The organism is Pseudomonas sp. SK2, assembly GCF_016772395.1.
In the GTDB taxonomy this organism is placed as follows: domain Bacteria; phylum Pseudomonadota; class Gammaproteobacteria; order Pseudomonadales; family Pseudomonadaceae; genus Aquipseudomonas; species Aquipseudomonas taiwanensis.
Genome location: NZ_CP061944.1, coordinates 4916358 through 4974028, shown reverse-complemented (window position 1 = coordinate 4974028; position 57671 = coordinate 4916358). Strand labels below are relative to the sequence as shown.

Below are 57671 nucleotides of genomic sequence, written 5' to 3'. Positions count from 1 at the left end.
TTCATACACCGCGACGAAATAACGCAGTTGGCGAAAATCCATAAGTATTTCTTATCGAAAAAGCTGGAAAAACGGAATGGCCTCAGCAGCCCGTGAGCCCTAGTCTATCGCCGTATTCCAGTAGGTTACAGCGCTGATTCAGTCGATTGTTACCTTGGATGAAAAACACTTTTGATAGGAAAGGCAAAATATCGAGCGCCGGCATACCGACCGGACCTGCCGCCCTTTGCCGTGATTGGTTGGAGCCCTGATGAACCTGTTCAACCTGCGCCGTTCGGCCCCTACCGCAGTCGCCGAGCCCAAGCGTGCGCCGGTGATCGTGCCGGATGCGCCGCAGTTGTCCCGCGAGCGTCTGATGCCCAGCACCGAACGTGCCACGCAGGTGTTCGTCCGAGGCCAAGGCTCCTGGTTGTGGGACAACGAAGGGCATGCCTACCTGGACTTCACCCAAGGCGGTGCGGTCAACAGCCTCGGCCACAGCCCCAGCGTGCTGGTCAAGGCCTTGGGCAACCAGGCCCAGGCGCTGATCAATCCAGGTTCGGGGTTCCACAGCCGTGGTTTGCTGGCCTTGGTCAATCGCCTGTGCCAGAGCACCGGCAGCGATCAGGCCTACCTGCTCAACAGCGGCGCCGAAGCTTGCGAAGGGGCGATCAAGCTGGCGCGCAAATGGGGTCAGAAGCATCGCAACGGCGCCTACCACATCATCACGGCCACGCAAGGCTGTCACGGTCGCAGCCTGGGGGCGCTGTCGGCGTCCGACCCGCTGCCGTGCAACCGTTGCGAGCCGGGCTTGCCAGGTTTCAGCAAGGTGCCGTTCAACGACCTCGATGCGCTGCATGCCGAGGTGGACTCGCGCACCGTGGCGATCATGCTCGAGCCCATCCAGGGCGAGGCGGGTGTGATCCCGGCAACGCGCCAATACCTGCAGGGTGTGGAAAAACTCTGCCGCGAGCTCGGCATCCTGCTGATTCTCGATGAGGTGCAGACGGGCATTGGCCGTTGTGGCGCGTTGCTGGCCGAGGAGACCTATGGCGTACGTGCCGATATCGTCACCCTCGGCAAAGGCTTGGGCGGCGGTGTGCCGTTGGCGGCACTGTTGGCGCGGGGGACCGCTTGCTGCGCTGAACCCGGTGAGCTCGAAGGCAGCCACCACGGCAACGCGCTGATGAGCGCGGCAGGCCTTGCCGTGCTGGATACCGTGCTGGAGCCGGGCTTCTTCGAGCACGTTCAGGACAGTGGTCGCCACTTGCGCGATGGCCTGAGCCGCCTGGCCGGTCGCTACGGCCAGGGCGAGGTGCGTGGCCAGGGCCTCTTGTGGGCATTGCAACTGCACGAAGACCTGGCCCAAGACCTGGTGCAGGCAGCCTTGCAGGAGGGCCTGCTGCTCAATGCGCCCCAGGCCGACGTGGTGCGTTTTTCGCCCGCGCTGACGGTCAGCAAGGGCAACATCGACGAGATGCTCCTACGCCTTGCCCGGGCCTTTGCCAGGCTGCACGCGCAACAGCAAAGCCGCCGCGAGGTACCGGCCTGACCGGTAGCGGCGAGCCACAGATTTTCAACGAACCGTCTCGCGTTTCTGCGCATCGCCCTTGGCCAGCTTCATTTGGCTCGGGGCGTTTTTTTTGCCTGGCGTTACTGTGGAACCTCTGGCTGGCGCGGCTAGTCTCTGTTGAAACCCCTTCAGGAGAGATTCACATGGACTTCATCCGCATCATCATCGCGATCATTCTGCCGCCCCTGGGTGTATTCCTGCAGGTGGGGTTTGGTGGGGCGTTCTGGCTGAATATCCTGCTGACCTTGCTGGGGTACATTCCGGGGATCGTGCATGCGGTCTACATCATCGCCAAGCGCTGAGGCGTTCTTGGCGCTCTCGCCGGCAAGCAGAGCCTGCAGGGTGGTTGGGGCTTATAGCCCCAACACCCGGCAATAGAACTTCCATTCTTCCTCGAGCGCATGCGCCAGGTTCTGTGCATTGCGCAACCCATGGCGTTCCCCTGGGTAGAAATGCCCTTCGGCCTCGATGCCATTGGCTTTCAGGGCCGCCAGCATTGAGCGGGTCTGCTCAGGCACTACCACTGCATCCAGCTCGCCCTGGAAAAAAATCACCGGCACCTTGATAGCCGAGGCATGCAGCAGCGGCGTGCGTTGTCGGTAGCGCTCGGCATCCTGTTGCGGGTCGCCGATCAGCCAGTCCAGGTAATCGCCTTCGAACTTGTGCGTGGCACGGCCCAATGCGACCGGGTCACTGACGCCATACAGGCTGGCACCTGCGCGGAACACATCGTGGAAGGCGAGGGCGCACAACGTGGTGTACCCGCCTGCGCTGCCGCCGCGAATGAACGCTTTGCGCGCATCGATCAGCCCTTTTCCGGCCAAGTGCTCGACGGCCGCACAGGCATCTTGCACATCGCATTCGCCCCACCGCAGGTGCAGAGCCTGGCGATAGGCCCGGCCGTAGCCACTGCTGCCGCGATAGTTGAGGTCGGCGACGGCAAAACCACGCTGGGTCCAATACTGGATACGCGGGTCGAGCACCGGGTAGCAGGCCGAAGTCGGGCCGCCGTGGATGAACACCACCAGTGGGGCCGGGCCTTGCCCATCAACGGCCTTATAGAAGAAACCATGGGCAGTTTCGCCTGCGCTGCTGTAGCGGATCGGCTGGGGCAGGCTGATGCGTTGGGCTGGCAGCACTTCGGCGCCACCGGCCACTACCCGTACCTGGTGGCTGTTGCGGTCGATGGCGACGACCGCAGGCGGGCTGATCGGCGATGCGGCGATGGCGTAGAGATGCTCGGCATCCATCGCCAGGCTACGAAAACGCGTATAGGCGCTGGCGAAATGTTCGACAGGATTACCCGGCGTACGCAGCCCCAGCTTGGCAAAGCCGTCTTCGAACCAACTGGCCAGGTAGCTTTGCGGACCTATTGCAAGCCAACTGCTGGCCCCCAGTTGCCAAGGGGCGCCAGCGTGGTCGGCGGGTTCTGCTGGCAGAGCCTGCCACTGGCCATCGACCTCGCCCCAGGGCTGCCAGAAGCCGTTTCTGTCCGAGAGGCAATACAGCCGGCCTTGGGCGTCGAAGCGCGGTTGTTGCAGGGATTCATCGGTCCCGCTGACACAACGCGCCGGGCCCCAGGCGCCGCTACTGTCCCGTTGGCGCTGCATCAGGCGGGTACGGGTCCAGGGTTGCGCTGGGCGGTCCCATTCGACCCAAGCCAGGCGCGTACCATCGTTGGACAGGGTGGGGGACGCATAGAAATCAGCACCTTCGGCGAGGACTTCGCGGGTGCTTTCGCCAAGTATGACCAGGCGATGCTCGACGGGCTTGCCACTGCGCTCCTCGACGGCGAGGACCTGGCCGGTGTGCCATTGCAGGTCGCCGTAGCGGCATTCCGGGCGGTGGGTGAGCGGGCGAGGTGTCACGCTATTCAGCGCCTGGGTATAGACCTGCTGGTCCTGCTCGTTGACGAACAGCACCCCGTCGCCACCCAGGCAGAAACTGCCGCCACCGTACTCATAGACTCGGCTGCGCACGCTGAAGCCATCGGGGGTAAGGCACCGGGCCTGCTGGTCGCGCCAGTGCCAGATACGGCAGGCGCCGTCGGCCGGGCGGAATTCGTTCCAGAACAGCCCGGCTTCGCCGACCTTGAGCTCGGCAAAGTCGGTGCTGGCAGCCACCGCCTGTGCGGCGCTGAATTCATCCACGGGCGATGACACGGGAGTTGCGCTCGTTGCGGAAGGTCATTTGCTCGATTTCCAGCTGGGCGGTCTCCGCCTCTTCGCGGGCCTTGAGAATGATGCCGTGGTCAGCTGACTTGGCACACACAGGGTCGGCATTGCTGGCATCGCCAGTCAGCATGAAGGCCTGGCAGCGACAGCCGCCGAAGTCCTTTTCCTTCTCGTCGCAGGAGCGGCAGGGTTCTGGCATCCACGCGTAGCCACGGAAGCGGTTGAAGCCGAACGAGTCGTACCAGATGTGGTGCAGGTCATGGTCACGCACGTTGGGAAATTCCACCGGCAACTGGCGAGCACCGTGGCACGGCAGCGCGGTGCCGTCCGGGGAGATGGTCAGGAACAGGCTGCCCCAGCCGTTCATGCAGGCCTTGGGACGTTCTTCGTAGTAGTCCGGGGTGACGAAGATCAGCTTGCAGGGGCTGCCCTGCGCCTTGAGCTTTTCCCGGTATTCGTTGGTGATGCGCTCGGCACGTTCGAGCTGGGCGCGGGTCGGTAGCAGGCCCAGGCGGTTGAGGTGGGCCCAACCATAGAACTGGCAGGTGGCGAGTTCGACGAAGTCGGCCTCCAGCGCGATGCACAGCTCGATGATGCGGTCGATCTTGTCGATGTTGTGCCGGTGGGTGACGAAATTGAGCACCATCGGGTAGCCGTGGGCCTTGACCGCCCGGGCCATCTCCAATTTTTGGGCGAAGGCCTTTTTGGAACCGGCCAGCAGGTTGTTCACCTGCTCGTCACTGGCCTGGAAGCTGATCTGGATGTGGTCCAGCCCGGCTTTCTTGAAGTCGGCGATGCGCGCTTCGGTCAAGCCGATGCCTGAGGTGATCAGGTTGGTGTAGTAGCCGAGCCGACGAGCCTCGCCGATCAGTTCGGCAAGGTCCTGACGTACCAAAGGCTCACCACCGGAGAAGCCGATCTGCGCGGCCCCCATTTCGCGGGCCTCGGCCATTACCTTGAACCACTGCGCGGTGGTCAGTTCCTGGCCCTGGGCGGCAAAGTCCAGCGGGTTGGAACAGTACGGGCATTGCAGCGGGCAGCGGTAGGTCAGTTCGGCCAGCAGCCACAGCGGCAGGCCGACCGCGGGCGTGGGCGGCAACTCAGGCGAGGACGATCCAGTGTTCGGCACGGGCCACCTCCATGAACTGCTCGATGTCGTCGGCGACTTCCGGGACATCGGGGAACTGCTGCTCAAGCTCGGCGATGATCGCCGCCACGTCGCGCTGGCCGTCGATCAGGCCACCGATCAGCCCTGCGCTTTCGTTAAGTTTGATCATGCCTTCGGGGTACAGCAACACGTGCCCCTTCTGTGCGGGCTCGTACTGGAAGCGGTAGCCGGGGCGCCAGTTCGGCACTAGCTTGCGATCGAAACTCATAGGGCGATTCCCTTGTGCCAGACCCGCTCGCGGGTGACGGAATGATAGGGCGGGCGGTTCAGTTCGTAGGCCATGCTCATGGCGTCGAGCATGCTCCAAAGGATATCCAGCTTGAACTGCAGGATCTCCAGCATACGCTCCTGGCCGGCGCGAGTGGTGTAGTGCTGCAGGGTGATCGCCAGACCATGCTCGACATCACGTCGGGCCTGGCCCAGGCGCGTGCGGAAGTATTCATAGCCGGCCGGGTCTATCCAAGGGTAGTGCTGCGGCCAGCTGTCCAGGCGCGACTGGTGGATCTGCGGGGCGAACAGCTCGGTCAGCGAGCTGCTGGCGGCCTCCTGCCAACTGGCGCGGCGGGCGAAGTTGACGTACGCGTCCACGGCAAAGCGCACACCTGGCAGTACCAGCTCTTGGGAGCGCAGTTGGTCAGGGTCCAGCCCTACGGCCTGGCCCAGGCGCAGCCAGGCCTCGATGCCGCCGTCTTCGCCGGGGGCGCCATCGTGGTCGAGCAGGCGCTGGATCCACTCGCGGCGTACTTCGCGGTCCGGGCAGTTGGCCAGGATCGCGGCATCCTTCATCGGGATGTTGACCTGATAGTAGAAACGGTTGGCCACCCAGCCCTGGATCTGTTCGCGGGTGGCGCGGCCTTCGTACATCGCCACGTGATAGGGGTGGTGGATGTGGTAATAGGCGCCCTTGGCGCGCAGGGCCTGCTCGAACTCGGCAGGGGACATCGGGGTTGTGTCGCTCATTCAGCGGACTCCTGTAACAGCGGGGGCTCTCCTGAGAGCCGGCTTTTCCCGCGGGGCCTGCACCGCCGGAGAGCCGGCGGCTGCATGGGCCGTTTGCCTCACAGTTCGATGCTCATGCCATCGTAGGCGACTTCAACGCCCCGACGCTCCACCTCGGCCCGTTCTGCAGAGTCTTCATCCAGGATCGGGTTGGTGTTGTTGATGTGGATGAGCACCTTACGCTGACGGGGGAAGCCGTCCAGCACCTCGAGCATGCCCCCGGGGCCGTTCTGTGCCAGGTGGCCCATCTCGCGGCCGGTGCGGGTACCGACGCCGCGCCGCTGCATTTCATCATCCTCCCACAGCGTACCGTCGACCAGCAGGCAATCGGCGCCGTGCATCATTGCCAGCAGCTTGTCGTCCACCTGGCCAAGCCCTGGGGCGTAGAACAGCTTGCCGCCAGTACGGGTGTCTTCGACCATCAGGCCGAGATTGTCGCCTGGGTGTGGGTCGAAGCGGTGCGGCGAGTAGGGCGGTGCGGCGCTGCGCAGGGGGAAGGGGGTGAACTTCAGGTTCGGGCAGGCTTCGATCACGAAACTGCCTTCGAGCTCGATGCGGTTCCATACCAGTCCGCCGTTCCAGTGGCTGAGCATGTTGAACAGCGGGAAACCGGTGGTGAGGTCCTGGTGGACCATGTCGGTGCACCAGACCTGGTGTGGGCAGCCTTCGCGCAGGCTGAGCAGGCCGGTAGTATGGTCGATCTGGCTGTCGAGCAGGACGATTGCATTGATGCCGGTATCGCGCAGGGCGCGGGCCGGCTGCATGGGCGCAAAGGCCTGGAGCTGGGCACGGATGTCCGGTGAGGCGTTGCACAGGATCCAGTGTTCGCCGTCATCGGACAGGGCGATGGACGACTGGGTGCGTGCCGTGGCGCGCAGGCTGCCATCGCGGTAGCCCTTGCAGTTGGCGCAGTTGCAGTTCCACTGGGGGAACCCGCCACCGGCGGCGGAGCCGAGGATCTGGATGTACATGACTACTCTCTGTCCGAAAAACCGTATCCGAAAAACGAAAACGCCCCGGCGGGCCGAGGCGTCGAACCGCGACTGGGCTTAGCGGCTGGCGAAGTACATGGTGACTTCGAAGCCGATGCGCAGGTCAGTGTAAGCAGGCTTGGTCCACATAGAGTTGCTCCTTCCGGGTGGGTTGGGGTTGTCAGTTGGCAGGTTGGCGGCCGCTTGGCTGGGCGGCTGCATAAACTGAGATTGCGCTATCTTACAAGAAAAATTTGTACCGAAAGGTTAATTCTTCGAAAAGCGCCCTTGCAGCCTGCGTAACAATCCACCTTTTGCTCACTGCCAAGTCCCGTCCGGGGCAGCCGCATTGGCCAGGCAAAGCCACGCCGCACCAGGGTTTGAGCATGCTCGCAGGAGATCGTCCAGGTCGCATTGCTGTGTTTGGAGGATAGACCACCGCAGGTCGGAGAGTTTCCCTGAATGTGTAGCCAGATGTGCCTGCCACGCCCATTCGGCGATTTCCGAGTTGACCCTCTGCGGTTCGCTGAACTGCTCGGCCAACGCTTGGCGGGCGCTGGGGTCAAGCTGTACACCTTCGCCCAGGACGCGCGTCAGGTGTTGCAGGATCTCGACAGGGGACGCGTGTGGCGACTGCACGCCGAACAGCAGACCGTTGATGCCTTCGAGCTGACGGAAGGCGCTGAACACCGCGTAGCCCAGTTGCAGTTCTACACGTAGGCGCTGGTATACCGGCCCTTGCAGCGACTGGGCAAGCAAGCGGCCGGCAGCTTCATCAGTAGCGTGAAGAGGGCAGAACAACAGCAAGGCATGTTCACTGCCTGCTATATCGGCGTGATGCCAGCGGCGGCGGGGCCACAGGGTGGGCGCGACGGGTGCCGAGCCGATGCCAGGGCACGCTTGCAGGGTGTCGCCCAAGGCGTGCACCCCATCTTCATCGAAGCCCACCGCCAAGCCGTGCCACCGTGCCTGCTGCCACACGTCATCGAGCTGTGCTTGATTGGCCGTGCCCGAGGGCATTGGCTCGGCTTTCGCTGGCTGCAGGGCGTCGGGCAGTTGCTTGAGCAATGCCCGGATTGGAATCAATGCAGGCTCTGGTTGCGGCGTGTCCTGCCAACTGTCGGGTACTCGCAGCTCTGCCAGTGCTTGTTCGACGGTACGAATCACCGCTGCAGGCAGCCCACTGGCGCGCAGTTCCCAGCACTGGCCTGCGGCATCGAACTGCAGTTGCACGCCCACCCGCTGCGCCCGTTCTTGCAAGGGCCGAAGGGCGTGGGCCAACAGGCTGTACAAGCGCTGACGCAGTGGCGATTCGATACGCCAGCGTAGGAAAAGGGCGGCGAATTGGCGTGCGGCCGGTAGTTCATGACTGACGGCCAGTGCTATTGGCAATGGTCCTCGGCCAGCCGGTAATTCGGCAGTCGCCAACGGGTCGGTTTCTGGCAGATGCCAGTGACCCCGTCGGCATCGGGGGAGGTCGTCGAGCAGCGCACGTAGCGCCAGCAGGCCATTCTCATCCAACGCACTGAACGGCTTGCCTGCACTGTCCCGACGCGCCAGGTCCAGCGCACTGGCGAGCGACTCACGGATCTTCTGCAGGAGGCCATACTCGACGTTGAGGTGCCCTGGATCGGTCTGACGAATGAAACCGAACCAGCCGTGTAGCAAGGCTTCGGCTTGTTCTGCACAGGCCGAGGCGGCGAGCTGCAACTCGATATGCCAAAGCAATTGGCCTGCGTAGGCGTACAGCGTCTGGGCTTTGAACCCTTGTAACCAGCCGCGCTGACGCAGGGTCCCGAGCCAGCTGCCGGGGCGGGTATCGCTCAGGCAGGTAACCAGCAGGTCGAGTGCGTGTTCAGCTGCATCGCCCAAGGCTTCGTGGGCGAAGGTCATGGGCTGCACGGTGCCCGACAACGCGGGTGGTGGCTCTTGCGGCACGCGTTGTCCCGAAGCGAACAGGCTGCCGAATCGTGTGCCCAATTGCTCAAGCTCATCCAGCGTCTGCGGGCCGCACAGGCTCAGGACGATCTGACCGCCCCGGTAGAAGCGCTGGTGGAATCCGCTCAGCGCGTGCTGGAAGTCAGGGCATTGCAGCGCGAGTGTGTGGCGGTTACCAGCATGAAAGCCGCTGAGCGGGTGGCGTGGCGACACCGACTGCAACAGCGTGAATTGCCGTTGGGCTTCAGGGTCGCGCGACCAGGCGATGAATTCAGCATGGATGACTTCACGTTCGCGGCGCTGGCGCTCGATGCCAAGGTCAGGCTCGGCAAGCATCTGGCACAGACGCTCCAGCCCGCCTGCCAGAGCAGGGGACGGCACCTCGAAGAAGAAGTCGGTGGTGCGTTCCCGCGTGCTGGCGTTGACCTGTCCGCCGAGCGTCTGAACATAGCGCATCAGGCCATCGTCCAGTGGAAAACGCGCGGTGCCGAGAAAGAACAGATGCTCAAGGAAGTGGGCAAGGCCCGGCCAGCGAGGCGAAGCGTCATGGCTGCCCGCGTGGACCCGTACCGCGGCTGCCGAGCGTTTCAGGCGCGGGGCATGGCGCAGGGTGAGCTGCAGGCCATTGGTGAGGGTCAGGTAGCGGATGGCGTCAGGCATGGGAACTCCGGGGCAGGTGTTCATGCTAACCCATTTGTGTTGCCTGGCCGGGCCGAATCGCCAGCAAGCCGGCGCCTACAGGGGGCCGGCGTCTTGTCGGTGCAGGTCTTGGCGCAGGTCGGCCAGGTAGGGAAACGCCTCCCGCCCTTGCTTGATTCGTTCATGCGCAAGATCGGCCATCAATTGACACTCATCGTGACCCGCCATGGCCAGCAGGCTGCCGTCCGGCCCGACAATGCTGCTTTGCCCGCAGTAGTGGATCTCGCCCTCGGCGCCACAATAATTTGCATACACCAGATAGCACTGGTTCTCCTGCGCCCGCGCTCGCACGGTCACCTGGCAAACGAAATCGTAGGGTTCCATGTTCGCCGTGGGTACCAGAATCAGCTCGGCGCCTGCCAAGGCCAGGCGCCGCGCATTCTCCGGAAACTCGATGTCGTAGCAGATCAGCATACCGACCTTCCAGCCATCGAGCTCGACCACTGGGAAGTGGTCGTGGCCCGCGCTGAACATGGAACGGTCCAACTCGCCGAACAAATGTGTCTTGCGGTAGTTGCCCAGGCTGCTGCCATGGGCATCGATCAACTGCACGCTGTTGTAGAGGGCACCGTCGTCGTCACGCTCTGGATAGCCGTACACGATGGCGATGCGGTGTGCCTGGGCAATCTCCACCACGCGCATGGCCGACGGCCCGTCATTGGCTTCGGCCAGGTTCTCCACCTGCTCCAGCCCAATGTTGTAGCCGGTCAGAAACATCTCTGGGCACACCAGCAGTTGCACCCCGCGCTCGGCGGCCAGTTGCGCCTGGTGCTGCAATCGTTGCAGGTTTCCAGGCACGTCCAGTGGCTTGGGGATGCCTTGGAACAGAGCAATGCGCATGGCGTCTCCTGGTCTCAGTCGGGCAGGGCGATGGGGCCGATTTCGGCGAACACATCGCCAGGGCCTGGGTTGTCGGGGTGGGTGCTGCCACCGAAGTGGTTCATGATACCCCACACGGCATTCAGCGACGTCTGTACCGCGCCCTCGACCCAAGCTGGGGTCCATGACACGTCGTCTCCTGCGATGAATATACCGCGCTGTTCGGCCGGCATGTCCTGCTGCATGAAATGCGCGTACATGCGCTGGTTGTAGCGGTAGTGTCCTGGCAGCGCGCCCTTGAACGCCCCGAGGAAGTGCGGGTCGGCTTCCCAGGAAATGGTGATCGGGTCGCCGATGATGTGCCCGGCGATGTCGGTCTTGGGGTAGATTTTCCTGAGTGCATCGAGGGCCAGTTGCACGCGCTTTTCCACGGGGTGTGGCAGCATCTTCAGCGCGTCGCTCATCCAGGCGTACGACAGGCAGATCACCCCGGGTTTGTCGTCTCCGTTGTCGAACAGGTAGGTGCCCCGGGTCAGACGATCGGTGAGGGTCATGCTCATGAGGTCGCGGCCAGTTTCCGGATCTTTGTCCTTCCAGAAAGGACGGTCGACCATGACGAAGGTTTTCGACGACTGCATGTAGCGGGTGCGATCCAGGGCCATCCACATCTTCTGCGAGAACAGCGACTCTTCGCAGTCGATCTGTGTGGTCAGCAGCCAGCTCTGGCAGGTGGCGAGCACGGCGCTGTAGTGGCGGGTATCGCCCCAGTTGTCGGTCACGGCCAGGCGGCCATCGGCGGCGCGGGCTATGCGCTTGACCCCCGTACGCGGCGCGCCGCCATGCAAGGTGCTCAGGCTGGTGCCCTCTGGCCAGTGGGCGCAGCGCTCAGGTACATGACGCCAGATGCCTTGGGGCACTTGTTCGACACCACCGACGACCAGGTGCTGGTGGTCGTCGCAGTTGGTCATCACCACGCGGAAGATTTCCAGCATCGAGTTGGGGAAGTCCGAGTCCCAGCCGCCGGTGCCGAAGCCAACCTGACCGAACACTTCACGGTGCTGGAAGCTCAGCTTGGCGAACGAGCGCGAGGTGGCGACGAAATCGTAGAAGGTGCGGTCGTCCCACAGGGGCACCAGTTTGTTCCACAGTTCTTTCAGGCGAGGTACGTCGCGGTCGCGGATCGCTTGCTGGATATCGGCGAATTGGGCACCGCTTTCAAGCGCATCGGCCCAGGCGTCGGCCACCTCATGGAACAACGCGGGCAGGTCGGCTGGCTTTTCGGCGTAGTAGGTCTGGCCTTCGAGGTCGATCACCGTGCTGCCCGAGGCGGGAGTCAGCGGGTTGGGGAAGGGTTTGGTCTCAAGGCCAAGCTTGTCCACATAATGGTAGAAGGCCGTGGACGACACCGGAAAGCGCATACCGCCCAGCTCAGCGATGATCCCATCGGTGCCGTTGAACGGCTGGGAACGCAACCGTCCACCCAGCTTCGCGGCTTCGTACACCACAGGCTTGAGACCCAGCTTCATCAGCTCGTACGCCGCCACCAAGCCAGCGATGCCGGCACCGACGATGGCGACTTCCTCGCCATGGCGCTCAGGCGGAATGCTGCCCAGGCCGGCGGGGTGTTCCAGCCAGTTGTCGAAGGCGAAAGGGAAGTCTGGGCCGAAGATGGTGATCGGTTGCTTGCCGTCGGCGGGGTGGCGGTTTTTCTTGTTCATAAATGACCTTGCCAGAGGGCTGCGCGAGGGCGGAGCCTGAGTATAGGAGATGGCTGGAGGTCATTTTATGGCGAGGGGTGTTCGTAATTAAGATGCAGAGTGGTGGCGGTATGTAGTTATGTTCGTCTAAGTGACGGGAGTTCTTCTACTTATGACGAGGATGGCGATAACCAAGTGCAGCGAACCGATAGGGGTGCGTTCCTCCACGAAGCATGCACCACGGTGTTGGGCACCGGCTGAGCCCAGGTTCGCGGGCAAGCGGGCAGGCCAGTCGTGTCAGACGGGCTGCCCACGATCGACCTTGCTGCTGAGGATGATCGATGTTGTGGTCTTCTCCACGCCCTCCACGTTGCCAATTTGATCGAGCAGTTGGTCGAGCTGTTCTGGCGAATCGCTGCGCAGCCAGGCCACATAGTCGAACTCGCCACTCACCGCGCACAGCTGCTGAACTTGCCCCATGGCCCCCAAACGCCGCACCACCTCTTTGCCGGACCGTGGCTGCACCTTGATGCCCACATAGGCCTGCAGACCACCGCCGACCAAGCGCTGGCCAAGGCGCACGCCATAGCCGGTGATGACCTTGTTCTTCTCCAGCCGCTCCAGCCGTGAGTTGACCGTGGTGCGGGCGATGCCGAGCTGACGGGCGAGGGTGGCGACGCTTTCGCGTGCGTTGATCTGCAGAAGCGCGATCAGTTGGCGGTCGATTTCGTCCAGGGTAATGGCGCGGGAGTCCGACATGGTGAGTCTCTGTGGTGGGCGCGTTAGCCTAGCCAGCCAGAGGTGGCAAGGGCAAGGCTGGCGACATGTCCGGGATGGGCATTGAACCTGAGCCGAAGTAGTGCCGCCATCCACTGATGGGCAATGGATACGAAAAAGCCGCGCTGATGCGCGGCTTTCTGGTACTTGGTGGGCCCACACGGACTCGAACCGTGGACCAAAGGATTATGAGTTGCTAGCTGTAACACTATGCTTAGCGTAGAGAAAGGAAGTGTACCGTAGGTAGAAGGGGAAAAAATCTAGATTTATCAGAAGGTTGTGTAATTTTCGCGTAGCTGATTTTAGCTGAGCAGTGTACCCGTGGTGTACCGAAAGGGGCATGCTCAACGGGTAGATCATCCTAGAAAAAAAACTGCTGATCCCGTAAACTGGAGCGTTGACTGGCTCCACCTCGAAATTTACGTAGATGGTTATCAGTCCCTCATCAGCCCAAGCTTAACGTGGCATGCCATTCTAAATGACTGATCTGACGATCCCAACCCCCAGAGTACCGCTGCCTGCGTCCGAGCGTAAGCGTCTTGGTGCGTTCTACACACCCGAAGAGCTCAGCCAAATTCTGACAGATTGGGCAATCAGGTCCCATACAGATCTCGTTCTCGAGCCTAGCTTTGGCGGTTGCGGATTTCTGGTTGCCGCTAGGAGGCGTCTACTTGCACTAGGTGCGAACAATCCTACTGAGCAGATCTACGGCTGCGATATAGATGATGGGGCTTTTAAATTTTTAGCAGAAACCTTGGGGCCTGGAAAAGAATACTCAAATTTCCTGCATAAAGATTTTTTAGAAATTCGAGCGCAAAATGAATGGCCAGTACTATTTGATGCTACTGTAGGTAATCCGCCTTACATACCTTATCAAGCTATTTCAGGATCAAAAAGAAAGAACTTGATTGAAAATGCAAGCGCTATTGGGGTTTCTTTAGGTGGTAAGTCGAGCTTGTGGGCGCACTTTTTGTTTCACGCTGTCTCTTTTGTTGCGCCGAATGGCCGTATGGCATGGGTTCTGCCAGGGTCTTTTCTTCAAGCGGACTATGCAGTGAATATTAGGGGTTTCTTGTCAAAAAGTTTCAGTGATGTCCTGTGTGTCTTAATGCATCAACGCTTTTTCAAAGCTGAAGGAACGGAAGAAGAAACGGTTGTGCTATTGGCAAAAGGTCGCTGTAATACTAGTCCTCAAAACATACCTAAATTTATTGATGCTTATGATCTTGGTGAGCTGCAATGTGCAATCTCAGATTGGGAATCTGGTAGTGCCGTAGGTCGTCCGTTAGTAGGAAGACCTTCGCTGTTAAGTGTTGGTCAGAATGTTTTTGATGTTTATTCGAAAATCGAAAAGCTGGGGATCTGCTCGAAGCTGGGAAGTCTATTAGATATAAAAATAGGATTGGTTACAGGCGATAATAAGTTTTTTGTGATTAATCAAGAGGCTAAGTCGGCGGCGGGGCTAGCCAGTAACGATGTTGTACCTGTCTTGTCGAGATTCAAGTTTGCTAAAGGGCTAACGTTTGACTCCGATGACTTCAATGAACTGATAGGTAAGGGCGAGCGAGGTTACTTGGTTAACTCCGCTAAATCCCCTTTGAAGGGTACAGGAATTTACCGTTATCTGAACAGCTTCGGAGAAGCTGAAAGGGAAAAGGTTAGTACCTTTAAGAAGAGACTGGTTTGGCATGCGCCTGATGATGGGAAAGTCCCGGATGCATTTTTTCCTGTAATGAATCACCATGGGCCTAGATTAGTGCTAAATAATTTAGGTGTTAATTGCACTAATACAATTCATCGCGCTTATTTTAAGGTGGCCATGTCGGATCACGAAAAAATGTTGACCGCCTTGTCTTTGCTTACAAGCTTCTCTCAGATATCTGCAGAATTTGTAGGGCGTAGGTACGGATCTGGCGTTCTAAAACATGAGCCCCGAGAAGCTGAAAAGATTTTGGTGATTTTACCTAAAGGTATATCGCCAGAAGTTCTCGATCAAGCGCGCCGTAGAGTTGATGTCATGCTACGTAATGGACTTCATGATGAAGCTTGTGAGTATGCCGACGAAGTAATTTTCGGCTATGTGGAAAATGGAAGATATATAAGTAATATGTTGGCGCTAGCTCTCTGCAAGGTCAGAGAGCTACGGAAAACCAACCGCTATCGCTCAGGAGTCTGATCTCCATTCTGATGCCCACATTGAGTGTAGTAGTGTCTTGTTGCTGATGGCAAAGCTTGAGCTCATCTTGTTGAGGTAGGCGGAGTAGCATAGCCTTTGCCCAAGATGGACAGCTTGGCACCAACTAGGATCTTCCCTCAGCTCAGTCCACTCGTCTGGGTAGAAGTTAGCGGCGGTAACCTCGCAAAGCAAAATCACATCCATGGGAGGATGGCACCAGCGAGGCACCTTAAGTGGATGGTCTTTTTCTCTATGGCCCTGTACGTGACCTCCAAACTGAATATGAGTTAGTGGCCCGCTCTGCATGCCGTCTTCTTTTTCGTTTGCCAAATCAACATGCCAACGAGCGACGGGTGCTTGGTTCTGATCTACTATCTCTATCGCAATATCAAAAGCCGTAAACGGTGGGTACTCAGGATGGCGATAGTTTACATCAATGCCTTCGCACACAATTCGAGGAAATATAGGTTCTCCATTTTTGTCCTCTGTTTCTTCAAATATGATAGGATTGCTTCGATCGATCTCTAGAGACCATTCAGTTTTATCTTTGAATCTTCCTAGTCGTGCCGCTTCCGTAGTCAATGCCCCCATCCCTTGTGAGGTAATTAACCCCCACTCCCCGAGTTTTACTGCGACTGTATTCAAAGCCTTAGCCATAGCTTTTGCAGAAATGGGCTCACCACAAAAACTAAAGTTAGAATTTTGGACTGCCTTCCTGTCGGACAATTAATCTCGCTCCTTGCGCTTGACTTCGTCGTACAGCCCGATATCAATTTCGTCGATATTCAGGCATCGCTCAAGATATTTATCTGTCTGAATGCAGTCCCAACAGATACGGCGACGTTGCGCGTGTCTAGGACAGGTAGGGTCGTATGCTGATAAGGAATGTCTGATTTCCGCTGGCCTATCGCACGAAGCGCAGCTGAATATGAATTTTTCGTCCGAAGAATTATTCCAAGTGGATTGCGCTGGCTGGAAACTGAGCCCAGTCTTCTCATTCAATATCTGACATTTTGCATTTCCGGTGAGATTGGATGCGCGCTTCTGCAATATGCTTTCAGCGAACGCGTCGAATCGGTGGGCAAGCCAGCGTGGCCAGCCTGAGCTGAAAATCCCGCTGTAGGCTATGTCATGTTTATTTAGAAGTGCCTCAAGCATCGAGCGGCCTGACTCGTCGATCCCTAAGCGAGCGAGAGCTTCGGAGGTATTTATGAGAATTCCGTTTCTTTCTATGACGTTCTTTAGAATAACTCTAGCTGCTATATGCGGCGCTCCCGCTTCATGTAAAGTCACGGTTATGTCTTGGTTAGAGAAATAGTCTAGGTCATCAGCTTCGACGCCAAAGACGCTCATTCGGTCGCCGCTCCAGCATGACTTCAGAGTCTGATAGCCTTCGCACAAAGAAATAAGTTGAGTTTGAATTAGTTTGCGATCTGTCGAAGCTCGGTCTTTTCCGTAAGCCACATCAAATAAGTCATGGGCTGTTCTATCTGGTCTAAAGAAATTTCTGAATTTATCTTCGGCTGAAAGTAGTACGATAGGAAAATCTTTCTCCGGGGAAGCCATAGCTTTATCCCGCAATAGTTGAGCTAAACCGCTGCCCTTATAAGCTTGCTCTGGGGAGATCATTGCTGGGTTTTCATCCAGCCTGAAGTCCAAAAGTACAATGTCCGAGTTGGAATTGAAAAGAGTGTTTGTGAGTGCCGTTGCCTCGGAAACATTTAAGTACTCAAGAGAGAGCCCGCGGCCCTCCTTAGAGGAAAGAAGACGGGCATAAACTGCGTCTTCTTCGGTATCATCTACGAGATAGCCTTTAAAACTCATCGAAAGCTCCTTGTTTTTTCAGGGCCTTAATTCTAACTTCGAAGCAACAGTTGTAGCCCTCGCTAGGAGGTACCAGTTTCACCCCACCACCGTAACTATGAGCAATATCAGATATGATTTTCAAACCCAGACCGGTTCCGGGGCCAGCGACTGTATCGTCCTCAATTCCAACGGTGGTGGTGAAAAAGGGATCAAAAATCCGATGTGTAATGTCCTCAGGTACTCCAGTTCCGTTATCCTCAAAGTGTATCACTACATCACCATAGTCTTCGAAAGCGTATATTCTAATTTTTCGATCCGGCTTTTTGGACTTTTTGATTGCTTTGATTGAGTTTGTCATTAGATTCAGCAAGATCGAGTCAATCTCGCTAGAATGCATGGCGATGGTTTGGAGGTTCTGTTGGGGTATTTCTGTTGTAAATAAGATATGCTGTCGTTCTATATATTTTTTGAATTGTTCGACAAAGCGCTCAATGACGCCTTTTACTGAAAGCTCTCGGAGCTCTCTACTTTCGGTGCTACTCATCAGGCCAGCAATATATCCGCCAAGGTCAAACATTCTGTTTGTAGCAGTTTTTATCCAATCTATACCTTCCGTTAGCGCGATTTTCTCAACGCCGTCAGGTAGATCTTCAGTGATTGAAGAAAGGTTAGCGATGTTCGCAGAGACAGAGCTGCGTACACCTTTAATTTCATGGCTGAATACGGTAATTGATAAACCTAGTGATGCGAGAATCCTAAGCATTTCTTCATACTTCAAAGATTCTGCTTGCTGCTGCTCCACTCGTTCTTCCCAAGCTTCAGCCTCTGCTTGGGCTGCCTCGAGTAAAGTTTCGGTCTTCGCTCGGTTTTCTTCCGCGGACCCTCCTTGCGATCCTTTATTTATTTCGGCTCTAATAGAATCAATTATTTCTGTAGGTTTTCGTATTACTTTGGATACAAAGTCCTTTTGGCTTGCTGTGGTTTTACGCTCCCGCGCCTCCGCTACCCTCTTTACACCCCATTCGACAGTGGTTCTAACAAATTTTTGAAGTTCACTGAACGCTTCGTTTTCAATGATTCCCTCTCGGCTGCTAGTTTCTTCAAAGAGGGGGTTAAGTTCGGCGTCTATTTCGACATGCCCGAAGAAGTTTTGATTGTTTGCGGGCACTAAGAGTACCCGTCGGCCAGTGTCATGGTCCAGACCTAACCAGTCATCTGATCTTTCTCCATAGGGTAGAACTCGGAATCCATTGCGATAAATCCGTATTCCTCCATACTTGCTAGCCATTTCTGATGCTGTGTTTTTACTAACGCCAGATAACATGCCTGGTAAGTAAATGAAATATTTGGTAGCGAACGAAATAGGGCCGGTAAGAATGAATTTCTCGTCAAGACTTTGAGAGTCATCAAGCTCTAGTTTGGTAGAGTTTACTCGAATAGAGGCGTTGCCCTCAGCATCAATGGTGCCACTGATTTCAGCTAGAGCGTGTTCAAGAAATGAGTTATCAATTGATAACTCAGTTGTTTGATGTTTGCTACTGATCCCATTTATGATTACTTCGAATCCTGGATCGATTTCAGCTGGGATATGGTCTGCGCGAGTGAACTTGTTTTTAATCTTGAATGGTGGCTGAAGCAGAACTATTGCTTTCCAAGCCCGCTGGAGAGCTGCCGCTGTCCAAGCTTCTCGAAGCCCATTAATGGTCAGTCGTGTCAGTTGAGTGCCTCTGTCTTTCGGGTAGGTTTCGACACTGCTAAAAATGTCCGATAGCGACTTCCCATCCGTAAACGATTTATCCCAATTAAAGGTAACACGAAGTCCTTGGTCACTACCCTTGATCTCTGTTTCAAGTATCAAGCTTTTTCCTAATCGTTGCACGGCAAACCTACCGATGCCCTTCCTTCCAGCTCTGATGCGGCCATAGTTAGGAGAAACCGGATTGTCTCGCTTATTTATTGTGGATATTCTCATCCAAGCATCGCGCACAATCTCTAATGTCATCCCCGCGCCGTTGTCCTCAATTACTAGCGTTCCGCCGGGTGCATCAAAGTTTGAAAAGCTAACTATTACTTTTGATGCTTCCGCATCGTATGAGTTCTTTATGAGCTCTACAAGCGCAGTCTCCTGTTTCGCAACTAACTCCAGGCCTAAGCGTTGAATGTGAGCGGCGTCAACGCTGAACCTTACATTGCTAGGATCTGAATCGACCTCATCCCTGCTTAGCTTCTCAATTAGTCTCCAGTCGGGCTCCTGCTTTTTTAACTCTTGCTCAATAATTGATCTGAAATTGGTCTGGTTATCCATAGTCTGAGTCATGTTCCTTGTGCGGTGTGCTATGAGGGCCATTGGCGCTGCGCCTTCATCAGCTGGTATGGAGCGTTGGCTAAATGCCATCTTCACGTCCAAGGGCGCTTTTGCCTAGCATTTTTTGCTCTTGTTGGTCGAGCGGATCAGACCTGATCCCAGGCGTGAGGTCATCGAGGTTCAGCACGATCTCGCCACCAAGCACCCCGCTGGGAATCCGTATGCCGACCTCCCTTGCGTGTCGATCAGTCTAGAGAGAGTTACGCTGGGTTCCAGTACGCCTAACGCACGATGAGCCTCGGCCATTGCTGCTTTTTCTTTGAGAGATTTCTGCGAACCGTAAGCACATAGCTTCCGCTCTTCGCCTGTATATTTGCCTAGCACATGACATGTTGATGAGCTCCTAGCGCTGTATGCCGTCCGGGGTCCTAAATTTATTCGACATAGGAAGTGCCTAATTAATGACTTGTATAAAATCTCAATAATTACACGCTAGAAAATGTTCTCAGAGATGCAAATGGTATCAATGCATTTTGGGGGTGGATCAGATGCAGGGAGTGAAAGGATTGAGCGCCCTGTTTAAAGGGCATACACGCTGTGCTTTGGTGATGGATCGATCGCGGGCTATTTATGAGTTGGTTGCCAACGCTCACCGAAGATACTAAGAGCGGGAATTGAGCACTGTGCCGCTTTCATTCCAATTATCAGCAAATAGATCCACGCATACTTGGAGTGGGTGTGTATAAATGCGCGGGCACTCCGTCGTCAAAGGGGCGGGTGAGTATCCGGCACATCTTGCTATATTGCACTCATACCCCGGCATCACTCGAGGCTCCAGCGCTCAAGACTGGCTCGGATCGCATCACTTACGATATCCGTATGCTTGTCGATAAGACGGCTAAGTGCAACGATCCGCTCCACGGTGATCGGCTCGTAATGGCCTTCATTCAAACGCCGGGCAATCTGGTTCAGGTTTCTCCCCAGGGCAAGCAATTGATAGTTGGATTCACCTAGGGCGTCGATTTCTGACATGCTGAACTGTGGTTCATGCGTAAGCCCTGTTCGGATCGCATCGACAATCCAGCGGCGCATTGAACAGCGTTCAGTGCTTGCCCGATCTTTGATGGCCGCTTTTTCTGAGGTCGTAAGCAGGATTTCGAAACGCTCTTTCGGTTCCTTGACAGACTCTGTTTGCCGATAGGTTTTCGGCTGGGAGTTCGCTTCTGCTTTGGCTAACTGCTGCTCGATGGCCTCTTTAATGGCTGCACCGGGTTTCTTTCCAAGCGTGTTGCAGTAGTCAACCCAAGGTTCCTTTACCGTCCCTAGGTAGACGTTCAGATAGGATTTTTTTTGAACCATATAACCCTCCAGCAACAATAGCTGCGCTCAAATAAGCAAGCAGCGCATGCGCGCGTACTTTACCGGCGATTAGCCTATCCTGCAGTAGTCATTCGTTGCAATGAAATTTAGTCATGACGAAGAAATGGGATGTATGGCACTTCTAGATATGGGGCCAAAGTGAGATAATGCATTTCGCCAAAATGTAATGTTTTGGTTTGTTAGATGAGCACTGCAACCGCCTCGCTGATGCCATAACGCATTATGGGCGCGGCCCTTAAAAGACGGGGCCTACACCGGGTAAGACTGGCGCATAGTCACCCCAAGAACGGTATAACCGTGCCGGGTGCGATTCCTAAACAGATCGACAGGCCGGACAGACGGCTCAGTGTTCACCATTGTTCAATGGAGAGATGGCTATGGATCTGTTTATACGTCCAGCCTGGAAAGGTGTCCGATCATTTGGTTTCGCGACAATATTTGCGTCGCTGATGTGTTCACAGCAGAGTTTCGCGCAAATTCCCGTAACCGTTACTACTCAAGTTACGGATTCTCCTATGACTGTTGCCGAGTTCGCGTCTAACACGACTCGCTGGGCCCAACAGGTTCAGCAGATGGCGTCTCAGATTGACCAGATGAAACAGCAGTACGGTGCGCTCACGGGGTCGCGTGGGCTCGGTCGAGTATTTGATGATCCGCAGCTACGAGAGTATCTGCCTCAAGACTGGCAGGCAGTGTATGACGCAGTGAAGCATGGCGGCTATTCAGGCCTGAATGGTCGTGCTGGTTCGATCTATGCGGATAACAAGGTGTTCGATGCCTGCGAAAACCTGGCTCAGGATCAGCAGCGCGATGCTTGCCGAGCACAGGCGGTGAAGCCGTCGCAAGATAAAGCGTTTGCTCTGGAGGCCTATGACCAGGCCGAAGCCCGACTGCGCCAGATTGACCAGCTCATGGGGCAGATCAATCAAACGCAAGATCCCAAAGGGATCGCAGAGCTGCAGGGTCGCATCGCTGCAGAGCAAGCGATGATCCAGAACGAGCAGACCAAATTGCAGATGTTCCAAATGGTCGCTGAGGCCGAGGGCAAGATTCAGGAGCAGCGGCAACGGGAACTGAATGCCCAGGTGCTCGACAAGAGAGGCTACAAGAATCGCGCATTGCTGAACCTGGGGGGCAACTGAAATGATCTCGTACGCTCATATCCTCCCCTTGGTCGTGTGCTTCTTCATCCTCACTTCCTTACGGCGATTCTGGATTTGCATTGGCCGGTTCGGGGCTTTGAAAGAGGTGTCACGACGTGCACCTGAGTTGATCCAGAGCGATCTCCTGGCGGCATCGGCCGCGATCATGCCTTTTGTATTGGCGCTTGCCGATTGGCTGCAGATAGTGCCGCCCCGAGCAACTGGGTCAATCTCCCCAGCGCTCGCCGTTTTGATCTCGTTCGCATGTGCACTGGGTTCGTCGCTATTGATTTCGAGGTCCGAATATCGCATCGCGGGTAGTTGGGCAGGGACAAGGGAAAGCGCGTTGAGAACGCTTGCAGCACTTCAGATTATCAACGCTGCTGAGCTGGCCTATTCGCTGAAGTTTGCTGGGGAATTCCGCACGGAGGCGGAGCATGTGCTGCCTCGTGATGTGAATGGCACGGATCAGAATCGGGAGGGCCGGAAATGACAGCCTCTCGTTTCCCAATTGTTGTTTTATTTCTGCTCACGGGCTGCGGGGCGGATGAACCGGTCCATTCTGTTGATTGGTACAAAGCCCACAGTTCGGAAAGGGATATTCGTATATCGGAGTGCGAGCGACATGCTGGGACTCTGGCCCTTACGCCGAACTGCGTTAATGCCAAGCAGGCCAGGAATGAGCAGCAGCTTGATCAGCGCGGCTATCGGAAGCGTGAAATGCTGAATTTGGAGGGGCAATGACCATGGAGTCCAATTTTTACGAATGGGTAGGTGGCTCAATCGACTCGGTGTTGAACGGCTACGTGCAACTCATGGCATATGGTGTCATTGATAACTCCTCGGGCTTGTTCGTTGCTGGCGGTGGCCTTTTCTTCATGATCCTGGGCCTTCTGTCAGTCGGTGGCTTCATCGAGCATCCTCTCCCGCATGTCTTCAAACTCATGTTGAAATGGGTATTCATCGGCGCATTGGCACTCAATGCTGATACGTACCTTGGTTGGGTCGTGGAAGCGATTCGCGGCCTGGAGGTTGGCTTGGCAGATGCGTTCTCGCCAAATGGCAAAGGTGTGGCTGCCAAATCGGTGTATCAGGTGATTGATAGAGCCATGACCGATGGATTTGATATCGCTTCCGATCTGATTGCTCGCGCCGGACGTCGTGGCATGACCGAGATAGGCATGATTCTTTATGACTGGCTTATCGCTGGAACGATGCTCATCGCAACATTCCTGATTACGCTACCCGCTGGAGCGATGATCATCACAGCCAAGGTGCTGTTGGCATTTTTGCTGGGGTGCGGCCCGCTCTTCATCGCACTGTTGCTGTTCGGTCAGATGACCAGCAAGTGGTTCGACCAATGGTTCGCCCAGGTGATGACCTACATCATTCAATGCGCAGCGATCACGTCAGTGCTTACGCTGGGGATGAAGTTCTTCTCGACAATGCTGGCTGATGTGCAGCCCACCGCTGGAAACGGTCCAGCGACCGACATGCTGGAGATTCTCGCGTTGAGTGGGATCGTGCTCTACATGGTTTATCAGGCTTACTCATTGGGAGGCCAGCTTGCAGGTGGTCTGTCGTCCAGTGCGATCACATTGCGGCAGATGACTCAGGCTGCGTTAAACCCAGCCAAGGCGGTCTTCAACACCGTTAACCCGATGTCAACGCGCCGTGACCTGCAGTCGGGCATGATGACCACTGCAAGAGGTTTGAATCATGTGATCGCAGGAAACAGCGTTTGGAACCCAGCCTATCGGCAGCATGTCATGCAGAACCTGGGCAAGAACTGGGGCAGGGCGAGAGGAGGGAGGGTCGGTAGTTAGCGACCAGATGTCAGAATTATGGACCCTGCTGCGCGCCCTGACGGGCTTGCCCAAAGGGGCTCTGCCCCTCTGGACTTCCCGCCCTCGCCGGTAGCAGGGGCGGCTGGGAAAGGCATCCAGCAGCCCCCGCATATAGGATTGGAGGTGCGCAGCGTCAAGGGTTCGCTTCGCCGTCATCCTCGCCCGGTCCCGTTTCACGGGCTGCGGCCTCCGGTGACGCCCTTGACCCTCGTTTATCTGTTCAGCGCTGAAATTGTCTTGCTTTAATCACCGACACGAGGGGAAAGCCCGTGAATACTTCGGAGAGCATCATCATCACGAGTGCTGAGCGGGAGCGGCGTCGGAAAGCTGTCGAGTATGCTCGTGCATCAATTGTACTCGAGGGCTTTGCACTGAGCGCAGATGAAAAGCAACGCGCTCAAGCCTTTGTGAACGGTGAACTCACCTTGGCAGAATTTGCTTCAGCCACCATCGATGAATAGCTGGAAGCTGAGTCAAGGGCATCACCGGAAGCCGCAGCGGAGCGCAGCCCAGAGGGCGAGCACCGAACGGATGAGGATGATGGGCGTAGCCGTACCCTTGATGCAGCTGTAAGCGACCAAGCCTAGCGACAGGGGAAGGAACAAGGCGAAGCCGCCGGACCTGCCCCTGCCGCCCGTCCGGCAAGGATAGGACGCGGGGTGCAACCGAAGGGGTTGCCCAAGCGAAGCGCGGAGTGCTGTGTTTTGTGTTTAGTTGGCTACCGCACAGGATGGTAGCAATCCCTCGGCTTCTGATTCCTTTAAGACCTACTGGTTAAGGTCCGACACCTAAGAAACCGCTTACCGACACTTAACGGTAACGGTTCACAACGGCCCGACCACGTGCCTGTGGATAACTTCGAAATCGGGGGAGTTATGGGGATAGCCAGAGAGGAAGGGGGTTGGTTTCGGCCGGAGAACGTTGTTTTGAGGCTGTTTCTAGCCTCTTTGACGCCTTGCGAGCGTGGGGAGGCCTGCCAGATAAGGCTAGGCGGTGAGTCGTCCTGCTTTGGCTGTCTTGGCTGTGTAGCGTTGCCTGAGGATCTGGTCAGCTTCGGCGTTTACCTCTGCCGCTGTCTTACCTGGGTTCGCTTTCAAGATCGCTATCGCCAGTTCGGTGCGTGCTAGGGAATATGTATGAGCGTCAGCCCCTGCAGGTATGGCCTGGGGAATTTGTGGTGACCTAAAGGCCGCTGTAAGCCCCGTGGTGGCCTTGGCTATCGTTGGCTGGGAGTGGTCACTTGCTGATGTCTTCACAGGCTTCGGGTTTTTGATGCCCCCAATTACCAGCCTGTTGCGGGCCCAACTGGTCATGGTGCCGCCCGCCTTCTTGATCTTCTTGGCCAGTCGATCTTTAGCGCGCTCCGTTTCCCTTTCCAAGCGCTTACCGAGGCCAAAGGCGGTGAATAACATTTTGTTCACCGCCTTTACTGCCGCCAGGCCGCGATAAGTGCCGTCTTCATTCAGCTTTCGCGGCTGGCTGCAGGTGATGAGGTTCGCACGCTTTAAGTCGGCCATGGCGCGTTCTGCGCGGCGCATGTGCAAGCCTGTGTATTCGACTAGATAATCTAGGGTCAGTGACATAAAACCATGCTTCGTCGGCACGCCGCAGCGTAGCGACACAAGGTCTGTATAGGAAACGATGACCGCCAGCATCAGAAGACATGCTTCGCGGCGTTCGCTGCGCTGCTGACGGCCACCGGGGTTGTGGTTTGCATTGCGGAGAGAGGGCAGGACGGCGGGTTTGATGTAGTAGCGTTTAACCCGTTCTTTGAGTTCGGTCAAAATGCCGGGTAGAGCTTTTCCAGGGCTCACAACGTCATACACCAGCTCCAGACGCGGGGTTTCTGGCGAGTGGCCGCAATAGTTACCGCCGTGATTAACACGATGGGTATAGGGCCTGCTGCGTCTTCCTGATTGAGCTACGGAGATTGAACCCATAATCCCGCCATTCGGCGGTGAGTGATAAAAGCCGCATTCTTTGACTTGTGCGAAGTCGAAGTGCTAGCCATAATCGGCTCACCTTCTTTTGTAAATCGAGTAGGTTTACGAACAGGTTTCTACCGTCGAAAGAGAAAACTTGTTCTGAAAAATCCGAGGAGCCCGGTTGCCACACCGGGCTTTTTGGTATTTGCTATGTGGTTGCTGTAGCTTGGATTAACGGCATGTCTGATATCAGGAAGAGCTTCATGCCGTTCGATTAGTGATAGTAATTTTGTGTAATGTCGGTCGCTGGACCTAGTGTTTTCACTAACCGAGAGCTTTGCCCAGCCCAGGTCCAAAGCGTTGGTCATTCCAGATTCCCATCTAAGCCTAGGGCGTCGTTTACTTGAATTGTGCGGAAAAACACTCGGCGTCCAATACGGATTACCGTTGGCTTCAATTTTCGCGACAGATCGGAGTCGTTGTACATGGCGACTCTAACCCCTTCTGGAGAGCGTCCCAGTATCGCAGCGATGTCTACGATGCTCATAAGCGGACCAAAGCGCCCAAGCAAATACTGTTCGGTCGTCATTATCAATCAACCATAGTTGCTAATAGTTAGGCGTATCTTTGGGGGCTTACAGGGAATCGTCAAATGGCTACGCCTTGGTTTTCGACCAAGGCGCATGAGTTTGGATTGTTGGGGTTACTTATCTGTATTTGCCAAATTATGTAACTTTGGTAGCAGGTGCGTCTGAGATAGCCAATGAATACAGGGGTTGGGCCGATATCTATCACGGGAGCAAAATTGATAGAAATTATTTTTTATTTATTTTCCTGACTTTCAAGCTATCAAGCCTCACCACAAGATCTTCCGCACGAAGATGCGTATATCGCTTCAACATTTGCATTGACTTATGGCCGCTGATGCTCGAAACCTCTTGGTCTGAAAGCCCACCTTCCACCAATCGACTGACTGCTTCATGGCGAAGGTCATGGAAGCGGAAATCTGGCATGCCCAGCTTAGATTTGAGCAACCCCCAGATTTTCGTGAATGCATAGGGGCGTCGTTTTCCGTCTTTTCCGGGTTCGCCAAAGAAGATCAGATCACAATCGATGGGTCGCACAGGGTTTTGAAGCGCTGCTTGGAATGCGGCAGCAGCGAGCTTGCTAAGGGGGACGGTCCGGGCGCTGTCGTTCTTCGTTGTCACAAGGCGCGCTACACGCTTTTTGACATCGATCTGATGCCGACGTAGCCCTGTGATTTCAGACGATCGCATACCGGTCTCCAAAGCGATGCTGACAATCCACCCGAGCATAGGGTTGCTGTGCTTGTTTACAGCTGTCAGTAATCGACGCTCCTCGTCTGCCGTGAGGCGACGATTTCGGCCCTCCCCTGGGCTCGGCTTCCGAATGTTGAGCACTGGGTTGAATGTGAGCCCAAGGCCCCATTCCTGAATGGCTACCGTGAACAGATGGCTGAGCAAAGCCAACTCCAGCCGAACGGTATTGTTGCTCACTGGTTTACCGCGGCTGGTCAACGAACCAAGTCGAGTATCGCGATAGTTCGCAATCACCTCTGACGACAGGGCTGCCAGCGAGTATTTGCCCAGGTGCTTGATCAACTGCTGAGCCTTGGTCGCCTCGGCCTTCTGCGTGGTGGGCTTTTTGGTAGGGCTGACTTCGCGCAGATATCGTTGCAGCGCATTTTCGAGTGTCAGTCGCTCTGACCCGCTGCGCTGGATATACACACCCCGCACCATTTCATCTTCGGTACGTCGTGACCAATCCTCGGCGTCGCGTTTGGTGCGGAAGGTTTTGGCGTTGGTCGGCCATCCGGTCTTGCGGATGACGGCCTTCCAGGTGCCGGCAGGGGTTTTGACGATTGTGGCCATCTGAAGGACTCCAAAGGCGTGCAAGCGAAGCCGCACTGTACCTAATTTGTACCTTCGGACCATAGGACTGATCCGGCTGCCACAAACCCAAAAAGCCGAAAGCCGCGTAATACGCGGCTTCAAGGTTGGTGGGCCCACACGGACTCGAACCGTGGACCAAAGGATTATGAGTCCTCTGCTCTAACCGACTGAGCTATAGGCCCTCAGAAGGTGGGCGGATTATAACGAGGGTTTTGAAAGCGTGCCATCCGAAAGATCGGACAGTGCTATGCGAAGAAACGTAGCAGCGAACTCTTCCGGGGACAGCGGCAGGCTGACGATGTAGCCCTGGATCTGTTCGCAGCCTTCGCTGGCCAGGAAACGTTGCTGGGCCTGGCTTTCCACACCCTCGGCAATGATGGTCAGTTGCATGCTGCGGCCCAGGGCAATGATGGCGCGGGCGATGGCCGCGTCGTGCGGGTCGTCGGGCAGGCCGCGGATGAATGACTTGTCGATCTTGAGGATGTCCAGCGGCAGGCGCTTGAGGTAACTGAGCGAGGAGTAGCCGGTGCCGAAGTCATCGATGGCCAACTGTACGCCCAGTTGCTTGAGCTGATGCAGCACGGCCAGGGCTTCTTCAGCCTGGCTCATGATGAAGTTCTCGGTAATCTCCAGTTGCAGGTCGCCGGCCTTGAGCTGGTAGGTCTTGAGCAGGCTTTCGATGCGTTTGGCCAGGCCGGGGTGGCGGAGCTGGGCGCCAGCCAGGTTGATCGACAGTGGGCCGAAGGCGCTGTAGCGCTTCTTCCACGCATGCATCTGCCGGCAGGCTTGCTCCAGCACCCAGTCGCCCAGTTGCAGGATGGTGCCGTTTTCTTCGGCCAGGTGGATGAAGTGCTCCGGCGGAACTTCACCGAAGGTGGGGTGGCTCCAGCGCAGCAAGGCTTCGGCGCCTACCAGGCTCTGGGTCTTTAAGCTGAACTTGGGCTGGAAGCTCAGGCTCATTTCGTTGCGTTCGATGGCGCGCCGCAGTTCGTGCTCCAGGGCGATGCGCTCGCTGGCCTGGATAGTCAGGTCGCGGGTGTAGGCCTCGACGCGGTTGCGGCCTTTGGCCTTGGAACGGTACATGGCCGCGTCGGCATTGCGGATCAACGTGGCGACGTCGGTGCCGTCCTGCGGATACAGGCTGATGCCGATGCTGGCACTGGTGAAGAACTCATGTTCGCCTGCCTGGAACGGCGCGCTAAAGCAGGCCAGCAGTTTGTTGGCGATGGCGCTGGCGTCGCTGGGTTTGTGCAAGCCTGGCAGGAGAATGATGAACTCATCGCCGCCCAGCCGCGCTACGGTGTCGACATCGCGAACTTGCTCCTTCAGGCGTTGTGCGATGCCCTTGAGCAGTAAGTCGCCGACTGGGTGGCCAAGGCTGTCGTTGATGTGTTTGAAGCGGTCGAGGTCGAGGAACAGCACCGCACCCTGCCGGTTGGAGACTTGCGCGCAGCTCAACACGGCTTGCAGGCGGTTCTCGAACAGGGCGCGGTTGGGCAGGCCGGTGAGTGGGTCGTGGTGCGCCTGGTAATCAAGCTTGGCCTGGGCGTGCTTGAGGCTGGAAATATCGGCGAACACCGCGACAAAGTGAGTGATCTCGCCATCGCTGTTGCGCACGCTGCTGATAGTCAGCCAGCCTGGGTACAGCTCGCCGTTCTTACGCTTGTTGTAGATCTCGCCTTGCCAATGTCCCTCTGCGGTCAGCTGGTGCCACATGGCTGCGTAGAAGGCGCTGTCGTGCTGGCCTGAAGCGAGCAGGCGTGGGGTCTGGCCGAGGGCTTCGACTTCGCTGTAGCCGGTAATCTCGCTGAACGCGCGGTTGACCGCGCTGATGTGCTGGTCGGTGTCGGTGATCAGCACGCCCTCTGCGGTGTTCTCGAACACGGTTGCGGCCAGTTGCAGCTTTTCCTGCATCAGGTGGCGTTCGGTGATGTCACGGGCAATGGTCAGCATGCAATCGACGCCAGCGATCGGCAGCGGACGCGCAGAGAGCTCGCACAGGCGAATCTGCCCATCGCTTCGGCGGATCAGGCAGCTGAAGTCGCGGACGAAACCATCGCGGTTGAGCAGCTCGATCAAGCGCTTGCGCTCGTTGAGGTCGACCCAGATGCCTAAGTCCAGGGAGGTCTGATCGATGCTGGGGGTAAAGTCATAGCCGGTCAGGCGGCAGAAGCCCTCGTTGACCTCGATCAGCAGGCCATCGCTCTGGCGCGACAGCAGCAGGCCGTCAGGCGATGCGTGGAACGCTTTGGCGAACTTTTCTTCCGAGGTTTGCAGTTGTTGCTGGGTTTCCTTGAGTTGGCTGATGTCGCGCACGGCCACGACCAATGCCTGGGTGCCGTCCAGGTCGAAGGTTTCGGCCGATGTCAGGCCTGTGAACAGCTGGCCATTGCTTCGCCTGAAGCTCATTTCAAGGTTGCGGATGCCGCCTCGATGCAGGCGCTCGAGCAGCAACGGGCCGGTTCCGTCGACGCCCCACAGGTTCAATTCGGTGGCGGTGCGGCCGATCACCTGGCCGGGTGGCAGGCCTATCTGTTCCTCGAAGGCTTCGTTGACTTCCAACAGGCAGCCGTCACTGTGGCGGGCGATGAGCAGGATGTCGGGGCACTGCTGGAAGACCGAGGCGAACTTCTGCTCGGACAGGCGCAGGGCATCTTCGGTGCGCTTGGTTTCGCTGATGTCGATCATCAGCCCACGCATCAGTGGCCGGTGGCCGTGCTCGATCATACTGACGATGTTGCGAATCCATACCGGTTGCCCGTCAGCTCGCATCACCCGGTAGTCCAGGCTGTGGTCGCGGCCCGCGGCAGTTTCGCTTTCGCTGAAGGCCTGGGCCCACAGTGCGTCTTCAGGATGCAGGATGCTGCGCCAGAACCCGGGTTTGAGCCAGTCGTGCAGAGGGTAGCCGAGCAGGTTCTCGGCATGGGGTGAAACGTAGCTGTAGGTGAAATCGTTCGCGTCGGCTTCCCAGGCAATCGCCGACAGGCTCTCGACCAGCCCGCGATAGTGGTACTCACTGCTGCGCAGCTCCTGCTCCAGTGCAATGCGACGGGAGATCTCCGAACTGAGCCGGCGATTTACACGAATCATCGCAGCGAGTATGGCCACCAGGATCAGCACACCTGGCAGGCCATAGAGCAGCATGTCGTGCCAGAAGGTACGCTGGTCGACCACATTGCCAACCCAGCGCTGCTGGATTTGACTGACCTCGCCGCTGGACATGTCGGCCATGACCTTGTCGAGAATGCCCACCAGGATCTTCTTGTCCTTGGGGGCTGCCATTGCCAGCTGGTAGCGATAGGGGGTTTCGCCGCTGACGTACAGGCCGTCGAGCTTCAGCTGGCGCAAGCTCCAGATGCTTGAGGCCAGGTCGCCGACCACTGCGTCCACTTCGTCGGTGGCCAGGGCCTGCAATGTCGAGCTGACATTGGGCATGGCCACCAGGTTGAGGTCTGGGTGGTGGGTGCGCAGCAGCTCGTGGGGCGCGTAGTTTTCCACCACGGCAATCTTCAGGCCGTACAGGTCCTTCAGGGTGCGAGGTTGCGGCCCGCCTTCATGGGCAAGAATGACGATGGGGAAATCCAGGTAGGGGCGGGTGAAAGCCAGGTAGTCCTGACGCTCAGGCGTCGACATGATGCCGGGTAGCAGGTCGATGCGACTGGTACGCGCTTGCTCCAGTACTTCGGTCCAACTGCTGGGCTCGATGGGCTTGAGCGCCACTGCGAGGCGCTCCTGAATCATGGCGATGTAATCGGCGGCCAATCCCTGGTATCTGCCCTCCTGGTCGCGGAACTCGAAAGGTGGCCAGGAAGCATCGACACCCAGCCTCAGCTGCGGGTGGGCAGCAAGCCAGGTCTTTTCCTCGTCAGTCAGGGTCAGGGCGCCGGCCGTTGTGTTCCAAAGGATAAGGAGCAGCAACAGAATGGCCGGCATAAGCGGCATAGCGGCCTCGCATTCAGGTGATCTGAAGTCGAGTGTAGACGGGCATTTCGTCTGGGGTAGCTGTGTACCACAACCTTTTTTTGCACAAGAAAAACCCCGGCCTGGGCCGGGGTTCGTCATCACTCGTCGAGGAAGGAGCGCAAGTGCTCGCTGCGGGTCGGGTGGCGCAGTTTGCGCAACGCCTTCGCTTCGATCTGACGGATCCGCTCGCGGGTCACGTCGAACTGCTTGCCCACCTCTTCGAGGGTGTGGTCGGTATTCATGTCGATGCCGAAACGCATGCGCAGCACCTTGGCTTCGCGTGCGGTCAGGCCCGAGAGTACGTCGCGGGTCGCTTCCTTGAGGCTTTCGACCGTGGCCACGTCGATCGGGGACTGCATGGTCGAGTCCTCGATGAAGTCGCCCAGATGCGAGTCTTCGTCGTCACCGATCGGGGTTTCCATGGAGATCGGCTCTTTGGCGATCTTCAATACCTTGCGGATCTTGTCCTCAGGCATTTCCATGCGCTCGCCAAGCTCTTCCGGAGTCGGTTCGCGGCCCATTTCCTGCAGCATCTGCCGGGAAATACGGTTGAGCTTGTTGATCGTCTCGATCATGTGCACCGGAATACGGATGGTGCGCGCCTGGTCGGCGATCGAGCGGGTGATCGCCTGGCGGATCCACCAGGTGGCGTAGGTCGAGAACTTGTAACCACGACGGTATTCGAACTTGTCCACCGCCTTCATCAAGCCGATGTTGCCTTCCTGGATCAGGTCGAGGAATTGCAGGCCACGGTTGGTGTATTTCTTGGCGATGGAGATCACCAGACGCAGGTTCGCCTCGACCATTTCTTTCTTGGCGCGACGGGCCTTGGCCTCGCCGATGGACATGCGACGGTTGATTTCCTTGATTTCGGCGACGGTCAGGCCGGTCTCGTTCTCGAGGTCGATCAGCTTTTGCTGGCAGGCGACGATGGCGGCGTCCTTTTCACCCAGGGCGGCAGCCCATTTGGTGTTGCGCTTGGCCAGATCACCGGACCAGGTCTGGTCGGTTTCGTTGCTCGGGAACAGGCGCAGGAAGTCGGCACGCGGCATGCGCGCATCACGTACGCACAGCTGCATGATGGCGCGCTCTTGCTGACGCAGGCGGTTCAGCGAATCGCGTACACGCTCGACCAATGCGTCAAACTGCTTGGGCACCAGCTTGATCGGCATGAACAGATCGGCCAGGGCCTGCATCGCAGCGATGCTGTCGGCATGATCACGACCATGCTTCTTCAGCACCTTGAGGGTGATGGCGAGCTGGTCGGCGACGGCGCCGAAACGCTGGCGAGCGACTTCCGGATCCGGACCGCTTTCCTGCTCTTCGTCGTCACCGCTGTCGTCGCTTTCTTCGTCCTCATCTTCGGACTCTTCTTTCGCGGCAGCGGTCTTGGCGCCAGGAATCGGCACTTCTTCGGTCGGTGCGGCGATGTTGTCGTCAGGGTCGATGTAACCGCTGAGAACATCCGACAGACGGCCACCTTCGCTGGTGACGCGGTCATATTCGCCGAGAATGTAGTCGACAGTGCCCGGGAAGTGGGCGATAGCACCCATGACTTCACGGATGCCTTCCTCGATACGCTTGGCGATTTCGATCTCGCCTTCGCGAGTCAGCAGCTCGACGGTACCCATTTCGCGCATGTACATGCGCACCGGGTCGGTCGTGCGGCCGATATCGGTTTCAACGGCCGCCAACGCAGCGGCGGCTTCTTCGGCCGCGGCTTCGTCGGTGTCGGCTTCCGCCAACAGAAGGGCATCCGCATCCGGAGCACTCTCGAATACGTTGATCCCCATGTCGTTGATCATGCGGATGATGTCTTCCACCTGTTCCGGATCTGAAATATCCTCAGGCAGGTGGTCGTTGACCTCCGCGTAAGTCAGGTAGCCCTGCTCACGACCGCGGGTGATCAACTCTTTGATACGAGACTGCTGTTGCGCTTTTCCGGACATAACACCCTATCCACTGAAGGTCTTGGCGGGCAAAAAACAAGCCGAGGATTATACCCGAGCATGGGCCTCACGCGCCAGATGAGGTCGGCGTTTGTGCGGGAACATTCCGGCTCAGCAGGGCGAGGAGCTGAGATTTTTCCTCGCTGGTCAATTCGCTTTGACGTGATTTCCTGAGCAGTTGTTCCAGGCTGCGCTCGCGTTGGCGGGCGGACAAGCTAGTTATAGTGTCGAAAAACTGTTGTTCAAGGTTGTCGGCTACGATAAGCCATTCCTTTTCCGCCAAGGCCCGCAGCAGGCGGCCTTGTTCGGTGCCGTGCCAGCGTGCGATCAACTGCATTGAGCTTAGCCCAGGATTTTTCTGTGCGGCTTCGATCAATGCGACCAGCAGCTGGCTGTAAAGATGCTCTTCGTCGGCGAAATGACTGGCGTCCTCGACCTTTCCGGCCAACAGCGGGTGGTGCAGCAGGGTGCGCAGGGCCGCCAGGGTAGGCGGTTCCACCGGCGCCGGCACCCGGGGCGGGGCTTCGTCACGCTGCTGCCATGGCTTGCCGCCCTTGCGGTTCTTGTCCCAGGGCTTGTCGCTCCACGGCTTCTTACCGCCCCCCTTGTTGGACTTCCACTCGTGCGCCTGATGGGCAGGGGCGTAGTCGTGCTGCGCCAGGTCGCCGTAGTCGGGGGTGAAGCTGGCCATGGCGTCGTAGTCGTAGCCAGGGTCGTAGTCCGGCACACTGTTCGGCGCCGGGGCATGCTGGGCCAGTTGCTCGACCTGCTGCGGATCGAGGCCGGTGATTTCCTTCAGGCGATTGCGCATCAGCTGACGCAGGTTGGCACCCGGAATCTTTTCGATCAACGGTGCGGCCAGGGTGGCCATATGGGCCTTGCCTTCCAGTGAGCGCGGGTCGGCCTCGTTGCTCAGTTGCTCGAAGAAGTAATCTGCCAGCGGCTGGGCGTGCTGGTTGATGCGTGCCATGAAGGCATCGGTGCCTTCGGCGCGGACCAGGCTGTCCGGATCTTCGCCTTCGGGCAGGAACAGAAAGCGTGCCCGACGGCCATCCTGCAGGGCCGACAGGGTCGACTCCAGGGCGCGCCAGGCGGCCTTGCGCCCAGCTTGGTCGCCGTCGAAGCAGAACAGTACGCTTGGCACCACGCGGAACAGGCGCTTGAGATGTTCTTCACTGGTGGCGGTGCCAAGCGTCGCCACGGCATTGCGCAGGCCTTGTTGGGCCAGGGCGATGACGTCCATGTAACCTTCGACGACGATGATCTCGTCGAGGTTGCGGTTGTGCTTGCGTGCCTCGTACAGCCCGTACAACTCCTGGCCCTTGTGGAAGACAGGGGTTTCCGGGGAGTTGAGGTACTTGGGCTTGTCGTCGCCCAGCACCCGACCGCCGAAGGCGATGATTCGGCCACGGCTGTCGCGGATCGGGAACATCACCCGGTCGCGGAAGCGGTCGTAACGCTTGCCGCTTTCGGCGTTCTCGATCAGCAGGCCGGCGTCGATCATCACCTTCTGTTGCAGGCTGTCGGCACCCAGGTGCTTGAGCAGGTTGTCCCAGCCGGGTGGGGCGAAGCCCAGGCCAAAGTCGCGGGCTATTTCGCCAGACAGGCCTCGGCCTTTGAGGTAATCCACCGCGGCCTTGCGGGTCGGGTGGCTGCGCAGGGCCTGGCGATAGAAGCCGGCGGCCGCCTCCAGCAGCGGATACAGCGGTGAGTCGGTCGGCTGGCGGGTTTTTTGCGAGCGCCGGCCTTCCTCGCGGGGTACTTCCATGCCGGCGGCGCGGGCCAGTTCCTCCACGGCCTGGGGAAAATCCAGGTTGTCGTGGTCCATGACGAAGCCCAGGGCGTTGCCGCCGGCCCCGCAGCCGAAGCAGTAGTAGAACTGCTTGTCGGGGCTTACCGTGAAGGACGGCGTTTTTTCCTTGTGGAACGGGCAGCAGGCGGAGTAATTCTTGCCGGTCTTTTTCAGCTGGACGCGCGAACTCACCACGTCGACGATGTCGAGGCGGTTGATAAGGTCGTCAATGAAACTCTGGGGAATCAGCCCGGCCATGGCAGTCTCGTCATCTGGCAATTGGCAAGTCTAATCGCTAACGCGCCACATCGGAGTGGTTGCTGCTTGGGGAAATGCGAGGGAATGTGTGCTCGTCGCCAGCCGGTGAGGGCTCGTCAGTCAGGACGTGCACGACTGGTCGTAGACCAGCTCTGACGTGTTAAGGCAGGTTGCCGCTATGCAAGGACACTGCATTTGGGCGCCTCAAGCGAGAGCTCAAGGGGTAAAGCAACTGCTGCCATTAGCCCGGCATGGTGCCGGGCTGGGCAGAAGCTCTGCGTAGAACGTCTGTATTAGTACAGACGAACGGCGCGGCGCTGTTCGCGCTGAACTTTCTTGGCGTGACGCTTAACAGCAGCAGCTGCTTTGCGCTTACGCTCGGCGGTCGGCTTCTCGTAAAACTCGCGGCTACGAACTTCAGCCAGTACACCGGCTTTTTCGCAGGAGCGCTTGAAACGACGCAGAGCTACGTCGAAGGGTTCGTTCTCTTTAACTTTGACGGCTGGCATCCAGGGCTACCTTAATTCATTACCGGGGTAGACGTGCTCCTGGCAAAACAAAAGGTGTGCTGGAGAACGTCGGTTTTCAAGGGTTGCGGATGTTAACCCTTAGCTGGCCGGAATGCAAAGCCTCTGATCGAAAACCGCTGGTCGGCACCCGGCACGGGGACTATCATGCGCGGCTTCGAATTCAGCCCCCACAAGGGACGAACCCATGCTAGTACTGGGATTGGAAACATCCTGCGACGAAACCGGCGTCGCATTATACGACAGCGAGCGCGGTTTGTTGGCCGACGCGCTGTTCAGTCAGATCGACCTGCACCGCGTGTTTGGCGGGGTGGTGCCGGAGCTTGCTTCGCGTGACCACGTCAAGCGCATGCTGCCGCTCATCCGCCAGGTGCTGGACGAGGCTGGCTGCGTGGCCACCGAGATCGACGCCATTGCCTATACCGCAGGCCCTGGCCTGGTCGGGGCGCTGCTGGTGGGTGCCTCGTGCGCCCAGGCCCTGGCGTTCGCCTGGGATATTCCAGCGATCGGCGTTCATCATATGGAAGGCCACTTGCTCGCACCCATGCTCGAGGAGCAGCCTCCTGAGTTTCCGTTCGTCGCCTTGTTGGTGTCCGGCGGGCACACTCAGCTGGTGCGCGTCGATGGCATCGGGCGTTACGAACTGTTGGGCGAGAGCCTGGACGATGCGGCCGGCGAGGCGTTCGACAAGACCGCCAAGCTGATCGGCCTCAACTACCCGGGTGGGCCGGAAATTGCCCGTCTGGCCGAACACGGCGTGCCCGGGCGTTTCGTATTCCCGCGACCGATGACCGATCGCCCAGGCCTGCAGTTCAGCTTCAGCGGCCTCAAGACCTTCGCGCTCAACACCTGGCAGCAATGCCGCGATGCTGGTGACGACAGTGAGCAAACCCGTTGCGACGTGTCCCTGGCGTTCCAGCAGGCGGTGGTGGAGACTCTGACCATCAAATGCAAGCGAGCCCTCAAGCAGACCGGGCTCAAGCGCTTGGTCATCGCCGGTGGCGTGAGTGCCAACAAGGCGCTGCGGGCGTCGCTGGAAGAGATGCTGGCCGGTATCAAAGGCAATGTTTACTACGCCCGCCCGCGGTTCTGTACCGACAACGGCGCCATGATCGCCTACGCCGGTTGTCAGCGCTTGCTGGCCGGGCAGCAGCAGGACCTGGCGATCAGCGTGCAGGCGCGCTGGCCGATGGAGCAGTTGCCGCCGGTGTGAAGGTCGATGGGTGCGTTAGAAATGCCTTTCGCGCCCGGCGAACAAATCCCGCAGGTTGTTACGGTGGCGCCAGACGATCAGCACGGTCAGGACGCTGATCGGCAGCAGCGCTTCGGGTTCGCGCCAGGCCAGCAGCGGTAGGGTAAGTGGAGTGGCGATGAGCGCGGCCAGCGAGCTGGTTCGAGTCAGGTAGAAGGTCAGCAGCCAGGCGCCGATGGCCAGCAATGCGGCAGGAAAGTACAGGCCCATGAGCATGCCGGCCGCGGTGGCGACACCTTTGCCACCCTTGAAGTTGAAGTACAGTGGGAACAGGTGGCCGAGCACCGCGCAGACGCCGACCCAGCCCTGCTCCTGCAGGTCAAGGCCAGCGAGACGGGCCAGCAAGACGGGCAAAAGTCCCTTGCACAGGTCGCCAAGCAGGGTCAGGATCGCCAGTTTACGGCCTGCCAGGCGTAGCATGTTGGTGGCGCCGGCATTGCCTGAACCGCTGGAACGCGGGTCCGGGCTGCCTGAAAGGCGGCTGAGGACGATGGCGAAGGACAGCGAGCCGAGCAGGTAGGCGAGCAGCGCCAATAACCAAAACATGCTAACTATTCCGGGCGAGGACGCCCTGATTCTAACGGCGCCAGTCGCCCTTGTCGTGCTGTGGAGAGAAGTGCTTGGACAGAGTGTTCATCGAAGGCCTGGAAGTCGATACCGTCATCGGTGCCTATGACTGGGAGCGGGATATTCGCCAGTGCCTGCGCCTTGACCTGAGTTTCGCCTGGGACAACCGCCCAGCGGCGGCCGGTGACGATCTGAGCCTGGCGCTGGACTATGCCAGCGTATCGGCACGCATCCAGGCTTTCGCCGAGCAGGCGCGCTTCGAGCTGGTGGAAACCTTTGCCGAGCGCTTGGTGGCAGCGTTGATGGAAGAGTTCCACATTCCTTGGGTACGCCTGAAACTGACCAAGCCAGGAGCTGTCCCGGCAGCCCGTGGCGGTGTTGGCGTGGAGATCGAGCGCGGATGTCTCTGAGCACGGTTTACCTGGGCCTGGGTAGCAATATCGACCGCCAGGCGCACCTGTGCGCTGGGCTCGACGCCTTGGCTGGCATCCTCAAGGACATGCGTTGTTCTCCGGCGTTCGAGAGCCAGGCCGTGGGGATCAAGAGTGGCCCCTTCATCAATTTCGTGGTCACCGGCAAGACAGATCTTCCGCTGATGGAGCTGGATCGCCGGCTCAAGTTCATTGAGGCGGACAACGGCCGTTACGCACCGGATCGCAAGGGCTTGCCGCTGGATATCGATGTGCTGATGTATGACGATCTGTACGGTACCTTCGATGGGCTGGTGCTGCCCAGGGCGGAAATTCTGAAGAACGCGTTCGTGCTGTGGCCACTGTCGTTGCTAGCGCCTGAGCTGGTGCACCCAGGGGCCGGAAAGCGCATGGCGCAGTTGTGGGAGGAGGCGAACATCGACCAGGTGCTGGCACCGGTGGCGTTCGAGTGGCGGGGTGTGCAGTTGACCCCGGCTTGAGCTTTTTCGCGATCGTCGTAGGCGCGACACGAGGCCGCGCCTGGAGCGGGCGGGCCTCGTGGTCAGCGGCGTTTGTACGCCTCGATCGCTTTCAGTCGCTCGTTCTTGAGGGCCTCTCCCAGCGCCTGTCCGGCCAGGCCTGCGTCCACCAACGGCTTCACATTAACTGCCCTGGCCGTTGCCGCCGCTCCACGCAGGTACTCGGCCTGTGGATACGTTTGCTCCCCGCGCCCAAGCGCCCTCATTTCGCACGTGACTATGAAGTCCTCGAAGCGCTGTGGCCGCCGATAGACGTCGAATTTCTGCAGCATCTCCAGCAAGCCTGAAGGCTCAAGCGCCATTCCTGCATCGGCACGACCGGAAAACTCACCGGTCAACACGGCCAGTTCCTGGCATTCACGCGGGGCTTTGAATCGCTGGTTGAGTGCCTTGATGGCTGCCGGCTGCACCCTATCCAACAGGCACGCCCAACGCACGTGCAGAGGTTGTCGATGCTTGGCTGCCTGTACCAGCGCTGCCAGCGAATCCGCGTCACAGTGGAGCTCGGGCATCAACTCCTGAAGTGCCGAGCAGTCGTTCAGCACCTGGATGAACACCTGTGGCTGTTCCTCCATCAATGCTCGCTCGATCTCTTTCCAGCTGCGCTCGGCAGTCAACGCTTGCAGTTCGCCGGACGCGGCGATCTGGCGCATCAACTCAAGGGTATCGTCAGCTACCTGGAAGCCCAATGGCGCATACCGTGCGGCGAAGCGGGCGACGCGCAGCACACGCAAAGGATCTTCGGCGAACGCGGGGGAAACATGGCGTAAAAGGCGGTGTTCAAGGTCTTCCTGGCCGTGGTAGGGATCCAGTACGTTGCCCTGGTCATCCTCCGCCATTGCATTGATGGTCAAGTCACGGCGTATGAGGTCCTCTTCGAGCGTGACCTCTGGACTGGCATGAAAGGTGAAGCCGCCATAGCCGCGTCCACTCTTGCGCTCGGTGCGTGCCAGCGCGTATTCCTCGCCCGTCTGCGGGTGCAGGAACACCGGAAAATCCGCGCCGACCGGGCGAAAACCCTTGGCCTGCATTTCCTCGACCGTCGCGCCCACCACCAGCCAGTCGATATCGCTGACCGCGCGCCCGAGCAGACGATCACGGACCGCGCCACCGACTTTGTAAATTTGCATGTGCAGCCTCCATAACTGCCCACAGGATACCCTGTTGGCAGTTATGGCGGTGCGTCGAGCTTAAAGGTGATGAACCACGGCCAGGTCCATGCGGCCATAATCGCCGCTGTCACTGTGCTCGCCGCGTGGCGGCATGTGGTGGGTTTTCATGACCTGGTCGCCTTGCACGGTTTCCAGGTGGATATCGAAGCCCCACAGCCGGTGCAGGTGCTTGAGCACTTCATCGGTGGAGTCGCCCAGTGGCTTGCGGTTGTGTTGCTGGTGGCGCAGGGTCAGTGAGCGATCGCCACGGCGGTCTATGCTCCAGATCTGCACGTTGGGCTCGCGGTTGCCCAGGTTGTACTGGGCGGCCAGTTGCTCACGGATGATCCGGTAGCCCGCTTCGTCATGGATAGCAGGCACCAGCAGGTCGTCGCGCTGGTCGTCATCGAGGATGCTGAACAGCTTGAGGTCGCGGATCACCTTGGGCGACAGGTACTGCAGGATGAAGCTCTCGTCCTTGAAGCTACTCATGGCGAACTTGATGGTCGACAACCAGTCGCTGCCAGCGATGTCTGGGAACCAGCGGCGATCTTCCTCGGTCGGGTTCTCGCACATGCGCCGGATGTCGGTATACATCGCAAAGCCCAGTGCGTAAGGGTTGATGCCACTGTAGTACGGGCTGTCGAAGCCGGGCTGGAACACCACGCTGGTGTGCGACTGCAGGAACTCCATCATGAAGCCTTCGGTGATCAGGCCTTCGTCGTACAGGTCGTTCATCAGCGTGTAGTGCCAGAACGTCGCCCAGCCTTCGTTCATCACTTGGGTCTGGCGTTGCGGGTAGAAGTACTGGGCTATCTTGCGCACGATGCGCACCACTTCGCGCTGCCAGGGCTCGAGCAGTGGCGCGTTCTTCTCGATGAAATAGAGAATATTTTCCTGAGGTTCGGCGGGGAAGCGCGCATCATCGCGCTCATTGCCTTTCTCTGCGCTCTTGGGAATGGTGCGCCAGAGGTCGTTGATCTGCCGTTGCAGGTGCTCTTCGCGCTCTTTCTGCCGCCGACGCTCCTCTTCGGCGGAGATGGGGTAGGGGCGTTTATAGCGGTCGACACCGTAGTTCATCAGGGCGTGGCAAGAGTCGATCAGGTCTTCGACCGCATCGATGCCATGGCGCTCTTCGCACTGGGCGATGTACTGCTTGGCGAATACCAGGTAATCGATGATCGAGCTGGCGTCGGTCCAGGTGCGGAACAGGTAGTTGCCCTTGAAGAAACTGTTGTGACCATAGCAGGCGTGGGCGATCACCAAGGCCTGCATGCACATGGTGTTCTCTTCCATGAGGTAGGCGATGCAGGGATCCGAGTTGATCACGATCTCGTAGGCCAGGCCCATCTGGCCGCGGCTATAAGACTTCTCAGTGCTGAGGAACTGCTTGCCGTAGCTCCAGTGGTGATAACCCAGCGGCATGCCGACGGACGCGTAGGCGTCCATCATCTGCTCGGCGGTGATCACCTCGATCTGGTTGGGATAGGTGTCCAGGGCGTAACGCTCGGCCAGCCGGCTGATTTCCCGATCGTAGGTCTGGATCAGCTCGAACGTCCACTCGGACCCGGTGGAAATGGGTTGGCGTCTCTGTGCTCTGGCGGTCATGTGGCTAACCTGCGCTGGAAGAGTTCACGGAAGACCGGGTAGATATCGCCGGCCGAAACCAACTGCTGCTGGGCGAATGTGTCGGGGAAGGCCTCGCCGATTCGCTCGTACTCGTACCACAACGCCTGATGCTCACGCGGGGTGATTTCGACGTAAGTGTAGTACTGCACGTGCGGCATGATCTGCTTGGAGAGAATCTCGCGGCAGATCGGCGAGTCGTCGTTCCAGTTGTCTCCGTCGGAGGCCTGGGCGGCATAGATGTTCCAGTCGCTGGCCGGATAGCGTTCGGCCATGATCTCCTGCATCAACTTGAGCGCGCTGGAGACGATGGTGCCGCCGGTTTCCCGAGAGTAGAAGAATTCTTCCTCGTCGACTTCGCGGGCACTGGTGTGGTGACGGATGAACACCACCTCGATGCGGTCGTAGTTCCGCTTCAGGAACAGGTACAGCAGGATGAAGAAGCGCTTGGCGATGTCCTTGGTGGCCTGGGTCATCGAGCCGGAGACGTCCATCAGGCAGAACATCACGGCCTTGGAGCTGGGGTTGGGTTGCTTGACCAGCAGGTTGTACTTGAGGTCGAAGGTATCGAGGAACGGCAGGCGGTTGATGCGTGCCTTGAGGCGTTCGATCTCGGCTTCGGTTTCCTGGATATCGGTGAAATTGTCAGGCTCTTCGACTTTCAGCCGTGCCAGTTCCGCCTGGGCTTCGCGCAGCAGGGCACGGCTGCTGCCGGTCAGGGCGATGCGGCGGGCGTGGGCCGAGCGCAGGGTGCGCACGATGTTGATGCGCGAGGGGTTGCCCTCGTTGGCGATACCCGCCCGTACGGTCTTGAAGGTGTCGGCGCCCGTCAGGTGACGCTTGACGAGGTTGGGCAGCTCCAGGTCCTCGAACATGAATTCGAGGAATTCCTCTTGGGTGATCTGGAAGACGAAGTCGTCCATGCCCTCGCCAGAGTTGCCAGCCTTGCCGCGACCGCCACCACCGCCGCCACCCTGGGGCCGTGGTATGTGTTCGCCGGCAGTGAATTCCTTGTTGCCTGGGTGCACGATGGTCTGCTTGCCGCCACGACCGTGGTGCAGCACCGGCTCGTCGATGTCCCGTCCCGGAATGCTGATCTGCTCGCCATGTTCCATGTCCATGATGGAGCGGCGGCTCACGGCCTCTTCGACGGCTTTCTTGATGTGTTCACGGTAACGCCGCAAGAAGCGCTGGCGGTTGACCGTGCTCTTGTTCTTGCCGTTCAGGCGTCGGTCGATAACGTAGCTCATGGTCCCTCCGGTAGCTGGGAACAGCTGCACGCTTCAAGCTACGAGCTGCACGTAAAAGCAGCCGCCGCCGCCCGAGGCTGACTGGGCAGCCAAGGGCGCGCGGCGTGTAGCTTGCCGCTTTATTGCGATTTCCTGACCCGCAGATACCATTCCGACAGCAAGCGCACCTGCTTGTCGGTGTAACCACGTTCCACCATTCGGGTGACGAAGTCGTTGTGTTTCTGTTGGTCCTCCTTGCTGGCCTTGGCGTTGAAGCTGATGACGGGCAACAGATCCTCGGTGTTGGAGAACATTTTCTTCTCGATGACCACCCGCAGCTTCTCGTAGCTCAGCCAGCTCGGGTTCTTGCCATTGTTGTTGGCCCGGGCGCGCAACACGAAATTGACGATTTCGTTGCGGAAATCCTTCGGATTGCTGATGCCGGCCGGCTTCTCGATTTTCTCCAGTTCCTCGTTGAGGGCGATACGGTTGAGGATCTCGCCAGTTTCCGGGTCGCGGTATTCCTGGTCCTGAATCCAGAAGTCGGCGTACAGCACGTAGCGGTCGAAGATGTTCTGGCCGTATTCGCTGTAGGACTCCAGGTAGGCGGTCTGGATTTCCTTGCCGATGAATTCGATGTAGCGCGGCGCCAGGTATTCCTTCAGGTAGCGCAGGTAGCGTTCGCGCACTTCGGCCGGGAACTGTTCCTGTTCGATCTGCTGTTCCAGCACATACAGCAAGTGCACCGGGTTGGCGGCCACTTCATGGGGGTCGAAGTTGAACACCTTGGACAGGATCTTGAAGGCGAAGCGGGTCGACAGGCCGTTCATGCCCTCATCGACGCCCGCGGCATCGCGGTACTCCTGAATAGACTTGGCTTTCGGGTCGGTGTCCTTGAGATTTTCGCCGTCATAGACGCGCATCTTGGAGTAGATGTTGGAGTTTTCCGGCTCCTTGAGTCGCGAGAGCACCGTGAACTGGGCGAGCATCTTGAGCGTATCCGGCGCGCAGTGGGCCTTGGCCAGCGAGCTGTTGACCAACAGCTTGTCGTAGATCTTGATCTCGTCGCTGACGCGCAGGCAGTACGGCACCTTGACGATGTAGATACGGTCGATGAACGCTTCGTTGTTCTTGTTGTTGCGGAAGGTGTGCCATTCCGATTCGTTGGAGTGGGCCAGCAGAATCCCGGAGTAGGGGATCGCGCCGAGGCCTTCGGTGCTGTTGTAGTTACCTTCCTGGGTGGCAGTCAGCAGCGGGTGCAGGACCTTGATTGGCGCCTTGAACATCTCGACGAATTCCATCAGGCCCTGGTTGGCCCGGCACAGCGCGCCCGAGTAGCTATAGGCATCGGCGTCGTTCTGCGGGAATTCCTCAAGCTTACGGATATCCACCTTGCCCACCAGTGCGGAGATGTCCTGGTTGTTCTCGTCACCCGGCTCGGTCTTGGCGATGGCGACCTGGTTGAGGATCGACGGGTACAGCTTGACCACCTTGAACTTGCTGATGTCGCCGCCGAATTCCTGCAGGCGCTTGGTAGCCCAAGGCGACATGATGCTGTTCAGGTAGCGGCGCGGAATGCCGTATTCCTCTTCGAGAATGGCGCCGTCCTCGGCGGGATTGAACAAGCCCAGGGGTGACTCGAAGACCGGCGAGCCCTTGATGGCGTAGAACGGCACTTTCTCCATCAACTGCTTGAGTTTTTCGGCCAGCGACGACTTGCCGCCGCCCACCGGACCCAGCAGGTAGAGGATCTGTTTCTTCTCTTCCAGGCCCTGAGCGGCATGGCGGAAATACGACACGATCTGGTCGATGCACTCTTCCATCCCATGGAAGTCGGCAAAGGCTGGATAGCGGCGAATTACCTTGTTTGAGAAGATCCGCGACAGTCTGGAGTTGGTTGAGGTGTCGATCAGCTCGGGCTCACCGATGGCCAGCAACAGCCGTTCGGCCGCCGAAGCGTAGGCGCTACGATCCTCTTTGCACAGCTCGAGGTACTCCTGTAGCGAGAGTTCTTCCTGGCGTGTTGACTCGAAACGTTGTTGGAAGTGGCTAAAAATGCTCATGACGTCACCTCGCTCGATACGTGGAGACGACGCCGGATCAGTCAGCTGATGCTGGCATGCAAGCGGCTGGGCCGATTGCTGTATACCCCCCAGAACACCTTGTAACGCTACCGATGACCCGCACGCCGGTGTACCGGCTCTCCCCTTTTTTGGATGGCCTGCGCTTAAGGATAGTTGGTAATACGCAAGGTCAAGGGCGCGGGGCCGAGAAGTTGCTTTCGACCGTTCGTCAGAAAAGGCGCAAGCCCGCATGGGGCGCGGGCTGCAGCAAAAATGAAAAAATTATTCGGCGGAGCCTTGGGCAGTCTCGGCCGGGTAGGTGGCGCGCCACAGCTCAAAGCCGCCATCGACGCTGTAGACGTCCGAGAAGCCCTGGCCTACCAGATAGGCGGCAGCGCTCTGGCTGGAGTTGCCGTGGTAACAGACCACCAGGGTCGGGGCGTCCAGGTCGGCGTTGCGGATGAAGTCAGCGACCGAATGGTTGTCCAGATGCTTGGCGCCGGTGATGTGGCCTGCGGCAAAGGCTTGTGGGTCGCGAATGTCGACGACGACCGCACCTTCCTTTTTGCGAAGCTCCAAGGCCTGCTCTGGGGGGATGCGCTTGAATTCGCTCATGGGTACGGTTTCCTTCAGGGTTGGTCGTTCATTCTAGTGGGTTGTGCCGCTTGGCGTACGGTGCCGTCGTCGGCGCAGTCGCAGCGGTGGTATTCGCCACTGTCGAGGTTGTACAGGGTCATGGCGCCGCCCCACACGCAACCGGTGTCCAGGGCAATCACGCCGGGTTCGTCGACACGTCCTTCCAGGGCTGCCCAGTGGCCGAAGATGATCTTCACGTGGCGTGAGCGGCGGTCCTTGTGCGCGTACCAGGGCTTGTAGCCCTTTGGCGCCGTGCCAAGGCCTTCCTTGCTCTTGAGGTCGAGCTTGCCATCGGCGGTGCAGAAGCGCATCCGCGTCAGGTAGTTGGTGATGACGCGCAGGCGCTCGACGCCGGCCAGGCTCTTGCTCCACTTGTTCGGTTCGTTGCCATACATGCCATCGAGGTACAGCTTCAGGCGCTCATCGTCACGCAACACTTCCTCGACTTCGCCCGCCAGTTCAAGGGCCTTGCCGAGTGTCCATTGGGGGGGAATGCCTGCGTGGACCAGAGCGATGCCGCGTGGCTCGTCGTAATGCAGCAGCTTTTGCCGACGCAACCAGTCGAACAGTTGGTCGGCGTCTGGTGCTTCGATGATTTCACGCAGGGTGTCGCTTTTCTTCAGGCGCTCGACGTTGTGCCAGACAGCGAGCAGGTGCAAGTCGTGATTGCCCAGCACGCAGACCAGCGCGTGGCGGATCGAGTAGAGAAAACGCAGGGTTTCCAGTGATTCCGGCCCACGGTTTACCAGGTCGCCGACTAGCCACAGGCGATCGACGTCTGGGTTGAAGTTCACCCGTTGCAGCAGGCACTTGAGCGGTTGCAGGCAGCCTTGCAGGTCACCGACAGCGTAGGTGGCCATCAGTGCAGCGCCCCTGGCACCGCCAGACGGAAGGGGGCGATCTGGGCGTCGAAGCGCTTGCCGTCTTCGGCGAACATCTGGTAGCTGCCCTGCATGGTGCCGACACGGGTGCTGATCACCGCGCCGCTGCTGTAGGTATGGCTCTGGCCGGGTTCGATGGTCGGTTGCTGACCAACCACGCCTGCGCCGCGAACCTCCTCTACCTCGCCGTCACCGTTGGTGATCAGCCAGTGACGAGACATCAGCTTGGCTTTGACCAGGCCGTTGTTCTGCACGGTGATGGTATAGGCGAAGGCAAAGCGACTGTTTTCGGGGTCGGATTGGTCTTTGAGATAACGGGTCACGACGCTGACGTCGATCTTGTAGCGGGGATCGGACATGCAAAGGCCTTGGGAGAACTGACGCAATAATGCAGTCTAGGCCATTGAGCGGGGGGAGGGCCAGCGGTAGAAGGGCTCGGGGATCGGTGTTGTCAGGGCCGCCCCTATCGCCGGCTTGCCGGCGATAGGGGAGGTACAAGCGATATCAGGCTTGCTGATCCGCCAACTGGTCAGCCAGGCGCACGAAGGCCGCCAGGTCCAGTTGTTCAGGGCGCAGGCTGCCGTCCACACCCGCAGCTTCGATGGCCGCGCTGTCGAGCAGGCCTTTGAGGGTGTTGCGTAGGGTCTTGCGGCGCTGGTTGAAGGCTTCGCGCACCACGCTTTCGAGCAGTTGCGCATCCTTGGCCGGGTGCGGCAGCACTTCATGGGGGACCAGGCGGACGATGGCCGAATCCACCTTCGGTGGCGGGTTGAACGCGCCCGGGCCGACATTGAACAGGTGCTCCACGCGGCAGTGGTACTGCACCATGATCGACAGACGGCCCCAATCGCCACCGCCGGGGCCAGCGGCCATGCGCTCGACCACTTCTTTCTGCAGCATGAAGTGCATGTCGCGAATCAGCCCGGCATGGCTGAGCAAGTGGAAGATCAGCGGGGTTGAGATGTTGTAGGGCAGGTTGCCGACTACCTTAAGGCTGCGGGGCGGTACGCCCAGCTGATTGAAGTCGAACTTCAGGGCATCGCCCTGGTGCAGGCGGAAATTATCGCGACCGGCGAACTTGTGCTGCAGGATCGGCACCAGGTCCTTGTCCAGTTCGACCACATCCAGTTGTGCGCCGCTGCCCAAAAGGCCCTCGGTGAGTGCGCCTTGGCCCGGGCCGATTTCCAGCAGGCGTTCACCCGCCTTGGCGTTGATGGCGCGTAGGATGCGGTCGATGATGCCGGCGTCGTGCAGGAAGTTCTGGCCGAAGCGCTTGCGCGCGCGGTGTTGGTAGTGCTCGTTCATGGTCGGTTCTCGGCCATCTGGTAGGCGGTTTCCAGCGCGACCCGCAGGCTGCCGGTGTCGACCTTGCCGGTACCGGCGAGGTCCAGGGCGGTGCCGTGATCGACCGAGGTGCGGATGATCGGCAGGCCCAGCGTCACGTTGACCGCGGCGCCGAAGCCTTTGTACTTGAGTACGGGCAAGCCTTGGTCGTGGTACATCGCCAGCACCGCGTCGCAGTGCTCCAGATATTTGGGGGTAAACAGGGTATCGGCTGGCAGCGGGCCGCGCAGGTCCATGCCCTCGGTGCGCAGGCGTGCCAGGGTTGGTTCGATGATGTCGATTTCTTCGCGGCCCAGATGGCCGCCTTCACCCGCATGGGGGTTAAGCCCGCATACCAGGATGCGTGGCTGGGCGATGCCGAACTTGTCGCGCATGTCAGCGTGGAGAATGCGGGTGACCCGCTCCACGCGCTCGGCGGTGATGGCATCGGCGATATCGCGAAGTGGCAGGTGCGTGGTCACCAGGGCCACGCGCAGCCCATGAGTGGCCAGCATCATCACCACTTGGGCGGTATGCGTCAGTTCGGCGAGAAACTCGGTATGGCCGGAAAAGGCGATACCGCTTTCGTTGATCACACCCTTGTGCACGGGGGCTGTAATCATCCCGGCAAAATACCCGTCGAGGCAGCCTTGGCCAGCGCGCGTCAGGGTTTGCAGGACGAAGGCGGCATTGGCCTTGTCGAGCTGGCCTGGTACCACGGGCGCTGCCAGGGGGGTATCCCATACGTACAGGCTGCCGGCAGGTGCGGGCTGGTCGGGCCACTGGCCCGGCGCAACCGGCAGCAGATCGACCGCCAACCCCAGCTGCGTGGCCCGCTCGGCGAGCAGGTCACGGCTGGTGATGGCAATCAGGGGATGGGGCTGGGCGTCGGCGGCGAGCAGCAGGCACAGGTCCGGGCCTATGCCTGCTGGTTCACCGGGGGTGACGGCGAAGCGCAGCGGCTTCACTGGGTGGCCTGGTCGGCGCCAGGCAGCTTGATTTCAACGTAGGCTTCGTCGCGGATCTGGCGCAGCCAGGTCTGCAGCTCTTCGTCGTACTTGCGGTTACGCAGAACGTTCATCGCCTGCATTTCGCGAGCTTGCTCGGTGCTGTCGGTGGCGCGACGGCCCAGCACTTCCAGAACGTGCCAGCCGTACTGGGTCTTGAACGGCTTGGTCACTACGCCTTGCTGGGCGTTGGCCATCTGCTCGCGGAACTCGGGAACCAGGCTGTTCGGGTCGACCCAGTTGAGGTCGCCGCCGTTGAGCGCCGAACCCGGATCTTCCGAGAAGCTCTTGGCCAGCTCGCCAAAGTCTTCGCCATTCTTGATGCGCTCGTAGAGGCGCTCCGCCAGTTGTTCGGTCGCCGCTTCGCTGCGGATTTCGCTCGGCTTGATCAGGATATGGCGCACGTGGACTTCGTCACGCAGCACGTTCTCGCTACCACCGCGCTTCTCTTCGAGCTTGATGATGATGAAGCCGCTGGGAATGCGAAGTGGCTGGGTGATGTCGCCAGTGGACATGGTGCTCAGCAGCTTGGCGAATTCCGGCGGCAGTTGGCCCGCTTTACGCCAGCCCATCTCGCCGCCTTCCAGGGCGTTTTCGCTGGCTGAGTTGGCAATCGCCATCTGGCCGAAGTCCGCGCCTTGGCGCAGTTGCTGGTACACGTCGCCAACCTTGCGGGCAGCGTTCTGGATGTCTTGCGAATTGGCGCCTTCCGGGGTCGGGATGAGGATGTTGGCCAGGCGATACTCTTCCGACATCTGCATCTTGCCCAGGTCCGAGGCAAGGAAGTTCTTCACTTCCTGCTCGGACACCTGGATGCGCTCGGCCACACGGCGCTGGCGCACACGGCTGATGATCATCTCGCGCTTGACCTGCTCGCGGGCGTCATCGAACGACAGGCCGTCGTGGGCCAGGGCGGCGCGGAACTGGTCCAGGGACATGCCGTTGCGCTGGGCAATGGTGCCGATGGCCTGGTTCAGTTCTTCATCGGTGATGCGGATGCCGGAACGTTCGCCGATCTGCAGTTGCAGGTTCTCGACGATCAGGCGTTCCAGTACCTGCTGCTCCAGGGCGCCGGTCGGCGGCACGCCGCCGCCGCGCTTGGCGATGGTTTGTTGGACTTCGTGGACACGTTGGTCCAGTTGGCTTTGCATGACCACGTCGTTGTCGACGATGGCCACCACACGGTCCAGAGGTTGCACCGCGGCGTGAACCGCGCTGCTCAGCAGTGCAGCGCCCACCAGCAGCGGACGCAGACGATCAATAAGCTTGGTCTTCACGTGTACGGTAACCTTGAATGCCTTCATCGAGGAACGACTCGACCTTGTTGCCTACCACGCCACCGAGGCCTTTCAGCACGATTTGCAGGAAGATGCCATGGTCGCCTTTTTCGTTGTCCGGAACGGCCTGGCTGAAGTCGTCGTAGTCGATCCAGTAACGGTTGATCAGGCGCAGCTTCCAGCAGCAGTTGTCATACTCGAAACCGCCCATGGCTTCCAGGGTGCGGTTGCGGTTGTAGTCGTGCTGCCAGCGAGCGATGACGCTCCACTGCGGGACGATCGGCCAAATGACGGAGAAGTCATGCTGCTCGATCTTGTAGTAGTCCTTGATGTAGTTCGGGCTGCCCGGAGTGCCGTAGTCGCCACCGCCGACCTGCCAGGTACCGGTCAGCTGGTCATAGCGGACCAGGTCGTTGCGGTAGCGATAGCCCAGGTTGACGATCTTGTTCGGGTTGTCTTCCGGCTGGTAGTGGAACACCGCGCTACCCGAGCGAGGGCTGTGGGTGTCCGGGTCCCAGTTGTAGTCGGCGTTCAGGCGCCAATCGCGGTTGAAGGCGAACATGTACTCAAGTGCGTACGGCGAGACATCGGTCTGCGAGTCCGAACGGGTACGCCAGTCGATGCCTGGCATCTGCACCTTGCGGTCCTGGAAGTACAGGGCCTGGCCGACGCTGACGCGCTGGCGCTCGAAGCCGTTTTCTTCGATCCAGCGCGAGGTCACGCCCAACGACAGCTTGTTCTCGTCGCCGATGCGGTCGCCACCGCTGAAGCGGTTGTCGCGGAACAGCGAGCTGTAGTTGAAGTAGGTTTCGCTGGTGTCGAAGACCGGGATGTCTTTCTGGTCCTCATACGGCACGTAGAGGTAGAACAGACGCGGTTCGAGGGTCTGGCGGTAGTTCTTGCTGAAGTACTGGGTGTCGCGGTCGAAGTACAGGCCGCTGTCGACACTGAATACCGGAACGCTACGTTCCTGGCTGCTGGAGAAGTCGCCGCGCAGGTCACGAGTAGTGGCGCTGGCGTTGGCCAGGTCGGTCTTGCCCTTGCTGTCCAGGTCCAGGTCGTAATGGGTGTAGACGTACTTCAGCGTCGGCTTGAAGAAGCCATAGCTGGCTTCCATCGGCAAGCTGACGGCAGGCGCCAGGTTCAGACGGGTGCCGTTGGCACGAGCCAGGCCGAAGATGTTCTCGTCGAGCCTGCGGCCATCTGCGCCAGCAGTGGTATCGAGCACGCCATCTTCATTGAACACCGGACCGGTTTTCAGATCACGATCGAAGCGAACCGCCTCGGTCTTGTAAGTGAAATCCAGGCCACCCGGGTTGTACGGCAACTTGCCGTCGAAGGTGATCTGCGGCAGACGATCATACGGCGTGATCCGGGAGATGGTCGCCATCTCGTAGGCATGCACATTCAGGCGCGCGCGGTAGGTGTCGCCACGGTAGGTCAGTGCCCCCTGCTGGTTCACCACGTCACGGCTTTCAACACCGATCTGGTCGGTTTCCAGGTCCTGGAAGTAGAACGGATCGCTGATGTCGGTGTAATCAACCTCAGTCATCAGGCGCTCGTCCAGGCCACCTTTGTGCTGCCAGTTGATCATCCAGCGCTGATCCTTGTAATCAGTCTGGTCCTTGCGATCGTCGTTCTTGTCGTTCAGGTACGCACCGCCGAACTGGCCTTCGCTGGACTTGGTCAGGTAGCGGAACTCACCTTCCATCAGCAGGCCACGCTTGGTCATGTAGCGTGGGTACAACGTGGCGTCGTAGTTCGGGGCCAGGTTGAAGTAGTACGGCGTGACCAGCGTGAAGCCGCTGTCACTGGTCGAGCTGAACGACGGCGGCAGGAAGCCGGACTGGCGACGGTCGTCGATCGGGAAGTAGATGTACGGTGTGTAGAACACCGGGAAATCCTTGACCCGCAGGGTGACGTTGGTCGCGGTACCGAAGCCGGTGGCCGGGTTCAGGGTGATGTTGTTGCCCTTCAGCTGCCAGGCATTGCTGCCCGGTTCGCACGTGGTGTACGTACCATCCTTGAGGCGGATGATGGCGTTTTCGCCACGCTTGGCGTACAGGGCGTTGCCGCGGATATGCGACTTGTGCATCACGTATTCGGCGTTATCGACCTGGGCCTCGCCGGTGTCGAGCTGGATCTGGGCTTCGTCGCCAACCACCAACGAGCCATTGTCGCGAATCTTGACGTTACCCTTGAGCTCGCCACGGTTCTCGGCCTGATACAGGTTGGCTTCGTCGGCTTCGACCTGCATGCTGCCCTGGCGCATGACCACATCACCGGCGAGCGTCGCGATCTGCTGCTCCTGCTGGTACTTGGAGACCTTGGCGTTGATGTAGGTCGGCGACTCGTCCTTGGGCGTGGTGTCGGCCATGCCAGGACGGGTCGGTTCGATATAGGCGCCACCGCAATACGGGCCGGTTTCGGCCAGCTGGGCTGCGGTGAGCTTTTCGCGCGGAACCCAGTCCAGGTGACTGTAGTCTTCGCTACGCGACTTCAGGCCGCGGCCCTTGCTCTCGGTGACCAGCACAGGCTTGTCGCCGGCATCGGCGGCTTCGGCCTCGGTACCGGAACTGACGGCAGCACCTTCGTGCACCGGGCGCGGCGGAAGGTTGCTGACAGGGGTTTTGGGCTTGCAGTCCCAACCACCGGAGGCGGACACTTGGCAGTCAAACTGCTCGGCTGCCACCACGTACGACGTGGCCAGAGGTTGCAGGGCCAGCAGACCGCCGGTCACCAGCAACGGAAACTTTCTACGAAACGCGGGGGATTTCAATGCCATCTTATTAGTCCGGGCTTCCTGCGTGCCATCTGCCCGCGTGTGGGGCCGCACGCCTCTCGATGGTCTGAAAAAGATGCTGGATAATAAAGCATGACCCGCTTGACGGCTAGGGCCGTCGGAGACCCTTGTAATGCCTGATCACGATGTACGCCTGCAACAACTGACTGTCTGGCTCGCCGAGCAGCTCGAACAACTTTTCCATATCAACGCCGCTGAGGGCAGCCTGACCGCCGCCAGCAGCGACGCCAGCTTCCGCCGCTACTTCCGCTGGCAGGGCGCGGGCCAGAGCTTCGTGATCATGGATGCGCCACCGCCGCAGGAAAATTGCCGGCCCTTCGTTGCCATCGACCACTTGCTGGCCAGCGCCAATGTCCATGTGCCGGTGATTCACGCCGAAGACCTGGAGCGTGGCTTCCTGCTGCTGGGCGATCTGGGCCGTCAGACGTACCTGGACGTCATCGACGCCGATAACGCCGACAGCTTGTTCCACGACGCCATCGACGCGTTGCTGGCCTTCCAGCGCCTACCAATGGATGCACCGCTGCCGAGCTATGACGATGCCTTGCTGCGCCGTGAAGTCGAACTGTTCCCGCAGTGGTACGTGGGGCGTGAGCTGGGGCTTGCCTTCAATGAAACCCAACAAGCTACCTGGAAGCGCGTCAGCCAGATGCTGATCGACAGTGCCCTGGCCCAGCCAAAGGTGCTGGTGCACCGCGACTTCATGCCACGCAACCTGATGCAGAGCGAGCCGAACCCTGGTGTGCTGGATTTCCAGGACGCGGTCTACGGTCCGGTGACCTATGACATCACCTGTCTGTTCAAGGATGCCTTCCTCAGCTGGCCGCAGGCCCGGGTAGAGGGCTGGCTGCGCGACTACTGGGAGAAAGCGCGGGCCGCGGGTATTGCGGTGCAGGACTCGTTCGAGGCGTTCCAGCGCGCCAGCGACCTGATGGGCGTGCAGCGCCACCTCAAGGTGATCGGTATCTTCGCGCGGATTTGCCATCGTGACGGGAAACCACGCTACCTGGCCGACGTTCCGCGTTTCTTCGCCTATATAGAGGAAGTGATTGGTCGCCGGCCCGAATTGGCGGAACTGGGTGAGCTGATCGCCGAACTGAAAGCCGGAGCGCGTGCATGAAGGCAATGATCCTGGCGGCTGGCAAGGGTGAGCGGATGCGTCCGCTGACCTTGCATACGCCAAAGCCCCTGTTGCCGGTCGCCGGCCAGCCTCTGATCGAGTACCACCTGCGCGCCCTGGCGACCGCCGGCTTCACCGAGGTGGTGATCAATCACGCCTGGCTCGGCCAGCAAATCGAAAACCATTTGGGTGATGGCCGTCAATTTGGCCTGAGTATCCGTTATTCGCCCGAGGGCGAGCCGTTGGAGACTGGGGGCGGTATCTTCAAGGCCTTGCCGCTGTTGGGCGAAGCGCCGTTCCTGCTGGTCAACGGCGATGTGTGGACCGATTACGACTTCGCGCGCTTGCGAGCGCCGCTGCAGGGCCTGGCGCATCTGGTGCTGGTCGACAACCCTGGCCATCACGGGCGCGGCGACTTCCGCCTGGTAGGCGAGCAGGTGGTCGATGGCGACGACGCGCCCGGAACGCTGACCTTCAGCGGCATCTCGGTACTGGCACCGGCACTGTTCGACGGTTGCGAGCCGGGCGCGTTCAAGCTTGCCCCGCTGTTGCGCCAGGCCATGGGCCAGGGCAAGGTCAGTGGTGAGCATCACCCTGGCCATTGGGTCGATGTGGGCACCCGCGAGCGCCTTGCCGAGGCCGAGCGTCTGATCCTCGAGCGCACCTGACATGTGGTGGCCGAGCACGGTGATAGGGGCTGGGGCCGGGTTTGCGGTGGCCAGCATTCCCGGTGCCTTGCTGGGGGCTTTGCTGGGCCAGGCCATGGACCGGCGCCTGCGTTTGCAAGGTTGGGAGGACATGCGCGAGCGCCTGGGTGGCCGCCCGGCCTTGCGTGATGAGGAGTTGTTGTTCGTTCTGCTTGGGCGTCTGGCCAAGAGCGATGGCCGGGTGGCGGAGCAGCACATTCAGCAAGCGCGACAAGAAATGGTGCGTTTGGACTTGGCTGAACCCGCCAGATTGCGCGCCATCGCTGCGTTCAACCGGGGTAAGTCCGGCAAAGACCGGCTAGCGGGGCACCTGCGCCGTATTCGCGAGCAGCCGCATGCGGCGGAAGGTACGTTGCGCGCCTGCTGGCGAATGGTCTGGGCCGATGGCAAGGCCGGTCAGCGCGAGCGTGACTTGTTGTTGGACTGGGGCCAGAAGCTGGGGCTTAGCCGGCGTCAGGTACAGGCGATGTCGCTGGAGTACGAGCCGCGTAAATCCAGTGTCCAGGGTGGCGCCATGACGTATGCGGCGGCGCTGCGCCTATTGGGGGTCGAGGCCGACACCGAAGGCGCGCAGGTCAAGCAGGCGTACCGTCGGTTGGTAAGCCGGCATCATCCGGACAAACTGGCAGGCAGCGGAGCCAGCCCGGCCCAGGTGCGTGAAGCGACCGAGCGAACTCGCGAGCTGCACCTGGCCTATGCGTTGATTCGCAAGCGCCGCGGGCTTTGACGCCCAATCCTGCAAAGACCCCGCGCCGGCTTGCCGGCGATAGGGCAGAATGGCCTGGGCTGATCACTCCTGTGGGCTGATCCACCCGCGCACCCGCCGGAACAGTTGCTCCTGTTCGGCTGCCTGGTTGCCCGGAATCGCCGTCAGCGTCAACTGCCGGTACTGGCTGTCCTTCTGCCGCTTGCTCGCCTGCAGACGCTGTGCGGCGGCCCGACTGTCGCCGGCTCGGGTAGCGTAATAAAGGTCGGCGGTCGGTACTTTCAGGCTCGGTGCCAGGCTGTCCAGGCTGTGCTCGACTCGCGCCGGTGTCTGCGGCGTAACCATTACAAGCTTCTGCACCTGAGGTGGTTGTTTTTCACTCAGGTAGCGCGCCGCCCAATATGCCCCGCTGCCATGGCCGATCAGTACGATACTGCGGGCATTTTGCTGCTGTGCATAAGCCACCGCAGCGTCGAGGCGGGCGAAGATGCGCTCGGCGTCAGCCACATCGGCCTGCTGGTCGGCCTCTTCGGCATTGGTGCTTTCAGCGGTGTCGGCGTCGGCTGCGGTGGCCTGGGCGACGTTGGCATTGGCATCGTCTGGTGTGGCCTTGGCCGGTGCGCTTTCGCCCTTGGCTTGTTCAGCGGGGGTGGCCGGCTTTTCTTCGACCCGTGCCAACGGGCTGTCGGCGAGCAGGTCTGGCAGGGTAATGCTCAGGCTGTGCCAGCCGACATCCGGGAACTTGCGCCGTAACGGCCCCACTGCGTTGGGCCAGTCGGCCGTTTCGCCGGCACCGGGTACGATGATTACCGCGCCTTGTGGGTCACCGTCGTTAGCCGGTTTCCAAAGGGCCAGAAAACTGTCCGCACCCGCTTGCAAGGTGCGTTGTTCGGCTTTGGGCACCAGGCGCTCCAGGGCCAGGGCATCTTCCTGGCTGCGTTCGAGCAAGGGGGCGCGCGAGGCGGCGGTGGCCGGCGTTTCGGTTGCGGCCTGCGGTTGTTCGGCGTCGGCTGCCATGGCGCCGAACGGTAGAAGCGAGGCCAGGCAGCACATTGCCAGCGTCGTGCGATAAAGTGTGGACATGAATCAACCCAAGGCCAGAATGATCCCGGCAGCCTAATAGTATTTGCCCGCGACGGCCATGCTGCATGGCCGCCCTTGCCAAGACGAGCGTGTAGATGAAGCGAGTGCGTCGCCTGTTGGTTATCGGCTGGTTATGGCTGCCCTTGATCGCCTTTGCTGGGTCACAGGCGCCTGCGCCGGTGGCACTGGAACCGGCCCAGCAGCAATGGCTCGAGGCCCATCGCAGTCTGCGGGTCGGCATTGTGCTGCAGGCGCCCTATGCCCAGTTCGACCGGCGCCTGCAGCAACTGTATGGGGCCAACGTCGAACTGGTGAACGGGTTGGCGCAAGCGCTGCGCCTGGATCTGACCTGGCGCAACTTCCCCGACCAGTCCAGTCTCGAGCATGCCCTGCAGGCCGGCGAGGTGGATTTCGCCCCCGGCCTGACCCAGACGCCGGCAAGCCTGCGCTTGTGGCTGTTCAGCGACCCCTACATGCGTGTGCCGCAACTGGTGGTAGGGACACGTACCGGCGCAGTGGCTGTCGAGCTGGAGAAGCTCGGGGCTCATGAGCGTGTAGCGGTACGCATGCCGAGCGCACTGGCTGATTATCTGCGTGGCAACTACACCAACCTTAACCTGCAAGGGGTGCCCAACGAGCGCGAGGCGCTGCAATTGGTGGTCGGCGGCCAGGCCAGCTATGCAGTGGTGGATGAAGCCCAGCTCAGTCGGCTGTCTCGCGAAACTGAGTTCGGCGAGCTGGCGGTGGTCGGCGATATCGGTCTTCCGCAACTGCTGCGCATCGGTTCGCGCCGCGACTGGCCACTGCTGGCCGATGTGCTCGAACGCGGCGTGCAGGCCATGCCGGCCAAGGAGCTGGAGCAGTTGCACCAGCGCTGGCTGCAGCCCAAGTATCCCCGCTTCAGCGAGTCGGCCGGCTTCTGGCAGAACCTGACATTACTGTTGGGCCTGTTGCTGCTGTGTGCCCTGGCTACCTTGGCCTGGCAGCGTCGCCAGCAGCGCCAGGTCGAGCGCAGCCTCCTGGCCACCCGCGAAACCCTGGCGCAACGCCAGACCCGCGAAGAAGCCCTGCGCCTGAGCCAATTCGCCATCGACCAAAGCACGGTGGGGATCCTGTGGGTTAACTGGGACAGTCACATCCGCTATGCCAACCATGCTGTCGAGCGCATGCTCGGGTATGGCGAGGCACAGTTGTTGGACCGTCCGCTGATCGACTTCGAGCCGAGCCTGAACATGGACCGCTGGCTGGACTTGTGGCGGGCGGCGCGTGCTGGCGATGGCGGCGTCAGGCAGTTCGAGACGCGTTGCCTGCATGCCGACGGCAGCCTGATTCCGGTCGAGTTGTCGCTGAGTTTCCTGCGCTTTCGCGATGCCGAGTACTTGGTCGTGTACCTGGCTGACGTCACCGAACGCCATCGCGCCTTGGCGGCGCTGCGTGAAAGCGATGCGCGGCTCAAGGGTATCGCGGGCAACGTCCCAGGGCTGGTGTTCCGACTGGAACCGGACCCTGCCGAG

General features: G+C 59.3%; 49 protein-coding genes and 1 tRNA gene (2 of these 50 cut by a window edge). 15 read left to right on the top strand and 35 right to left on the bottom strand.

Going from position 1 to position 57671, the window contains the following annotated elements:
- A protein-coding gene (locus IF103_RS22500; protein ID WP_023382708.1) for a LysR family transcriptional regulator crosses the window boundary here: on the bottom strand, positions 1-42 show its 5' portion. 882 nt of this gene lie to the left of the window's left edge; only the first 42 of its 924 coding nucleotides appear in the window; its start codon is at positions 40-42; the stop codon falls past the left edge of the window.
- Positions 43-250: 208 nt separating this feature from the next.
- On the opposite strand from IF103_RS22500, the gene IF103_RS22495 reads away from it, so the two are divergent.
- Positions 251-1531, top strand: a complete 1281-nt coding sequence (locus tag IF103_RS22495) for an aspartate aminotransferase family protein (protein ID WP_023382707.1) — start codon at positions 251-253, stop codon at positions 1529-1531.
- A 164-nt stretch (positions 1532-1695) separates the two neighbouring features.
- Positions 1696-1854, top strand: a complete 159-nt coding sequence (locus tag IF103_RS22490) for a YqaE/Pmp3 family membrane protein (RefSeq protein WP_009681539.1) — start codon at positions 1696-1698, stop codon at positions 1852-1854.
- 51 nt (positions 1855-1905) lie between these two features.
- Here the strand turns inward: IF103_RS22490 and IF103_RS22485 are convergent, their stop codons facing one another.
- From IF103_RS22485 to IF103_RS22440, 10 genes are all read right to left on the bottom strand, one after another.
- Complete coding sequence (locus IF103_RS22485; RefSeq protein ID WP_202675687.1) at positions 1906-3714, bottom strand: alpha/beta hydrolase family protein; 1809 nt, start codon at positions 3712-3714, stop codon at positions 1906-1908.
- On the bottom strand, positions 3695-4855 hold the full coding sequence (gene pqqE, locus IF103_RS22480; RefSeq protein ID WP_202675686.1) for a pyrroloquinoline quinone biosynthesis protein PqqE: 1161 nt from the start codon (positions 4853-4855) through the stop codon (positions 3695-3697). Before pqqE ends, IF103_RS22485 begins: the two co-directional genes overlap by 20 nt.
- Positions 4827-5102, bottom strand: coding sequence for a pyrroloquinoline quinone biosynthesis peptide chaperone PqqD (pqqD, locus tag IF103_RS22475; RefSeq protein ID WP_023382704.1), 276 nt, complete (start codon positions 5100-5102; stop codon positions 4827-4829). Before pqqD ends, pqqE begins: the two co-directional genes overlap by 29 nt.
- Positions 5099-5854 (bottom strand): pyrroloquinoline-quinone synthase PqqC, encoded by a 756-nt coding sequence (pqqC, locus tag IF103_RS22470; RefSeq protein ID WP_023382703.1) that lies wholly within the window; start codon positions 5852-5854, stop codon positions 5099-5101. The genes pqqD and pqqC overlap by 4 nt, the downstream gene beginning before the upstream one ends.
- 98 nt (positions 5855-5952) lie before the next feature.
- Entirely contained in the window at positions 5953-6864 is a 912-nt protein-coding gene (gene pqqB / locus IF103_RS22465; protein WP_023382702.1) for a pyrroloquinoline quinone biosynthesis protein PqqB, read from the bottom strand.
- A gap of 78 nt (positions 6865-6942) precedes the next feature.
- Positions 6943-7014 carry a pyrroloquinoline quinone precursor peptide PqqA gene (gene pqqA / locus IF103_RS22460; protein ID WP_008365141.1) on the bottom strand — a complete coding sequence of 24 codons (72 nt, stop codon included), beginning with the start codon at positions 7012-7014 and terminating at the stop codon, positions 6943-6945.
- A 168-nt stretch (positions 7015-7182) separates the two neighbouring features.
- Positions 7183-9462, bottom strand: coding sequence for a pyrroloquinoline quinone biosynthesis protein PqqF (gene pqqF / locus IF103_RS22455; protein ID WP_202675685.1), 2280 nt, complete (start codon positions 9460-9462; stop codon positions 7183-7185).
- A gap of 75 nt (positions 9463-9537) precedes the next feature.
- Entirely contained in the window at positions 9538-10341 is an 804-nt protein-coding gene (locus tag IF103_RS22450) for a carbon-nitrogen hydrolase family protein (RefSeq protein ID WP_027907308.1), read from the bottom strand.
- Between the two features lie 14 nt (positions 10342-10355).
- Positions 10356-12038: a flavin monoamine oxidase family protein gene (locus IF103_RS22445; RefSeq protein WP_027907307.1), complete on the bottom strand. Its 1683-nt coding sequence runs from the start codon at positions 12036-12038 to the stop codon at positions 10356-10358.
- Positions 12039-12314: 276 nt separating this feature from the next.
- Complete coding sequence (locus tag IF103_RS22440) at positions 12315-12776, bottom strand: Lrp/AsnC family transcriptional regulator (protein WP_202675684.1); 462 nt, start codon at positions 12774-12776, stop codon at positions 12315-12317.
- 496 nt (positions 12777-13272) lie between these two features.
- Between IF103_RS22440 and IF103_RS22435 the strand changes: the two genes are divergently transcribed.
- Positions 13273-14970, top strand: coding sequence for an HsdM family class I SAM-dependent methyltransferase (locus IF103_RS22435; RefSeq protein ID WP_202675683.1), 1698 nt, complete (start codon positions 13273-13275; stop codon positions 14968-14970).
- On the opposite strand, the gene IF103_RS22430 is transcribed toward IF103_RS22435, so the two are convergent.
- The 4 genes from IF103_RS22430 to IF103_RS22415 form a co-directional block, all read right to left on the bottom strand.
- Complete coding sequence (locus tag IF103_RS22430) at positions 14959-15696, bottom strand: hypothetical protein (RefSeq protein WP_202675682.1); 738 nt, start codon at positions 15694-15696, stop codon at positions 14959-14961. The two genes, IF103_RS22435 and IF103_RS22430, sit on opposite strands and share 12 nt — an antisense overlap.
- Positions 15697-16794, bottom strand: coding sequence for a hypothetical protein (locus IF103_RS22425; RefSeq protein WP_202675681.1), 1098 nt, complete (start codon positions 16792-16794; stop codon positions 15697-15699).
- Positions 16784-19081: a sensor histidine kinase gene (locus IF103_RS22420; RefSeq protein WP_202675680.1), complete on the bottom strand. Its 2298-nt coding sequence runs from the start codon at positions 19079-19081 to the stop codon at positions 16784-16786. The genes IF103_RS22425 and IF103_RS22420 overlap by 11 nt, the downstream gene beginning before the upstream one ends.
- Before the next feature lie 822 nt (positions 19082-19903).
- Positions 19904-20440, bottom strand: coding sequence for a MobC domain-containing protein (locus IF103_RS22415; protein WP_202675679.1), 537 nt, complete (start codon positions 20438-20440; stop codon positions 19904-19906).
- A gap of 398 nt (positions 20441-20838) precedes the next feature.
- Here IF103_RS22415 and virB5 point away from each other — a divergent pair, with 398 nt between their 5' ends.
- The 5 genes from virB5 to IF103_RS22390 all read left to right on the top strand — a co-directional run bounded on the left by virB5 (position 20839) and on the right by IF103_RS22390 (position 23911).
- Complete coding sequence (gene virB5, locus IF103_RS22410) at positions 20839-21603, top strand: P-type DNA transfer protein VirB5 (protein WP_252189418.1); 765 nt, start codon at positions 20839-20841, stop codon at positions 21601-21603.
- A gap of 127 nt (positions 21604-21730) precedes the next feature.
- Entirely contained in the window at positions 21731-22096 is a 366-nt protein-coding gene (locus IF103_RS22405) for a hypothetical protein (protein WP_252189417.1), read from the top strand.
- Positions 22093-22347, top strand: coding sequence for an EexN family lipoprotein (locus IF103_RS22400; RefSeq protein ID WP_060538272.1), 255 nt, complete (start codon positions 22093-22095; stop codon positions 22345-22347). The genes IF103_RS22405 and IF103_RS22400 overlap by 4 nt, the downstream gene beginning before the upstream one ends.
- Positions 22344-23429, top strand: a complete 1086-nt coding sequence (locus tag IF103_RS22395; RefSeq protein ID WP_252189416.1) for a TrbL/VirB6 family protein — start codon at positions 22344-22346, stop codon at positions 23427-23429. The genes IF103_RS22400 and IF103_RS22395 overlap by 4 nt, the downstream gene beginning before the upstream one ends.
- A 290-nt stretch (positions 23430-23719) precedes the next feature.
- The gene (locus tag IF103_RS22390; RefSeq protein ID WP_202675677.1) at positions 23720-23911 is read left to right on the top strand and encodes an antitoxin VbhA family protein; all 192 of its coding nucleotides are present in this window, start codon (positions 23720-23722) and stop codon (positions 23909-23911) included.
- A 525-nt stretch (positions 23912-24436) separates the two neighbouring features.
- On the opposite strand, the gene IF103_RS22385 is transcribed toward IF103_RS22390, so the two are convergent.
- From IF103_RS22385 to rpsU, 7 genes are all read right to left on the bottom strand, one after another.
- Complete coding sequence (locus IF103_RS22385) at positions 24437-25390, bottom strand: hypothetical protein (RefSeq protein WP_202675676.1); 954 nt, start codon at positions 25388-25390, stop codon at positions 24437-24439.
- Between the two features lie 800 nt (positions 25391-26190).
- Entirely contained in the window at positions 26191-27267 is a 1077-nt protein-coding gene (locus IF103_RS22380; RefSeq protein WP_202675675.1) for a tyrosine-type recombinase/integrase, read from the bottom strand.
- A gap of 126 nt (positions 27268-27393) precedes the next feature.
- Positions 27394-27470, bottom strand: a tRNA-Ile gene (locus IF103_RS22375).
- A gap of 16 nt (positions 27471-27486) precedes the next feature.
- Positions 27487-31230 (bottom strand): bifunctional diguanylate cyclase/phosphodiesterase, encoded by a 3744-nt coding sequence (locus IF103_RS22370; RefSeq protein ID WP_023382689.1) that lies wholly within the window; start codon positions 31228-31230, stop codon positions 27487-27489.
- Positions 31231-31349: 119 nt separating this feature from the next.
- Positions 31350-33200, bottom strand: coding sequence for an RNA polymerase sigma factor RpoD (gene rpoD / locus IF103_RS22365; protein ID WP_023382688.1), 1851 nt, complete (start codon positions 33198-33200; stop codon positions 31350-31352).
- Between the two features lie 67 nt (positions 33201-33267).
- A complete protein-coding gene (gene dnaG, locus IF103_RS22360) occupies positions 33268-35250 on the bottom strand; it encodes a DNA primase (RefSeq protein ID WP_023382687.1) in 1983 nt (660 codons plus the stop codon).
- A 293-nt stretch (positions 35251-35543) separates the two neighbouring features.
- Positions 35544-35759 (bottom strand): 30S ribosomal protein S21, encoded by a 216-nt coding sequence (rpsU, locus tag IF103_RS22355; protein WP_003255575.1) that lies wholly within the window; start codon positions 35757-35759, stop codon positions 35544-35546.
- 205 nt (positions 35760-35964) lie between these two features.
- Here rpsU and tsaD point away from each other — a divergent pair, with 205 nt between their 5' ends.
- Positions 35965-36990, top strand: a complete 1026-nt coding sequence (gene tsaD, locus IF103_RS22350; RefSeq protein ID WP_023382686.1) for a tRNA (adenosine(37)-N6)-threonylcarbamoyltransferase complex transferase subunit TsaD — start codon at positions 35965-35967, stop codon at positions 36988-36990.
- Between the two features lie 15 nt (positions 36991-37005).
- Here the strand turns inward: tsaD and plsY are convergent, their stop codons facing one another.
- The gene (plsY, locus tag IF103_RS22345; RefSeq protein WP_023382685.1) at positions 37006-37575 is read right to left on the bottom strand and encodes a glycerol-3-phosphate 1-O-acyltransferase PlsY; all 570 of its coding nucleotides are present in this window, start codon (positions 37573-37575) and stop codon (positions 37006-37008) included.
- 74 nt (positions 37576-37649) lie between these two features.
- Between plsY and folB the strand changes: the two genes are divergently transcribed.
- Both folB and folK read left to right on the top strand, forming a co-directional pair.
- On the top strand, positions 37650-38006 hold the full coding sequence (gene folB, locus IF103_RS22340; protein WP_027907305.1) for a dihydroneopterin aldolase: 357 nt from the start codon (positions 37650-37652) through the stop codon (positions 38004-38006).
- A complete protein-coding gene (folK, locus tag IF103_RS22335) occupies positions 37997-38506 on the top strand; it encodes a 2-amino-4-hydroxy-6-hydroxymethyldihydropteridine diphosphokinase (protein WP_023382683.1) in 510 nt (169 codons plus the stop codon). Before folB ends, folK begins: the two co-directional genes overlap by 10 nt.
- Positions 38507-38568: 62 nt before the next feature.
- Here the strand turns inward: folK and IF103_RS22330 are convergent, their stop codons facing one another.
- The 11 genes from IF103_RS22330 to IF103_RS22280 form a co-directional block, all read right to left on the bottom strand.
- Entirely contained in the window at positions 38569-39675 is a 1107-nt protein-coding gene (locus tag IF103_RS22330) for a tRNA nucleotidyltransferase/poly(A) polymerase-related protein (protein ID WP_202675674.1), read from the bottom strand.
- 60 nt (positions 39676-39735) lie between these two features.
- Positions 39736-41304, bottom strand: a complete 1569-nt coding sequence (locus IF103_RS22325) for a SpoVR family protein (RefSeq protein WP_023382681.1) — start codon at positions 41302-41304, stop codon at positions 39736-39738.
- On the bottom strand, positions 41301-42572 hold the full coding sequence (locus tag IF103_RS22320) for a YeaH/YhbH family protein (RefSeq protein ID WP_023382680.1): 1272 nt from the start codon (positions 42570-42572) through the stop codon (positions 41301-41303). Before IF103_RS22320 ends, IF103_RS22325 begins: the two co-directional genes overlap by 4 nt.
- Positions 42573-42691: 119 nt before the next feature.
- Positions 42692-44614, bottom strand: coding sequence for a PrkA family serine protein kinase (locus IF103_RS22315; protein ID WP_186598906.1), 1923 nt, complete (start codon positions 44612-44614; stop codon positions 42692-42694).
- Between the two features lie 282 nt (positions 44615-44896).
- Positions 44897-45229, bottom strand: coding sequence for a thiosulfate sulfurtransferase GlpE (gene glpE, locus IF103_RS22310; protein WP_023382678.1), 333 nt, complete (start codon positions 45227-45229; stop codon positions 44897-44899).
- Between the two features lie 14 nt (positions 45230-45243).
- Positions 45244-46110, bottom strand: a complete 867-nt coding sequence (locus tag IF103_RS22305) for a symmetrical bis(5'-nucleosyl)-tetraphosphatase (RefSeq protein ID WP_027907303.1) — start codon at positions 46108-46110, stop codon at positions 45244-45246.
- The gene (gene apaG, locus IF103_RS22300; protein WP_023382676.1) at positions 46110-46490 is read right to left on the bottom strand and encodes a Co2+/Mg2+ efflux facilitator ApaG/CorD; all 381 of its coding nucleotides are present in this window, start codon (positions 46488-46490) and stop codon (positions 46110-46112) included. Before apaG ends, IF103_RS22305 begins: the two co-directional genes overlap by 1 nt.
- A gap of 145 nt (positions 46491-46635) precedes the next feature.
- Positions 46636-47436 (bottom strand): 16S rRNA (adenine(1518)-N(6)/adenine(1519)-N(6))-dimethyltransferase RsmA, encoded by an 801-nt coding sequence (gene rsmA, locus IF103_RS22295; RefSeq protein ID WP_202675673.1) that lies wholly within the window; start codon positions 47434-47436, stop codon positions 46636-46638.
- A complete protein-coding gene (gene pdxA, locus IF103_RS22290; RefSeq protein WP_202675672.1) occupies positions 47433-48422 on the bottom strand; it encodes a 4-hydroxythreonine-4-phosphate dehydrogenase PdxA in 990 nt (329 codons plus the stop codon). Before pdxA ends, rsmA begins: the two co-directional genes overlap by 4 nt.
- Positions 48419-49738 carry a peptidylprolyl isomerase SurA gene (surA, locus tag IF103_RS22285; protein ID WP_023382673.1) on the bottom strand — a complete coding sequence of 440 codons (1320 nt, stop codon included), beginning with the start codon at positions 49736-49738 and terminating at the stop codon, positions 48419-48421. The genes pdxA and surA overlap by 4 nt, the downstream gene beginning before the upstream one ends.
- On the bottom strand, positions 49719-52523 hold the full coding sequence (locus IF103_RS22280; protein WP_023382672.1) for an LPS-assembly protein LptD: 2805 nt from the start codon (positions 52521-52523) through the stop codon (positions 49719-49721). The genes surA and IF103_RS22280 overlap by 20 nt, the downstream gene beginning before the upstream one ends.
- A 130-nt stretch (positions 52524-52653) precedes the next feature.
- Between IF103_RS22280 and IF103_RS22275 the strand changes: the two genes are divergently transcribed.
- Genes IF103_RS22275 through IF103_RS22265 form a run of 3 tightly spaced genes read left to right on the top strand, consistent with a single transcriptional unit; the run spans position 52654 to position 55095 of the window.
- Positions 52654-53661, top strand: coding sequence for an aminoglycoside phosphotransferase family protein (locus IF103_RS22275; RefSeq protein ID WP_023382671.1), 1008 nt, complete (start codon positions 52654-52656; stop codon positions 53659-53661).
- Entirely contained in the window at positions 53658-54329 is a 672-nt protein-coding gene (gene murU / locus IF103_RS22270; protein WP_027907301.1) for an N-acetylmuramate alpha-1-phosphate uridylyltransferase MurU, read from the top strand. Before IF103_RS22275 ends, murU begins: the two co-directional genes overlap by 4 nt.
- 1 nt (position 54330) lies before the next feature.
- Positions 54331-55095: a TerB family tellurite resistance protein gene (locus IF103_RS22265; protein ID WP_023382669.1), complete on the top strand. Its 765-nt coding sequence runs from the start codon at positions 54331-54333 to the stop codon at positions 55093-55095.
- A 63-nt stretch (positions 55096-55158) separates the two neighbouring features.
- Here IF103_RS22265 and IF103_RS22260 read toward each other — a convergent pair whose 3' ends face one another.
- On the bottom strand, positions 55159-56157 hold the full coding sequence (locus tag IF103_RS22260; protein ID WP_023382668.1) for an alpha/beta hydrolase family protein: 999 nt from the start codon (positions 56155-56157) through the stop codon (positions 55159-55161).
- Positions 56158-56252: 95 nt separating this feature from the next.
- On the opposite strand from IF103_RS22260, the gene IF103_RS22255 reads away from it, so the two are divergent.
- Positions 56253-57671, top strand: the 5' portion of a protein-coding gene (locus tag IF103_RS22255; protein ID WP_202675671.1) for a PAS domain-containing sensor histidine kinase. Its footprint extends 969 nt past the window's final position; only the first 1419 of its 2388 coding nucleotides appear in the window; it begins with the start codon at positions 56253-56255; its stop codon lies off the right edge, out of view.

What these genes read in the sequence shown, in the direction of transcription:
- dnaG (WP_023382687.1), bottom strand. Translation starts at nt 35,250, where the DNA reads ATGGCCGGGCTGATTCCCCAGAGTTTCATTGACGACCTTATCAACCGC.
- rpoD (WP_023382688.1), bottom strand. Translation starts at nt 33,200, where the DNA reads ATGTCCGGAAAAGCGCAACAGCAGTCTCGTATCAAAGAGTTGATCACC.
- IF103_RS22400 (WP_060538272.1), top strand. Translation starts at nt 22,093, where the DNA reads ATGACAGCCTCTCGTTTCCCAATTGTTGTTTTATTTCTGCTCACGGGC.
- IF103_RS22330 (WP_202675674.1), bottom strand. Translation starts at nt 39,675, where the DNA reads ATGCAAATTTACAAAGTCGGTGGCGCGGTCCGTGATCGTCTGCTCGGG.
- IF103_RS22495 (WP_023382707.1), top strand. Translation starts at nt 251, where the DNA reads ATGAACCTGTTCAACCTGCGCCGTTCGGCCCCTACCGCAGTCGCCGAG.
- apaG (WP_023382676.1), bottom strand. Translation starts at nt 46,490, where the DNA reads ATGTCCGATCCCCGCTACAAGATCGACGTCAGCGTCGTGACCCGTTAT.
- IF103_RS22450 (WP_027907308.1), bottom strand. Translation starts at nt 10,341, where the DNA reads ATGCGCATTGCTCTGTTCCAAGGCATCCCCAAGCCACTGGACGTGCCT.
- murU (WP_027907301.1), top strand. Translation starts at nt 53,658, where the DNA reads ATGAAGGCAATGATCCTGGCGGCTGGCAAGGGTGAGCGGATGCGTCCG.
- folK (WP_023382683.1), top strand. Translation starts at nt 37,997, where the DNA reads ATGTCTCTGAGCACGGTTTACCTGGGCCTGGGTAGCAATATCGACCGC.
- pqqB (WP_023382702.1), bottom strand. Translation starts at nt 6,864, where the DNA reads ATGTACATCCAGATCCTCGGCTCCGCCGCCGGTGGCGGGTTCCCCCAG.
- IF103_RS22435 (WP_202675683.1), top strand. Translation starts at nt 13,273, where the DNA reads ATGACTGATCTGACGATCCCAACCCCCAGAGTACCGCTGCCTGCGTCC.
- IF103_RS22280 (WP_023382672.1), bottom strand. Translation starts at nt 52,523, where the DNA reads ATGGCATTGAAATCCCCCGCGTTTCGTAGAAAGTTTCCGTTGCTGGTG.
- pqqF (WP_202675685.1), bottom strand. Translation starts at nt 9,462, where the DNA reads ATGCCTGACGCCATCCGCTACCTGACCCTCACCAATGGCCTGCAGCTC.
- rpsU (WP_003255575.1), bottom strand. Translation starts at nt 35,759, where the DNA reads ATGCCAGCCGTCAAAGTTAAAGAGAACGAACCCTTCGACGTAGCTCTG.
- IF103_RS22415 (WP_202675679.1), bottom strand. Translation starts at nt 20,440, where the DNA reads ATGGTTCAAAAAAAATCCTATCTGAACGTCTACCTAGGGACGGTAAAG.
- tsaD (WP_023382686.1), top strand. Translation starts at nt 35,965, where the DNA reads ATGCTAGTACTGGGATTGGAAACATCCTGCGACGAAACCGGCGTCGCA.
- virB5 (WP_252189418.1), top strand. Translation starts at nt 20,839, where the DNA reads ATGGATCTGTTTATACGTCCAGCCTGGAAAGGTGTCCGATCATTTGGT.
- IF103_RS22320 (WP_023382680.1), bottom strand. Translation starts at nt 42,572, where the DNA reads ATGAGCTACGTTATCGACCGACGCCTGAACGGCAAGAACAAGAGCACG.
- IF103_RS22315 (WP_186598906.1), bottom strand. Translation starts at nt 44,614, where the DNA reads ATGAGCATTTTTAGCCACTTCCAACAACGTTTCGAGTCAACACGCCAG.
- IF103_RS22275 (WP_023382671.1), top strand. Translation starts at nt 52,654, where the DNA reads ATGCCTGATCACGATGTACGCCTGCAACAACTGACTGTCTGGCTCGCC.
- pqqC (WP_023382703.1), bottom strand. Translation starts at nt 5,854, where the DNA reads ATGAGCGACACAACCCCGATGTCCCCTGCCGAGTTCGAGCAGGCCCTG.
- IF103_RS22305 (WP_027907303.1), bottom strand. Translation starts at nt 46,110, where the DNA reads ATGGCCACCTACGCTGTCGGTGACCTGCAAGGCTGCCTGCAACCGCTC.
- plsY (WP_023382685.1), bottom strand. Translation starts at nt 37,575, where the DNA reads ATGTTTTGGTTATTGGCGCTGCTCGCCTACCTGCTCGGCTCGCTGTCC.
- IF103_RS22420 (WP_202675680.1), bottom strand. Translation starts at nt 19,081, where the DNA reads ATGGATAACCAGACCAATTTCAGATCAATTATTGAGCAAGAGTTAAAA.
- IF103_RS22490 (WP_009681539.1), top strand. Translation starts at nt 1,696, where the DNA reads ATGGACTTCATCCGCATCATCATCGCGATCATTCTGCCGCCCCTGGGT.
- IF103_RS22260 (WP_023382668.1), bottom strand. Translation starts at nt 56,157, where the DNA reads ATGTCCACACTTTATCGCACGACGCTGGCAATGTGCTGCCTGGCCTCG.
- IF103_RS22370 (WP_023382689.1), bottom strand. Translation starts at nt 31,230, where the DNA reads ATGCCGCTTATGCCGGCCATTCTGTTGCTGCTCCTTATCCTTTGGAAC.
- IF103_RS22395 (WP_252189416.1), top strand. Translation starts at nt 22,344, where the DNA reads ATGACCATGGAGTCCAATTTTTACGAATGGGTAGGTGGCTCAATCGAC.
- IF103_RS22380 (WP_202675675.1), bottom strand. Translation starts at nt 27,267, where the DNA reads ATGGCCACAATCGTCAAAACCCCTGCCGGCACCTGGAAGGCCGTCATC.
- IF103_RS22265 (WP_023382669.1), top strand. Translation starts at nt 54,331, where the DNA reads ATGTGGTGGCCGAGCACGGTGATAGGGGCTGGGGCCGGGTTTGCGGTG.
- IF103_RS22445 (WP_027907307.1), bottom strand. Translation starts at nt 12,038, where the DNA reads ATGAACAAGAAAAACCGCCACCCCGCCGACGGCAAGCAACCGATCACC.
- IF103_RS22440 (WP_202675684.1), bottom strand. Translation starts at nt 12,776, where the DNA reads ATGTCGGACTCCCGCGCCATTACCCTGGACGAAATCGACCGCCAACTG.
- IF103_RS22325 (WP_023382681.1), bottom strand. Translation starts at nt 41,304, where the DNA reads ATGACCGCCAGAGCACAGAGACGCCAACCCATTTCCACCGGGTCCGAG.
- IF103_RS22385 (WP_202675676.1), bottom strand. Translation starts at nt 25,390, where the DNA reads ATGGGTTCAATCTCCGTAGCTCAATCAGGAAGACGCAGCAGGCCCTAT.
- IF103_RS22425 (WP_202675681.1), bottom strand. Translation starts at nt 16,794, where the DNA reads ATGAGTTTTAAAGGCTATCTCGTAGATGATACCGAAGAAGACGCAGTT.
- glpE (WP_023382678.1), bottom strand. Translation starts at nt 45,229, where the DNA reads ATGAGCGAATTCAAGCGCATCCCCCCAGAGCAGGCCTTGGAGCTTCGC.
- pqqD (WP_023382704.1), bottom strand. Translation starts at nt 5,102, where the DNA reads ATGAGTTTCGATCGCAAGCTAGTGCCGAACTGGCGCCCCGGCTACCGC.
- rsmA (WP_202675673.1), bottom strand. Translation starts at nt 47,436, where the DNA reads ATGAACGAGCACTACCAACACCGCGCGCGCAAGCGCTTCGGCCAGAAC.